Here is a 55,789-nt window from a genome sequence, read left to right as displayed (position 1 = left end):
AAGGACATGGTGCGCTTGACGAACCAGCGGTGTCCGCCCTGTCGCTGCGAAGACTCTTTCCCGCGGCGGGCTATGCGAGGTGTGATGCCACACGCTCGTAGCCATCGACGCTGGTGGTCGCAGGCGTAGCCCTTGTCGCCGTGCAGCTTGTCCGGTCGCCGTCGGCGCGGGCCGCGGCGGCTGCGGATGGGTGGGATGGATCGCACCAGTGGCTGTAGCACGAGGCTGTCGTGGGTGTTGGCGCCGGAGATGCCGACCGCGAGCGGGAGTCCGCTGCGGTCGACGGCGAGGTGAATTTTCGAACCGTTCTTGCCGCGATCGGTCGGATTCGGTCCCGTCAGCAGCCGCCCGGGGCGGGCGTTGACGGGACCGCTGTTGCGGTGCGCCGGGTGGGGTCAGGGAGTTGTGAGGGTGTCGAGCCGGGCGGTGAGGCCGGGGTGGGCGGCGGTCAGGTGCGGGCGGGCGGCGGCCAGAGGGGCGATGAGGTCGGCGGGGTCGTCGTGGGCCAGGGCCGCGTGTAGCTCGTCGAGCGGGCGGCGGGCGGCGGGGGGAAGGTCGGTGAGCGCGGTGATCTGGCCGGCGAGGCGGCGCAGGTCGGCTGCGTTGCGGCGGGCCCAGGCGGCGGTGCTGCGGTCGGCGGCCCGGGCCTGACGGGTGGCCTGGACACGCTGCTCGCCGGTGGTCCCGACCGGGCCGGGACGGCCACGCAGGTAGCGGCGTTCGGCGGCCTGGCGGCTGGCGACGCCGAGGGGGTGGGCGAGGTCGGCCCAGCTGGCGCCTGCGTCGCGGGCCGTTTCGATCAGGCCGGTCTCCCATCCGGCGAGCTGCTCGCGTACTTGCCGCAGCAGCAACAAGGAGGCCAGGGCCTGTTCCGGGCCGGGGGCGGGGGCGTTTGGGGTCTTGTGCCGGGCTTCGCGTAGGGCGTCGTCTATGGCGTCGAGGGCCGCCGCGGCGGCAAGGAACGACACCGGGCTGTGGGCGTCGGTGTTGGGCGAGGACGGCTGGTCGGCCGGGGCCACGGAGACCTCCCTCGAGTTGTCATCAGGAAGACGACATCATGTTTGTCATCCATTGGATGACATGTTACAACGGAGTCAGTGAGGCGCATTGGCAGCAACTGCCTGACCTGCTGGAGGTGTTTTTCCCCATGTTGATGCGCACTGACCCCTTCCGTGAGCTGGACCGGCTGGCGCAGCAGCTCATGGGCCCGGGTACCTGGTCGAGGCCGTCGGCGATGCCGATGGACGCCTACCGCGAGGGTGACCAGTACGTGGTGGCCTTCGACCTGCCCGGCGTCACCGCGGACGCGATCGACATCGACGTCGAGCGGAACATGCTGACCGTCAAGGCCGAGCGCCGGCCCGTGACGAAAGCCGACGACGTGCAGATGGAGCTGTCCGAGCGGCCGCTGGGCGTCTTCTCGCGCCAGATCGTGCTCGCCGACACCCTCGACACCGAGCACATCCAGGCCGACTACGACGCGGGCGTGCTCACCCTGCGCATTCCGATCGCCGAGCGCGCCAAGCCCCGCAAGATCTCCATCGGCGCCGGATCCGGCCACAAGGAGATCTCTGGCTGATACCGGCCGGACGGGTGCGGAGGACGGGCACCTGATCTCCCCCCACCCCGCCCTCCGCACCCGTGGGCAGTCCGAAAGACAAGAAGGGGTGGCGGTCGAGATGACTCTGCGACGTGAAGCGTTCCTCGACCACGTGAAGGAACGTGGCGAGTACGGCACCGTGAAGGAAGCCGAGCGCGCGGCCCGCGTAGTGCTCGCCCTGCTCGGCGCGCACCTCGTCGGCGAAGTCCGCTCCCAGCTCGCAGCCCGCCTGCCGGAGGGTTTCGCCCTGATCCTCCTCAACCCGCTCCAGAGCGCCGAACCGCTGTCGCCGGAGCGGTTCATACGGGCGACCGCAGCCTGGATCGAGGGCGCCACCGAGCAGACCGCGACATGGGACGTCAGCGCCGTGCTGTCCGCGGTCGCCGACACAGCCGGCGACGATCTGCTGGGGCAGATCCTGCTCCAGCTCCCCGCTGGCTACGACCTCCTCTTCGGCCGCCCCCAGCCCACCTGACCCGTACCTCGATTCCACCCACCTGCACCATCCCACCCTGGCTCCACGAAAGGCATGCACCGCAGTGATCACCGACGTGCGCGCACCGCTTGAGCACCAGCCGTACGGGACGGCGTACGAGCAGATGCTGGAGAAGGTCCGCTACGAAGGCGCCTACGCCACCCGTGAGAGAGCCGAGGAAGCCGTTCGCCTGGTCCTTTCGGGGCTGGGACGCCAGCTGACCGGCGACGAACGTGTCGACCTGGCCGCCTGCCTACCCCTGGAGGCCGCACGTGTCCTGACCGTGCAGATCCCCGACACCCAGCCGCTGACCGGATGGGCCTTCGTCAAGGACCTCGCTGCCCGTTCCGGCGCCTCCCTGGCCACGAGCCGGTGGGACACCGGCTCCGTCTTCGCGGCCGTCGCCGCCTACGCCGGCCCCGACCTCATCACCCGCATCCTCCACCAGCTCCCCACCGGTTACGCGCTGCTGTTCGGCCGTGCCGAGCTCTCCCCGGCCGCGTGAACGGGGTACCCGGGCGGCATCAGGGTCCCGCCCAGATCCCCTCCGGCCGGTCCCGTAAAGGTGGGAGTCCTCGATCCGCGCGAATCGGGGACTCCCGTCCTGTCGCTCACTGCCGTCCAACCGGTGTGTAGCTGTGCGTGACGGCCGTCGCAGGCGGTGATTCTCGCTGCTCATTCCGCTGCCTCGTCCCACGACAAGCGCCTCGGTCCCTGCCGGCGCCGAGCCTCGGAGGTGCCCCCGGCTTGCGCCGAGGGTGGTCTAGCCGGCGTGCTGCTCCCCGTGCCGAGGGTGTAGCCGCAAGGGTGACCCAACAAGTAGGCCGACGGCTGTTCCCCAACATGTGGGAGAGCTATGGGGTGATGAGGGGCAATCAGGGCCTACTTGATCAATCACGTCCCTCTCTCCATCGGGCACCACCTTGTCCCCGACCGGGTGTCAGGGTCGGGTTCGGGGCAGCACAGGGTTCCTCCCTGATGGCCGAGGGCGACTGGCCTAGAAGCATGATCTGCATGACATTCTTCTCCGTCCCCTCCACCTTCTCTGCTCCCGCCCTACCAGAGCCTTCCGCGGCCTTGGCTCCCGCCCCGGTGCGCCGTGTGCTCGCCTCGCCCCGTCGGGTCCTGCTCGGCGGAGCCCTTGCTGGGGCACTCTTCCTGACGGGCGCTCTCCCCGCGGGTGCCGCCGCGGCGGCACCCGCGCCCACACCCGCTCACGCAGGTCAGCAGGCGGCTCCCAAACTCGACATCCAAGCCCTGCGGGCTGCCGTCGCCAAGCTCGACGACCCGCAGGCCACCGCGGCGCAGATCCGCGTCAGCGGCTCCTCGGGCCGCTGGTACGGCACGGCCGGCGTGGCCGACTTGCGCACGGGTCGCAAGGTGACCGCCGACGACAAGTTCCGCGTCGGCAGCATCACCAAGGTCTTCGTCGCCACGGTCGTGTTGCAGCTGTCGGCCCAAGGCAGAGTGGATCTGGACGCGCCGGTGCAGCGCTATCTGCCGGGTGTCCTGCCGGCTGAGTACCCTCCGATCGCCGTGGGGCAGCTTCTCAACCACACCAGCGGACTACCCGATGAGAGTGGCCCGGGCCTGCCGGACACGAGCACGCCCGAGAAGGTGCTCCAGCACCGCTACGACCAGTGGACGCCGCAGCAGATGGTGGCCGCGGTCAGCCACGGCCCCATGAAGTTCGCGCCAGGCACCAGGCAGGAGTACCGCGGTATCAACTACGTCCTGGCGGCCCTGCTCATCGAGAAGGTGACGAGCCAGTCCTACGGTGCCGAGATCGACAAGCGCATCCTGCGTCCTCTAGGCCTTCACGACACCTCGCTCCCCGGCAACGACCCCCGCATCCACGGCCCCCACGTTCACGGCTACCTGGCGCTGGCTGACGGGACGCTGAGCGACGCCACCGTGTTCAACCAGTCGGAGGCGTGGGGCGAAGGCGAGATGATCTCTACCAGCCGGGACCTGGAACGGTTCATGACCGCGCTCTTCTCGGGTGATCTGCTGCCGCGGGACACCTTGGACAAGATGTTCACGCTGCCCTCCGGCGACGTCCGCATGGTGGACGGCAGCCCAGCCCGCTACAGCATGGGCCTCCAGACGGCCAGCGTGAACGGCATGACTCTGTGGGGCAAAACCGGCGAGCGCTATGGCTACAACTCGGGCATGTTCTCCACCCGTGACCAGCAGCGTCGAGTGGTGTACTCGTTCAACCCCACTCACCGCGACCAGACGCAGACGCGGATGACGCTGCGCATAGCTGACGCGGTGACGCGCAGCAGCTGAGCCCCCGGCCGGGGGGCCGGAACGGGGCCCGGCCACCCGGCATCGGACGGACGAGAAGCTGATCTCCACTCCCCGGCGCCCAAGAGGACGGCCCTCATGGCCTGGTCCCTGTAATGCCCCAGTCATCCTTCTTTGGGATGGCTGGTAGGTGGGTGCGCGCCATCCCTCGCGTACGGGCGGACGGCGCGCATCGTTTCGAACAGGGGCACTTGTTCTGCGGCTACTCCAGCGCGTGAAGGTCCTCGAGGTAGGCGCAGGTCCCATTGGCTGTGGCCTCGATCGCGGCCGTGACCAGTGCCGCGTTCGTCGGGGGAGTACCAGTCCCAGCCCAGCAGCTCCCCGTCCGGTACTCGGATGTCGGCGTACTGGTCGAGGTGCACGTGGAGGGCGAAGACGAACAGTTCGTACGGGTCGGCGATGTACTTGCTGCCCCAGTAGCGGTCTGCGGTGAGGTGCTGGACGGCCAGCAGCCGTCCCGGTCGGCCGTCGAGTCCGGTCTCCTCGCGGGCTTCGCGCACTGCGCACTGCCGAGGTGTCTCACCGGGCTCGGCTTTGCCGCCGGGGATCACCCAGTACCCGGTCTTGGCATGGTGGACGAGCAGGATGCGCCCGTCGTCGTGTTGGATGAACACGCCGGCTCCCACGCGAAGTGTCTCAGAGGGCATCGATTCTCGCCTCTAAGTACGCCGTCGTACCGGTTCGCTGTGCGTGGTGGACAGCCGCGAGCCGTTCCCAGTCCCGGGTTTCCATGATCTTGGCCCACTCGTCGAGCGGCTTCACTGCGAACTCGTCGTGCTCGTCGGGATCGAGCTGGATGCGGTCGAGGGCGTCGGCTGTGAGCTGGCCACCGTCGAAGGTGAATCCGAGCTTGGCCACGGGCCACTTGCCCACCGGCTGCCAGAACACCGCGAGGACCTTCGGGCGGCCGGTGAAGATGATCCCCGTCTCCTCCCGGCACTCCCTAACCGCGGTGTCGAACGGCGACTCGTTCACCTCGTCGGTGTTACCGCCCGGCCACTGCCACACCTGCCCGTGCTCGGGTCTGCTCGACCGCAGCTGCAACACCCGCCCGGCAGCGTCGGTGAAGAACATGCATCCGAAGCTTACGTGCATCGGCAGCTTCTTCACGTACTGCTCCGGCGGAATCCATGGATTCGCCATGGCGATTCCTCTCTACTCGAGAACGGAGTACAGAAGGCCGGCGACCTCAGGCGCGTTGTCGACGGCGTGCTGGGGCGGGGGCTGGAGCGTGGAAGCGACGTCGTGTTCGAGGCTGGTCCCGACCATGACCACGTCCGGCCTCGGTCGGAGGTCGGGTGATTGCATGGCGGAAGGTCCTCGCAGGGTTTGCGGATCTTCACGGTGTCGGAGATCGCGATGTTGGCCACCACGTCGTGAAGCTCGGCTTGGGGGACTGTGTTCGTTTGGATGCCCACCACCCGTCGAGGCATTCCCGGAGTCGCAGGGTAGGGGTGAGAGCCTCGCGGCCCTGGATGATCTGCTGCGCGAGCGGACGGCACAGGGTTTCGGCGATGGTGTTCGAGAGGTGCTGGTCGATTCGGGCGGCGGTGTTGAGGATCTGGCTCGGTGTTTCGGCGTATGTCGCTCCGGTGGTCGGGGGCCAGGTGGTGTGCTCGACGTGGGCGTTCTGTGCGGCAGCGCGGTCGGCCTCCTTGGTCCACTGCTGCGATCATCGGCCCAGCCCCTCACGATTGCGTCACATCGTTGTAGGGCAACTCCGCCCGTGTCGCTGGATGTTCAGGGATCGTGTCGGACGCCGCTTTCCCTGGCGAGACGGTTAGCGGAGTCAACCGAGTGCGCGCGGGCCTCCAGCCAGAGGGCGTACGCGATTGACTCCAGCTGCGGTGTGGTGACGTGCAGGCGCCAGCCGCTGCCTTGGGCGGCCCGGTGCGCCGTCCGGACCGCCTCGGCCAGACCAGGCGTCGGGCAGCCGGTGCAGGTCTGCGGCGAGGCGGAGGCAGAGCCGCACCGTGTCCATGGCCGCAGGGCGTAGACGTACCTCGCGGGTTCCTTGAGGGCGCTCGCTGGTCGAGGGGTGTGGCGGGCGGGTGGTGGATCTGCGGGTGGGGAGGTAGGTGAGGGTGTCGTGGCCTTCGGGGGTGAGCCGGGCTGCCCAGTGTGGGGGATCGGGGTGCAGCTGGCGGAGGGTGTTGGCGTCGGCCATCTCGCACAGGCCCATCTTGTGGAGGCGGTCGATGATCTTCAGGTCGATGCCGCAGTCGTCGGTGGCCCAGCCGTGCTGATGCTGTCCCTTCCCGTCGGACAGGGCGGCCAAGGCTTGGTACTCCGAGTCTTTGAGAGCGCCCATGGGTCCCCTCCGGTGCTGCGTGCGGTTCGTGGGCATCATGCCGCGCCATCCTGCGGCCGGGCGGGTGGTTCACGGGACTTCGCCCCGGCGAATCGGTACGCCCGCTCCGTCATCGGGAATGGATGTCCGTTTGCAGGACGGTATGGCCCATAATCATCTGATGTCACACGAGATAAGCACTTTCCCCCTCCACCAGGTAGGCCCCGAGGACGGCGGTCCCCCCGACCTGCCTCCGGTGCGGTGGTAGCCCTGAGGGAGCTGCTGGAGGACTTGCTGCGGGTGCTCGGTCCCGACCATCCCCATGCTCTGGCCGCCCGCCACGCCTTCGCCCACTGGCGAGGACGAGGCTCTGTCTCCGGGAGCTGAGCACCGATTATTTTTGTCTGTTGCGACCCAGACCGCATGCGGCTTCGCCGACTGCGGATGCAGCAAACCCAGCTCGATGCGGCACGTATCGGGGACGTGACCCGCGCGGCAACGACCTCTCGCCCATTGGCCACGACCAGCCCCTCGCCAGATCATCGTCGACCGGCTCCAGTCACTCCAGCTCGCCGAGGCGCGCGCCGACGAGCTGAACGTCATCTACGGCGAGGACCCGACGGAGTGAGCCTTCTGCCGTCGTAGGTTTCGGGTACTACTCAGCGCACACGCGGGCGCCGGTTCTCCCCGAAGGTCAAGGAGAACCGGGGCGCCCCGGCCGTCTCAGTGGTCGCTGCCAGCGATTTACTGGCCGCTGGTTTCTTCCGGTGGCCAGTAGACGCCCGGTACCCCTGGCTTGCGGGCCCAGAACGGGTCCTGTCAGCGTGCCGTTTCGGGGAGGCCGAGCAGCCGTATGCGCTCCTGCAGGTCCGGTGAGGCCCCGTCGGCCCGGAGGCGGGCGGGAGCGTGGTGCACCAGCCAGGCCGCCAGCTCGTCGCGCATCGTGTCCCTGTTTTCCCAGGCACTCCAGGGAAGTGCGTCGGCCAGCAGGTCGTACTCCCAGGTGTCGACCAGTTCCGTCAGGTGCCGGTCGGCGATGGGGTGGGGCACGGGCAGTGCCTGCCAGGCGTGCAGCCACGGTGTGACCGTGGCGGACGCCTCGGAAATTGCCGTCAGGACCTCATGGGCGGGCGCGAGGGAAGCCGGGTCGGTGAGGGTCGAGGCCGACCAGGCGTCCCAGATACGACTACATGCCGGACGTGACCGTGCACCACCCGGCCACGAGCCCGGCCCGGCACGCGACGTCCTACCGGATGAACGCCCGCAACAGGGCCTGGCTGGCCCGCCGGAACCTCCCTCGCATCCTGATCCCCGCCAACCTCGCCGTCTGGATCCTGCTGACCCTATGGCGCTTTCGCGGCCTCAAGGTCCTGCTCACCTCTCTGGCCGGCTTTCGGGAGGGACTGCGTACGAACTGCGGCACTCGGACGCCGATGAGCTGGCGCACCATCGCACAGCTGACCCTCGCCGGCAGACCGCCCGTCTTCTAACGCACGAAGGCCAGAGGGATCGATTGAGAAGCGCCTCGCAGGTCAGTATCGGTCACTACTACGGCATCCGTTCACCCGGTGGACTGAACCCTCGCCGCCAGCCCGCCAAACGACAGTACGCTGGCAAGCCATCCTCCAAGACAAAAGTCCCTCCAGGAAGACGAGTTGACCAGGCATCCGCTCGGATCCGCAGTCGGCGAAAGCCGTGCAGCCAGGCGATCGTCCACTCCACCACCCACCTGTGCGACATCCTGTGACTTCCCCTGTGCCCTGCTGAGCCCTTGTTCCCGCGACCAGGGTGTTCTGTCTCCTTTGGGTGTTCTTCGAGCCGGTGATGTAACTTCAGGATTCTCGAAGCGCTCTCACTTCGTCCGATCGATCTGTGATCGGGATGAAGGCGAGGAGGCTCGGGTTGGCGCTGGTAGCCGTACGCGACCTACGTGAGTTTCCGCGACCCGGTCTGGCGGAGGGACTGGAGCAGTTCGAGACTGACGTGCTCGCCGGGTTCGTTCTCGCGAGGTTTGGCGGGGCAGACGGACAGCACCATCCGAGGGGACGTCGGGCACCTGGACCAGACGCGGTCCTGGTTCGGCCGGCCGCTGTGGGATATGGAGCTGGCCGACGCCGACGGGTACTTCGGAAAGGTACTGCGGGGCTCGCCGAGCAGTACCCGGCTGGCCCGAGCACAGGCGCTGACCACGTAACCTTTTCTTGGAACTGCGGCACAAGGTCGAGATCCACCGGATGACCGGGCGGGTCGTCGAGTGCCCGATCGATGAACCTCGATGCTCGTCCTGCACCTGCTCCAGTCCGCGCTCGTCCACGTCAACACCCTGCTGGTCCAGCAGGGCCTGGCCGAACCGGCCTGGGCATCGAGGCTCAGCGACGAGGACCGGCGCGGCATGACCGCGCTGTTCTGGTCCAACGTCAACCCGTATGGCACCTTCCGCCTCGACATGAGCGAGCGCCTGGACCTGGGTCCGGCCGCCGCCGTGCCCCGCGCCCGAACTCCGGCGGACGCCACCGGCCGACCGAGCACGGAGACACGATGAAGGACCTCGCTGACCTCACCGACCCCGGATGAACCGCCATGCCCAGGAAAGGGCAGTCCTCGGGAAGCTGTCCCCGATCTTCTGGCGGCTGGGAGTGCCCGTCCGTCGGGTCAGCGGCCGGCGTAGGGCAGGAGGGCCATTTCGCGCGCGTTCTTGATGGCAGTGGTGAGGGCCCGCTGCTGCTGGGCTGTCACTCGGGTGACGCGCCGGCTGCGGATTTTGCCCCGGTCGGAGATGAACTTCCGCAGCAGGTCGGTGTCTTTGTAGTCGATGTAGGTGAACCCGGCCGCGTCGAGCGGGTTGGGCCGGGATTTAGCAGGCTTGCGGGGGTCGTGGCGTCGGGCCATGGCGGCGTCTCCTTGCGTGGGCGTTTCGTTCACGGCCGCGCGGGCGGTGAACAGGTCGTACGGGGTTAGTAATCCGAGCCCCTGGCGGGGCCACCCTGAGCGGGTGAAAATCGGTGTGTAGCCGTCCGGCGGACGTCGTACCGCCTTGGTGTGATCCGAGCCCGAGGGTTAGGCGGGGTCGAGGAGGGAGTCGAAGGCGGCGGGCAGGTGCTTCCAGGCTTCGCGCCCCGATCCGTACTCCGCGTCTGTCAGCAGGCAGGAGTCGAGGAGTCGTTCCAGCCCGTGCCGGTCGAGGCCGGGCGAGGTGAAGACGAGGTGCTGGCAGCAGTCACCGTGGTCGGGGTGCCAGTCGAGCGCGGCCGCCGCCTGGCGCATGGGTGGGACCATGTCCCAGGCCGCGTCCGGCAGCGACGTCAGCCATGGGCCGGCGTTCTCGACGGACAGTGCTCCCCCGGCCGCGTCCCAGGCGAGCAGCGTGTCGGGGCGGTCGGCGAGCCAGAACCGGCCGCGGCTGCGGGCTGCGGCGCAGCACAGGTCCTCAAGCGCCTGGTAGAGGCGTTGGGGATGGAAGGGTCGTCGTCGGCGCCACACGAATGTGCTGACACCGGCTTCGTCAGCTTCTTGGGGAAGGAGCGCGCAGGCCGGGTGTTGGGCGGCTGCGGCGGCCTCGACGTCGAAGCCGGCGAATGCCGCGCGGGCGAGTTCGACGGATGCGGCCGGTACCCGCTGGGCGGTGGGGTGCAGCTGTGCGAGGAGGGCGTGGTCTTCGTCGTCGGCCTCGTGGCTGTCGACGATGGCGAGGACGGGTGCGTACTCCAGCTGACGTGCCCAGGTGTCGCCGACGGTCCGCTGGTCGGTGGGGGCCGCCGCGAGTCCGGCTTCCGCGAGGTCGTCGCCGTTGGCGAGGTAGGGCAGGACGAGCGCGGGGTCTACGGCGGTGATCACGTTTGACAGGATCAGCCGCTCTCCGCCGTGCGCGGCAACGACTTCCGCCATGGCCTTCGGCTCGACCGAGTCCCACAGCTCGACCACGGCGAGCCGGGTCAGCCCGCCATCTGCCATCCGTTCCAGTTCCGGGATGAGGTCCTCGCGCAGTGCGCAGCACGCGCAGTCGTTGACCAGCGGTGCTTCACCGCGGGAAAGGGTTCCGGAGGCGTCGCGGATCAGGCGGAGCACGGTGTTGCCGGGCGCCCCGGCCAGGTCGTGGTGCAGTGCCGCACTTCCGGGAATGTCGTTCAGGAGGCGGTCGACGACCTCGGCCCGGGCTTCGGCGTGAAGTCCGGCGACGAGCACGACCGGGAGCTGGTGATGGTGAGTCATCAACGGACTCCGTAACGACGCTCGAACCGCTCCACGCGGCCGGCGGTGTCAAGGACGCGAGCGGTGCCCGTGTAGAAGGGGTGGCTGGCGGAGGAGATTTCCACGTCGACGACCGGGTAGGTGTTGCCGTCCTCCCAGTCGATGGTCTTGTCGCTGGTCATCGTGGAGCGGGTGAGGAAAGCGGTGCCGGAGGCGGAGTCGCGGAAGACGACGGGCCCGTAGGCGGGGTGGATGCCGGGCTTCACGGCAGGAACCTTTCAGAGGCTTTGAGATGGGGTGGGATTTCGGTCAGCGCTCTTCGCGGAAGTCGACATGGCGGCCGACGACGGGGTCGTACTTGCGCAGCACCAACCGGTCGGGGTCGTTGCGCCGGTTTTTGCGGGTGACGTAGGTGAACCCGGTGCCCGCCGTGGAGCGGAGCTTGATGACCGGGCGGATCTCGTTGCGTGCCATGCCGCTACTATATGACACTGGTTTTCATTTTCAATGCGAAGGCTCCGCAAGAGAGGCGGCATCCATGTCGGCCCACTGTCAACTGACCGGCGCCAAGCCGGGATTCGGCAACACCATCTCCCACTCGCACCGGCGCACCTCGCGCCGTTTCGACCCGAACATCCAGAGCAAGCGCTACTGGCTGCCCAGCGAGGGCCGCTACGTCCGCCTGAAGCTGAGCATCAAGGCGATCAAGACGGTCGACGCGATCGGCATCGAAGCCGCCGTGGCCCGGATCCGTGCCCGCGGAGGGAAGGTCTGATGGCAAAGAAGAGCAAGATCACGCAGAACGAGAAGCGCAAGGAGATCGTCGAGCGCTACGCCGCCCGGCGGGCCGAGCTCAAGGAGATCATCCGCCGCCCGTCCTTCAGCGCGGCCGAACGGGAGGTCGCGATCGCGGAACTGCGCCGGCAGCCGCGCGACGCCAGCGCCACTCGGGTACGCAACCGCGACAGCGTGGACGGCCGCCCCCGCGGCTACCTGCGCAAGTTCGGGCTCTCCCGGGTGCGGGCACGGCAGCAGGCGCATTCGGGATTCCTGCCGGGAGTGACCAAGTCGTCCTGGTAGGCAGTTCGCCCGGCCGTCGCCCCGAAGACTTCGGGGCGACGGCCGGGCCCCTGTCGCGCGCTTCCGGGGGCACTTCCGTCGCCACATTGGAAATGGGAGTCATTTGCATGTAGTCTCTGCGTTCAGCGATCAGACCGAGGAGTCCCACGATGGCTGTCCCCAAGCGGAAGACGTCCCGCAGCAACACCCGCCACCGCCGCGCCCAATGGAAGGCGACCACCCCCCAGCTGGTGCCGGTCACCGTCGACGGCTCCGTCTACCAGGTCCCGCAGCGGCTGGTGAAGGCGTACGAGCGCGGCCTCATCCACCCCGAGGGCTGATCTGGTGACGTCGTACGCCCGCCTGCCGGTGACGGTTCTGTCCGGCTTCCTCGGCGCGGGAAAGACCACCCTGCTCAACCATGTGCTCGGCAACCGCGAGGGGTTGTGGTTGTCACGCCCACAAGCGCGCCGCCGGGGCAGCCTGAGACACCGGGCTGGGCGGTGGTCGCAGCCACGGCACCGCCCAGCCCGGCCATCCCAACGACCATAGGGCGCGAAATCACGTCACGGGGCACTCTTCCAGCGGCACCGCGGGAAGGACCGTCACCCACGTGCGGCAGGCGGGACGCCGTCAACGAATGACGGTCCAACCGGCATATAGCTGAGCGTGGTGCCTTGGGCTCTGGAGTGCGGGGTCGATGGACGCCGGGGGTCCGGTTCGACGTTTCATAGGTGGTCGGCGGTGGACCCGACGGTGAACAGCGGGCCCAGGGAGCGGCGGTGGCGTGCAGACCGGTCGCGGTGAGGACGGCTGAGACCACCTGGAGGGCGGTGGTGAGCAGGAAGGCCGTCGGTCGGCGGTCTGGGCCAGGCGGATCGCGGTGGCAGAGAGCAGGCAAGCGCCGGGCGACCTTCAAGAAGGGACTGGCCGAGTGCGTGGTCGTGGCGCTCGGCGCTCACTCCGCACGGCGGGAGACCGGGCCCCGGGCGCCGACGGCGCGGCCACGGCAGCAGAGCGCGCCGTGCCGGTCGTACACGGGCGCACCGATGTATGCGTCCGCTCCGTCGCTGGCCACCCGTGCGTGCCTGATGCGTCCTCGGTCTCCTGCTCGTTGCCAGCCCTAGCAGCTGAGACAGCGGCCCGAAGCTGGAGCGTCCCCCAGAGCCGCAGGGCGAGCGGGTCGCCCTGGTCGTACTCGCGCTGCACGCTGCGCAAAGCCTTGTCCGACAGGGCCAGGGCATCGCTCCAGTCGGCAGTGGCCCACATGTCCCAAACCCGCATCCCGTCGGCGACGGCTGGCATCAAGGCATCGCCAGAGAGCTGCGCCGACCACGCTGCCCGCTCGCACGCCATGGCAATCAACTCGGTGTGCCGGGGGCGTGAGCGGCGGTGTGCGCTAACTTGCAGCACACGGCGTAGACGGTGAACGCCTCTTCTCGCTCGTGGCCGGACGAGACCTCGGCGAGGGCTCGCGCCTCCCGGAACTGGTCAGGCAGGCACCGCAGGATGGCGACGTTCGCCGCCGTGTCGCGCAGCCGGTGCAGCCGCTTCATGTCCTGCCACAACTCCGCCGACGATCGCGGCGTCCCGTCGAAGACCGGCGCCAGGTCGTACCGGCGCAGCTCCCGGAGGATCGAGGCAACGGCGACCTGCCATTGGTTCTCGGCTGGTGAGCTGGTGTATGGGCGCCCTATGAGGTCGTTGGGGTGGATGTGTAGCTCCGAGGCGACTTGGTTGAGCAGCCCGACCCTGTCCAGCTCGATCAAGCCCCGCTCCATCTTCGACACCCACCCCTACGACTTGCCGAGCGCAGCGGCAAGGTCAGCCTGCGGCATGCCCAGCCGAAGGCGGGCACGGCGTACACGGCGGCCGATCTCCTCGGCATCCTCCAGCATCAGCGCACCTCCCGACCAGCCGATGTGGGAGCGTGCCAGCTGGACTCATGGGTTCGGGAGCAAGGCATCGTGGCTTCGTCCGGTCCGCAGTGCTCGTATCCGAACGGTACCGACGCAGTGCTCGCGGTGGTGAGCCCAGTCTCGGCGCCCGCCTTGCCGCGATCATTGGGGCGCGGCGCGGGGTCGAGGAGCGCCCCTTGTTCATGGGGCGCCTCTCACCGTTCTGGCCGCAAGAATGTCCAGGTGGGTGCGCCTGTACGACTCGCCGTCCGAAGTCACGAGGCTGGCGAGATACGCAGCAGGCTCACTTTGCCTGCTCGCGCCATTCCGCGAATCTGCCCTGGACCTCGGCAATGCTCGGGTGGCGCACGGCGTCCAGCCTGTTGTCGGCGAGGAGGTCGGCGATCAGGGCTGGAGTGCCGAAGACTTCGGTTGCGCTTAGATCCCAATTGGTGAGGACGAACCAGGAGCCTTCCAGAGGCCACCAGTGTGCGGGGAACTGGGTTTCTACGGTCCAGTCGGGCCACGCGCAGGCATCGTAGTGAGCGAGTGCCTCATCCAGGCGGCCCCGGCGGGCCGGAACCGGGCGGCCGATGTCCTCGATCGCCGCCTGGGCCCAGTAGCACTCCGTACGCAGTCCGTCGGGGCTGTGGCGGGCGAGGACCTCGATCAGATGAGCCAGGCTGTCGCGGTCGATTTCCCCCAGCTCAGGCGTCTCAAGGTCTTCGGGCAGGTCAAACCCCCCGAAGACCCGGAAGGACGGGGTGTGCTGCCAATCCTCCAGGCGCTTGCCAACACATGCCAGCACGTCCTCCCACCTGACCTTCTTCCCTCCCACCGCCACCGTGTGCAGAACCCAGCAGCGATCCAGGAAACCCTCCTGGGGCTCGTAGCCCAAGACAGCCTCATCCCCGTCCAGGAACGGACGCATACCGCCCAGCGAATCATCGTCCGATACAAGCTCCAACGCAGAATCCCCCGACACTTCGATCATGCATGTGGCGTTCTGTAACCGATCAAGATTAAACGAAAAGCTGACTGGTTGAGATGCGGCTTGTCGAGCACCGCACCGAACGAAACGATGTCGCATAGATTCGCTCGTTTCCCTGGGCGTGGACGGATACCCAAGACCTATGCGAAGAGCTGAGGGCTCAGTGGGCGCTGCCACTGCCTGCTAGTTGGCCACGTACGTCGAAGATCTGGACCGTGGACTTCTCCTCCCCGTTCCACCATCTGTCGAACGCCTTGGCGACAGCTGCTGCCTGTCCTTCCTGTTCGTTGACCAGGTCAGACTGTGCCTTGTCTCCGTCGTCTGCGGCATCCCAGTCAGCGGCAGGCAGATCGGACTGGATCATGATGATGGGGTACACGGCGGGGAAGCGGGCTTCCTCGTCCACGCTGCCCTTCGGTCGGTGGCCCTTCCACGACGTCAGGTGCCCGACCGCTTCCTTCTCCTCTGGATCGCCGTGCGCGGCAACGAAGTCCTTGAACTTAGTCAGGGCCTCAGGGGACTGCGCCAGATCACGCAAAGGGGTTGTGACCGCGCCAGCCGGGGTCTGCCCGGCGCTCCGTGGCTTCTCAGCGGAGCTGCGGGACGGGCGCGCCTGTTCTTCTGAAGACGCCGAGTCCGTACCGCAGCCAGTCAGGGCGACGGTCGCGCAGCCTGCCAGGAAAGCTAATATCAGGGAATTTATCACTTCCTGATCTTGGCAGGAGTCCCCTCAACCAACAAGCCTGCTGCGACCCTGGCTGGGAGCGTGCTCGCGTGTCTGCCTGAGTACGAGGACACCTCGGAGCCGGCTCCTGCAGGCCCGAGCGGATCTCCTCGGGACGGTGCGCGTCCACCACTGGTCGAGCCCGCAGCCGACGACGTACTTCATGGGGATCAGCCGCATGGCCGGCACCTGAGGCAGCCCGCCTTGGCGGGGGAGCCGACGGTGCCGATGACCTTCCCCGCGCCGTAGTTCTTTACCAGCTGGGGCATGAGGTGGCCGATCGCATCGGCCGCCGCGTGCACCAGCACGGTGTCGCCGGGCCGGATGCGGGCCGTGCGCAGCACGCACAGCGCGGTCTGCGCCGGGGAGGCCAGCACGCTGGCGTGGGCCGCGTCGATGTCCTCGGGCAGGCCGTCAGGAACGTGGCGTCGGTGACGACGTAATCCGCGTAGGCGCACCCATCACGGGCGCCACGACACGGTCACCGACCGAGACGGTGTCCACACCGGGACCGACGGCCTCCACGCGCCCGACGGCGTCGCCGTTGGGCGTGGCGGGCAGCGCGGGAGGGAAGGGGCCGGTGCCCTGACGGCGCTGCGTCTCGATGAAGATGACGCCGATCGCCTCGGCACGGACCAGGACCTGCCCCTCGCCGGGGGTGGGCACCGGGGCCTCCTCGAGCTGGAGGACCTCCGGGGCTCCGTAGCTGTGGTAGCGCACGACACGCATCTGATGACCCTCTCTCGCAGTTCCCAGGTGCTCGCGCCGTGAGCGGCACCGAACCGGGGGAACGCTATGCGCGAGTGCTTCGTCGCTGGATGCGGTGGGGGTGGGCTGCGCATTGCGCGGCCCACCCCCACGGGCGTCTCACGGCTGGACCACCTCAACTCATGCCGGCTTGCATCTTTTCTATGCAGCCTGCGCCGTCGTTTTGCCACGCAGAGCCGACTTGCCACGATGCCGGGCTGTGACTGCCACCGTTGGCGACGGAATCGCGCCCACCCTGGCGCTGCCAGCTCAGATCGTCGCAAGCGCCTCGGCCAGGTCGGTGACACGCGCCGTGCCTCGAGTGTCAGTGCCTCGCCTTACGATCCTCACGACTGATCGGAGGGGGGACGGGTGGGGGACGTAATCCGCCGCGGCGAGCGGGGCAAGCAGAAGACCTGGCAATGGCTCATGGTCCTGACAGCGCAGCGCGGGGTGTGTACCTACTGCGGCCGGTCGGCTTCTACGACGGTCGACCACGAGGAGCCCATCGCAGACGGGGGAGCGGACGTCTGGTGGAATTTCGTCCCGGCCTGCGAGGACTGCAACCGGTGGAAGAAAGGCCGCAGCGCAAGGCGCTGGGTAGCGGACATGGACCTGCACCACAGGTACCCGAAGGCAGGCTTTGCCACGCGGGCCATGCGGCCCCAGGTCTACGCAGGCATCACCAGGCGCGTGGAGCGTGTGCAGCGGGAGATAGCGGATATGGATCGCCGCGAGTGGTTCCGCCTGCACTATGGGGATGAGAGGCATCGGAACAAGACTGAGCTGGCCGAGATCCTTGCGCGCTGTAAGGCGGAGTTGCGAGGGTACCCGCACTATCCCTGGCGCACACCGAAGCTCGGCACGTCCCAAAACGTCTGTACACGCTTGATGTGCTGCGGCTACCAGCACCCAAAGGCCAAGCACATGGTGGCCTTCCTGGAGCAGGAGGAGCGCGATGCCTTCCAACGAGCCGTCTTCAACGAACGCGCTCACGAGGGGGAGGTACTCGGTCGCCTCATCAGGGAGTACCTCCTCGACAAAGAGCGCGGGGGCGACGGTGACGCGACATAGCCAACCAGGGCGGCGGGTGCCTGATATGCGAAAGCCCCCTCAGCAGCGGAGGGGGGCGATGCTTCGCCGTTCACTGGGCCGTGGAGTAGGCCTCTCGAATCTCAGCCGGCACCCGGCCGCGGTCGTTGACGCTGTATCCGTTCTCCTTCGCCCAGGCGCGGATGGCCGCCGTGTCCTCGGTGGGACGAGCCGCAGTCGTGTGCCTCCCCGACCTACGCCCCCTGCTCTGCTTTCGCGCCGCCTTCACGAAGGGGCCGAAGGCCTGCAGCATCTGCTCGTAGCTGTCGGAACTGAGGTCGATTTCGTACTCAACGCCGTCGATGGAGAAGGAGTGCGTCTTGGCGTCCTCCGCCTCCTCCCCGGTCAGGTCGTCGGTAACAATGGTGATGATCTTCTGGGCCATGGGCGGATTGTAGGCGTAGTGGGGGTGGGAAGGATACGGGGCCGCCCTGAGCCCACCTGGAGGGTGAGGATTGGCCGGGCCCGCAGATCCTTGGCTCACTACCCCTCGCGCCAGTGGGATAAGTACCCCCCCAATCAACCAAGCGGCCATCGCGGTTGAGCGACCACAAGTCGCCTCGGCAGTCGAACCGGGGGAGAGCCGTCCTGGCTGAGCCGGCGACTCTTGTTTGTGATCTCGTCACCTCTGCACCGAGTGTGGGTGTCAAGATCATCGCAGACCGTTGGGTGCACATAAAGTTGAGCAGTCATGGTCGTCCGTCCATCCGCATATTGAGGAATATCACAAAATGGCCTTAACCGGCGCCTTTGATCAGCGTGCTGTCGCTGTAGTCGCCCTAGAGGGGACGCGTCTCGAATGCGAGATGCTCGAAGAGGCTCTTGCCCAACGAGGCTGGCCCGTCGCGGCGCGGGAGGGTAGCGCCGATACGGCGGTTCCCGGCCTCGTCCGCTACACCGTGGAAGTCCGCTTCATTGGGTCCCGGGTTCGCGCGTGCACTGGAGCACGTGAACGCCTCCAGCTTCTCGCGGACGGACTGTGCCTGGACCTTGTGGTCGAAGTCGTGGACATGGTCCACAGAGATCCGCACGATCATCCCGAATGGATTGCGTACCTCCCACCTGTCTCTCCTCCGGCACTGGCCTCCTTGCCGTGGTACAGGCGCTGGCGCGAGCAAGCTCGTCCATGGCTGGCCAGAACCTTGGGCACCCGTGATACCAGGAGGCGGATCATCGCTTCTGACCGAGGACGGGCGCTACAGCTGGCCGGGCGGGAGCTGCCTGGCATAGCCGGCCCACCCAGTGGGGTGGATGTTCGTCGTCCGCTGGGGGTGGAGCACAGCCCGCTACCGGGAGGTCCTCCTCGCAGCAACGCCCTGCGGCGGCAGATGTGGTGGATGCTCCAATTGGCATTGATCGCCATCGTGGCAGGAGCGGGCATCGCGGACCGGTGGTCCAGCGGGTTCGACTCCTGGTGGCTGATGGGTGTGAGTGCCGTGTCCGCAGTGTTGGGCATGGTCGCACTGACCTGGCGCGGCGTTGTTGTACAGCCACGATGGGTCGGTCCCTTGGTCGGCCTCGTCTTTGGCACGGGAGTTGTAGGAATGGGGGTGGCGCTGGCCGTCACGGCCCCCAGTCGCCCGATGGGTTCACGTGTTCTGTTCCTGGCCGGCGCATCCTATGTCGTACTTGCGGGAATCTGGTTGTTGGTGCGGCAATGGAGCTGGCGTACGGCGATCACGTGGTTGCTCCCAGTCGTGTTGCCGCTGGTGCTCGGTGTGTTTCCCGGAATCGGGCTCGTGGTGCACACCTTCTACCTGGATGCTTTCGACCTGCGCCTGGAAGACATCGAGATACCTGTGGTGTATCAGGTCGTTGCCTCCTTGAAGGTCATCGCAGCGATGAGCATGTGGCTTCTGGCCCCGGCGTTCTGGGGGTACGCCAAGCACTTCCACCTTGCGATCCGCGACCGCTGGGTGGGGCACTTGATGCTTCTCTTCATCGCCCTCTGCAGCTTTGTTGCCGGCCCATGGATGCTCGCTGCCGAGCCGGCAGGTGAAGCAGGTCAACGAGCTGTCGCAGCAGCTGCGGCCGGCCGTGCCCCGGCCGCGTACTTCGGCATTAAGCCCGAGTGGGTCTGTGTAGCACCGGTCGGCCGAGCGGCTGAAACCGCCGTCGAGGGTGGAGAGTTTCAGCCCGAACACCCGTACCTCATGCTGGGTGACGCCGATGGTAAAGCCGTCTTGTGGGATCCGAAGGAGCGGCATGCCCTGAAGATTTCCATGAGCAAGATCAAGGTAGTGCCGTCGGAGGGGAAGGCCCCTGCTCACTGCGGCTGAAACGAGACGGTAGGAATCCGCGCCGATGGTTTCCTTGATGGCCGGCCCGCTACTAGGCTCAGTGTCACGAGTCGTTGCGGCGGTCCTCGACTATCCAGTCGTCACCCAGTTCGCGGCGCAGAGCGTCCAGCGCGGCGTCTGCCTGCTCCTTGAACAAAGTCCATTGCTCCGTAGTCCACGGCGACGGGTCCGGTGGGTACTCCCAGTCGATGGACGACTGGTACCACTCGCACAACCTTTCCAGCTCGGTCCGCGTGGCTGTGCTGATGGGCAGTCGTTCCAGCTCGCAAGGCGAGCCGTAAGGACTGTCGACGTCCGGCTTGCCTTCGGGGCCAGGCCACAGAGGGGTGTGTGCAACGCCGGCTTCGAAGAAGAACCGCAGTTGGTAGAGCATAGGTCCCTAATGTCGTGCGGGCGGTCAGTTGCCCGTCTGGTTCCGGGGGATGACGGTCCAGGATGGGTCGGAGCCCCCCGCCGCCGCTGCTGGTCCTCGTCCTCAACAGCTTCGGAGCGTCGCCTTCGATGCTAAGCCCCTCAGTAATTAAGGGGGCGGCGCTTCGTCTTTCAGTGGGCCTTGGCATAGGCCTCTCGAATCTCAGCCGGCACTCGGCCGCGGTCGTTGACGCTGTGTCCGTTCTCCTTCGCCCAGGCGCGGACACCAACGCGTTGCGCAGCATGTCGGGGCGGCGGATCAGGGTCGACAACTCTCGGCGGCAGGTCCACAGTCGGCCAGCCAGCCCCGCACGATGGGGTTGATCACCGTGCGAGATCCGCTTGGGAGCTATTCACACCCACGGCGACTTCAGCGCCGTGACGGCAATGAGCCGACCACAGGGGTAGCGTCAGTGTGCCAGTGCCGCGTAGGCGGTGTGAAGGTGCTTTTGGCCGCGGGGATCGGTCAAGCCGAGGTTGGTCATCTGATTTATTACGTAGGCGACGGTCACGTGTGCGTCGAGATCGTTGACGACCAGTGACCTGCCTCGCCCTCCCCAGTAGCAGGTGTGGGGGTTGGCTGTCGTGACTGGGGCGTTGCTGGCGTTGAGGGCGTAGCCCATGCCGAATCGGAGGGGTATGCCCAGCACGAGATCAGTGCCGTGGGACTGTTGGTCGAACACCGCGCGGCAGGTTGCTTCGGAAAGAAGGCGCCCCTGCGGCGTCTGCCCCCAGCGGCAAGTACTGATTGGACAGCAGCCACAGAGCGCGCGTTTCCGTAGCCGTCCGCGGTGGGGATCGCAGCGCGGCGCCACTGGGTGCTCCAAGTGTCCTGCGCGGTTACGTAGGCGCCGACCGGAATGGCTACGTGCGGGTTGGCCGAAGGCGCGGGCCCGGGTGCGGGTACGACGTCGGAGACGCGGTGATCGTGTTCAGCTGCGAGGCCGATGTGAAAGTCGGCATCCAGCCGTGTGGCGATCTGGTCGGCGAAATACGCGCCGATCGATTGCTGGCAGATGCGGCGGATGACCTCGCCGATCAGGAAGCCGTGGGTGAACCGGTGGTAGCCGGAAGCCGTGCCAGGTTCCCAGCGGGGGGCTGGCGGGCCAGCAGAGCGGTGGCCTTCTCCCAGTCGCACAGGTCGTCCAGCATCATTGGCTGGTCCCAGTCGGGGGAGGCCGGCGGTGTGACTGAGTAGGTGCCGGACCTCGATACGGTCTTTCCCTGCAGCCCCGAACTCTGGCCAGTACTTCGCGACCGGCGCGTACAGGTCGAGTTCGGTGCGGTCGGCAAGGACGAGAGCGCACAGCGCGGTCATCGTCTTCGTGGTAGACCACACGTTAGTGATGGTGTCGCGCTGCCAAGGCCGGGTACATGCCTGGTCAGCCTACCCTCCCCACAGGTCCACGACGGGTTCGCCGTCGAGGTAGATCGCTACCGAAGCACCAACGTCGGCTCCGCTGAGCAGGGAGTCGGCAAAGTTTCCCGCACTGCCCTGAATTGGTCGCTGCATGTGCCGTGAATTTCCAGGTTGAACAAGACTTTCAACCTTATTGGCTCGGTATCGATTGACGGACAAGGTCGGCGGCAAGTTTGCGGATTTGAGGTGAAGCATCCGCCTTGGCCACTTGGCGCAGGACGCGATCTCGCCAGGCAGGTCCACGCCCCCGAGGACTGGTACGGTCAGATCGCCGCGCAGAAGGGGCGCCCCGTCTGCCTTGCCGTGTCGTGCTATGAGTAACCAGCAGGCGGTTACGCGGGATACTCCTTGGCTGGGTGCGAGTTCTCGTTTTCAAGGCGAGCTCGAACTTGCTCCAAGACCTCCTGGGGAACGTAAGCACGCAGGTAGAGTATGGCGTCGCGTATCTCGATCACTATCCGCGCGGCTTGCCGGTCGTGTTCGGCACCGCCAGACCGTCGCCAGGTACTGCCTGGGGGCTGCCGCCTGGCTGTGCCATCTCATGATGTTGTGCCCCGGTCACGATCACTGCCCTGCGGGGTTGTTGTCATCGTTGAGGAGGGAGCTGTGACGTTCGGTGAGTGGACCTACGCCGAGATCTTCACGCATGAGTTTGCGCATCTTGGCGGCTGCCTTGCCGCGTGCCTCCCAGCGGGCACGATCCTCTGGGCTGCTGACGGCAGCGCCGTCGACGTAGCCGTCGCAGATGCGTCGCAGGCAGTGGAACACGCTGTTGGATGCCTTGACGACGGGTTGAGGCGCGATGAGCCACATCCGTTCTGATGCGGTGGCTATGCCTGAATTCCGAAAGGCTTCGCGCAGCGCCAGCGCCCGCTCGCCGTCGGAAGGGCGCTCTCGCTCCGCCAAGGCCCGCAGGGTCTCACCGAGGACCTTCACGGTGGTGGTGTACTGCGTGTAGATGTCGAGCCGCAGCCGAACAGCTTCTTTGACATCCTCATGCTTCCACCGATTACGGTCGGCGATGAGCGTGGCGACGATGCCGATCGCGGCACCGGCCAGCGTGGAGAGCAGTGGTAACCAGTCCATGCGGGCCAGCTTGGACCATCCCATGACGGCGGCACCAGGCCACTGCGGCCTCGGCTGGAACTCCATCCTCGGCCGGGCCACCTGGGCTTGGCCCCCCCGAGAGAACGAGGGGACGGCGACTTCGGTGCCGTCGAGCGGAGGGGCACTGCCGGTCAGCTCGGCGACGTCGTCGAGTTTCGCCTGGAGATCCTGCTCGGGCAGGGCGTGCACATTCTCGCCGATGGTCATCCTCGGGCATAGATCAGACGCCCGTTCCGGGCGGCAATGGGAGGTGGAGTTCGTCGAGCCGCTCGGCGCCGCAGGCTTCGCAGGGTTCCGCGCCTTCGAAGAGGGCGCGGCGGGTCTGGTCGAGGGGTAGGGCCGGGCTCGCGGCCGCTGAGCCAGCAGTGCTCGTAGTGCAGGTTGCGTCGAGGCCAAGGCCGCCGACGCACTGGCACGCTCCACCCACACCATCCCCTCCACCTGGCGGTGCGCCGCAGGCCTGCCATGGCTGGAACATGCGATCGACGGTCGCTGCGATGCCTTCACCGACCACTGCTAATACGTCATCCGCTGGCTCATCGAACCGCGCGAAACCGGCCTTCCCGACATCGCGGCTCTGAGCCGATGGCGCCGGGTTGCCGACGGTCTCCCGGTCGCCGGCGACCGAGGAGCTGTGGAGCTCCAACGCGTCGACGAGTAAAGCCGACCAGATCCCAGCGTTCTCACACTGCGTTCCGGCCTTCCCGGACGACGCCTCGCCCGCGCCACCTCCTGTGCCAAGGAGGGGCCCCAACGGGGGTGCTTGCAGTCCTCGCATGCTTTTCGGGCAGGACTTTCTGGCGCCCTCACCCGCTCAGATCTCGAAGAAGGATGGTGTTCTCATGTCTGTTCCTCACGCAACATCCGGTGTTTGTGGTGGAGCGTTGTCGCCGTTGGGCCAGCGGTTGCGTGTCTTGCTGAGTTCCGAGCGTGTCGTCGGTGACCTACGGCGTTACTTCGGCATAGGTATGCCACCCGGAGCGGTGGCGTTTACCGGGAGCCGGTTCGAGTATCTGGCTGGTGGGGGAGGCCGGCCGGAGTTTGCCGACCGGATCACGGGGGAGGGCATGGTCGCGGTGCAGACCTTGTCGGTCACCGTTCCGGCGCCTGTTGCGCTGGACATTCTGGAGGGCCGCCTCGGGGTGCGGATGTCTGGCCTGCTGGAGGGCATTCCCCGGGACATCGACATGGCTGATGCCGAGGTGTCGGTCCTGGCTGACGGCTCGCCGGCGGGTCAGGCCTGGAGTCTGCTCTGCGAGCAATACGGGGTCAACTGGGTCATCGCCGGGAAGGTTCTGGCCCGCAAGCGTCCACGACTGCTTCCGGTCTACGACCGAAGCGTCCGCTGTGCCGTCGGCCGACCGCCGTCCTTCTGGCTCGCTCTCCATGCCGCGCTGCGTGAGGACGACGCCACGCTGCACCGCCAACTGCTGGAACTGAGGCAGGCCGCGGGACTACCGGGGACGGTGAGTGCGCTGCGGGTGTGCGATGTTGCGGTGTGGATGAGCCATCGAGCACTGGGCCACGCCTGCCTCTGAGGACCCCTACTGCCAACGCGGCCCTGACGGCGCGCTTCAGGCGTGTGGGGTGACGGACTTTACCAACCGGCTTCCTCGGCTGGCCCTGATGGAGTGTCTCCACACTCCCTCGGCCCCGTGGAGGCGGCTCGGATGCGACCTCCGTGAGGAGATCAGAGAACGACGGTGGGGGCCCGGCCCCTGCCCGAGGGTAGAGCCGCCGCCGTTCGTGGGCGCGTCACGGGCTGATGAGGACGTCCTGCCAGCTGATGCATCGCCAGGCGATGTGCTGTGCCCCGTATTCGCATTCGTCCTGTACGACCGGGTCGCACGCTCGCCCCGGACCGGGTGGAATGGTCGGTGACGGCTGCTTGACTGAGTGCCGCGCCCTCGCCGCCTTTGGGTCAGGAGGTCTTCTGCAGCAGCCAGGCGTTCGGCGTGAAGGAGGAGTTGACGAAGACCACGCAGCCGCCGCTGTAGTAGGTCTGGATCTTGGTCCAGCCCTTCGGCGGTTGCGCGCTGGCGCAGGCGTTGACCTGGGTGCCGACGGGGAGGCCGTCCAGTTGCTTGATCATCTTGATGTTCGAGCCGCTCATCACGCGGCACGAGGCGCTGGTGCCCCAGTTCACGTCGACCCAGCCGTCCGGGGTCATCGAGTCGGCGCACACCGTGCGGGTCTCGCCCGGCGACGCCTGGGCCGGGCTCGCCGTGACGGAGGCGGCGAGCGTCGCGCCGAGAAGTGCCAGACCCGCGGTGCGGAGTCGTCTCATGAGGTTCTCCCAAACGTGAAGAGTGCCCTGATGCGCTGATGAGTGATCAGTGCTGGCCACCGCATTTAGTGGCCTGTGTGAAGGGCTTGAGGAGAGTGTTTTCGGCCATGAAAGGCCGTGAAGGGCCTGCTCAGGGTTGTCCAAGGCTTTGAGGAAGCCTCGGAAGGGCCGCCGTGCCGCAAGGGCGCGGGCCTGTGGGGCACAGTCGTGGGCGGCCGTACGCGCCTGGCGCGCACCGGACGCGCTTCCCTGGCCGCCGAAACGGGACGCGCCCTCGTGAAGCCGGTACGGACGCCCCGCCCAGCTCAGAACGCGCTCCGCCATCATCTCCTGGAGACGTCGCGAGGAGCTGATGGCGTACCGTCTCCGTACTGGTAACACAAAGGCTGCCAACTGGCCAGTGATGACAGGTACGGTGCCTCACCGGTGACCACAAACGTGCTTCGGAAGTCCCCAAATAGCCCAGCTCACGCAGTCCTGACGGTGCCAACTACCCTGCTTGGGCTCAAATCTGTGATGGAGCGCTTCAGCTGGCCAGGGAGCATTCGACCAGGCCGGCTGAGCATTCGTCGATCACGGCGCTGTGTGGCTCTTATGGTGTAGGTGGGCCGTATGCGAGGGGATGGGGCGAGCAACGGCCGGAACCGAGGGTTTGAGGAGCGGCATGAAAGACGTTCTTGTCACTGGCGCCAGCAAAGGCATCGGGTGGGCGGTTTCCCGGCGACTGGCGGAGGAGGGGTACGGGGTTATCGGTGTGGCTCGCAGCGCGCCCGACGGAGAGTTCCCCGGCACGTTCCTGCGGTGTGATCTCTCCGATGTCGAGGACACCGCGCGCATGCTCAAGGAGGTGACCCAGGGGCGTGCGGTGTGCCGGGTGGTCAACAACGCGGGCATCGCCCATCCCCAGCCCATCGAGGACCTGGACTTGGCGGTCATGCACCAAGTGGTGGACTTGAACCTGCGTGCTTCGGTTCAGATCGTCCAGGCGCTGGTGCCGGATATGCGTGCGGAGCGGTTCGGTCGGATCGTGAACATCACCTCGCGGGCGACGTATGGGGCCAGGGACCGTACGTCCTATGCGGCGGCCAAGAGCGCGCTGGTGGGTTGCACGCGGTCGTGGGCGTTGGAGCTGGCCCCGGATGGCATCACGTCCAACGCGGTGTCGCCCGGCCCGACGGCGACGGAACTGTTCCGTCGTGCGCGGCCGGTCGGCAGTGACGGTGAGCGAAGGGCGATCGCGTCCATTCCGATGGGGCGTCTGGGTACTCCCGACGATGTCGCCGCGGCTGTGACGTTTTTGCTGTCCGACGAGGCGGGCTTCATTACCGGGCATGTTCTCGACGTCGATGGCGGGAGCAGCCTGGGCGGACGCTAGAGCAACGATGTTGTATGGGGCGTGCCTCCCGGAGGGGGTCCCTCGTCAGCGGGGCAGCCCCAGGAACTGGGTGGCCGAGGTCCACGCCTTACGGCTGTGCCCGGCGGAGTAGTGAGGACTGCCGGGGTCGCAGAACCCGTGCCGGCAGGGGTGCACCTCCGTCACGACACCCTTTCGGCCCGCCAGGCGTTCGGCGACTGCTGGCACCGAGAAGCTGGGCTCCTGCTCGGCGAAGATGACGAGGCACGGGGCAGTCGGTTGGATGTCCAGGTAGTCGCGGATCCGGGATCCGTAGAAGCACACAGCGCCGTCCACAGCGCCGGTTTCCGACGCGAGCCAGGTGCTGGTGGCCCCGACGCTGAAGCCGATGCAGAGCACCCTGCGATAGCGTTCACGAAGGCCGTCGGTGTACTGCGCGAGTGCGTTGCCCATGCCCGCCACGCCTGGGGCCCGCGTGAATTCTCGGTATGCCCTGGGCTCGTCTTCGCGGGCGTACACGACGCCCGGCGGAAGGAAGCTGGGTGTGAAGACATCGCAGCGGTACGGGCTAAGCATCTCGGCGACGCCGTTGATGTGCTCGTTGACTCCGTAGATCTCGTGGGCGACGACCACGGCCGTGTCATGGCCGTTGCCGTCCAAGGGGTGACTTGCCATGAAGGGACTGTAACCAGGGTCGCAAGACTGGTGGTCAGCTGGGGGCCGATGAGTCGACACTGGACCCGTGAGCCGGAAGCCCGCCTCCCGGAACGTCTGTTCACGGGCGAGGTGATCGTGATGCGGCCGGCGTGATCACGGCGTCGGAGTCGTCCTGGACGGCCCCGTTCACCGGGCTAGGCCGGCGCGGGGCACCCGGGGACGCTGCAGGGGGCGGGGCGGGGCAGGATGTAAGGTCCCACAACATGCCACTGGTGTCTTCCACCGGCATGCGCCCCCTTCTCTACTACAGCACCATCGACATCGGCACCATCACGTTCCCTCAACGCACCGACGGCGATGACGTCGTGGTGATACCCGGGGATGGGCTCCGCCTCAGCAGCCACGACCCGTCCGACTATCCCATGGTGAGGCTGGAGCACCTCTCCCAAGCCCCGCAGAGCACACCGGCAGGGAACTGGGACTACCAGCGGACTTTCACCGGCGTGACAGTCCCGAATAAGCGTGTGAGCTGGGGCCCTGCCTGAGGGTATGGTCATCGGGTGGAGTCGGAAGAGCTAGGTGAGTGCCCGCTGCACGGGGCCGGTGTGCACCCTGAGTACCTCGTCGGGCGGCGTCTTGAGCAGGTAGTCGCTTCGTGGCACCTGTACGGCTCGAAGACCCCGTCGTGAGGGCATTTGCTGGTCTGGGGTAGTTTGGTGGTGTGGTGCCCTCAGTGGTGACGTGTTCAGTAGCGGGGCAGCGCCTGGGCCACGGTGGTTTGGGAGGGGTCGATGCTGGTCCGCCCGTCCTCGATGTCCCACAGTGTGTTCTGTAGCAGCCGGGCCAGGGTCCAGCCGGCCGCGCGCTGGCGGTCCAGGCCGAGCCTCTCGGTCAGCAGGTCGAAGCGGCGCCGCACCAGTCGGGGAGTGTCCCCGGTGGCGTGAGGTTTCTCCCAACCGGTGTCGAGTGCCGGCCACAGGTCGAAGCCGGGGTCGCCGACGAGGGGTTCGGGGTCGATGGCCAGCCATGGCTCGCGCGAGGCGGCGAGCACGTTGTCGTAGTGCAGGTCCCAGTGCAGCATCCGGTCGCCGGGTTCGTCGACCAGCTCGGTGACGGCCGATGCCCAGCCGTGCAGCCGCCGCTGGTCCTGGAGGTCCGGCAAGGCGGCGACGGCCGCCGGCACGGACGCCAGCATGTCGCGCGCGATGTCACCGAGGCCGCGCAGGCCCTCGGGTGTTGGGGCGGAGTGCAGCCGGGCCATAAGTCCGGCCAAGGCGTTCATGGCCACGTCGTCGTCCTCGACGGAAGCCAGGGTGCGTGAGCCGTCCAGGCGTTCCAGCAGCACGGCGCTGCTCTCCGGGTCGTGGTCGAGCAGCCGTACGATGCCGTTGCCGTTCCACGCTCGCAGCCCGATCAGTGCGGCGGTTGTCTCCTCCCGGGGCATCTGGAGTTTGAGCGCGGCGCGGGTGTCGTCCGTGCGGCGCACTAATATCACCAGTGAGGCCTCGCCAGACTTGATGCCGCCATCGCGCTCCAGGTCCCATCGGTCGAGCAGTTCCGCCACCAGCGCGGGCAGCCGTGCGATCCAGGTCCGTTCCTCTTCTCCACCGTTCCTCGTGTACGACGCGACCAGGGCGTCAGGGACTTCGATGCTTTGCGGTGAACTCATCGGAAGTTGTCCTTCAGGGGAGTGGGCTTCCCACCGCGACCACGGGTACGCCGAGGGTCGTGCGGCGGCTGCTTCGGGGATGCGGGTCTCGTAGACGGTTTTCGTCGCGGAGTATGGCGTAAAGGACGCTGATGTGCTGGCGGGCGAGCAGGATGGGTACTTGGGTGTGGGTCTTGCCGCGGGCTCGTTGTGTGTCGTAGGAGGTGCAGCAGGCGGGGCGGCAGCGAAAGACTGAACGTTGCCGGAGGGGTGTCGGATGCCTGTGGGGTCACATGCAGCTGTTCTCCACCGGCCAGCGGAAGGTCGGCCAGGTGCTGGATTGAGTCAGGCAGAGCTGTCAGCTCTGTTCGCCCGGCGTCGTGGAAATACAGTGTTTCGACATGAGACGTCGTATCGCCGTGGTCGGGAGTGGCCCTGCCGGCCTTACTTTCGCGCGTGTTCTGCACCGTCATAGTCACCCTGTCACTGTCCTCGAACGCGATGCTGCCCCCGACGCCCGTCCTCCGGGTGGCACGCTGGACCTGCACGAAGGGCTGGGCCAGCTCGCACTGGACAAGGCGGGGCTGCTGGCGGAGTTCCAGGCGCTGTCCCGCCCCGAGGGGCAAGCCATGCGCATCCTGGACACGGCCGGGACCGTCCTGCGCGACTGGCGACCGCGTCCAGGCGACCGGGCCAATCCCGAGATCGACCGCAGACAACTCCGTGACTTGCTGCTCGGCCCTCTCGACGTTCAGTGGGGGCGGGGCGTGACGCAGGTGGTGCCGGGGACCCGGGATGGCGTACTGGTCGAGTTCGCGGACGGGCGACAGGAGACGTTCGACCTCGTGGTCGGCGCGGACGGCGCCTGGTCCCGGGTCCGCCCGGCGGTCTCGTCGGTGACGCCGCACTACACCGGTGTCGCCTTCGTCGAGACCTCCCTCGACGACGTCGACACCCGCCACCCTGGCCTCGCCCGGTTGATCGGCGACGGTTCCTTGGCTGTGTACGGCGTGAACCGAGCTCTCGTCGCCCAGCGCAACAGCGGCGGTCACGTCAAGGTGTACGCCCAGTTCCGCGCGCCGCTGGATTGGCACACGAACCTGGACCTGGCCGATGTCGAGGCCGTGCGATCGAGCCTGCTGGCTCTGTTCGACGGCTGGGCCGCTCCCGTCCTGGACCTCCTCCGCCACGGCACCATGTTCGTCCACCGCCCCCTCTACGTCCTGCCCGTGTCCCACACCTGGACCCACGCCTTCGGGGTGACGCTACTGGGCGACGCCGCCCATCTGATGCCCCCTTTGGGGGCGGGCGCGAACCTAGCGATGTTTGAAGGAGCCGAACTCGCCGAGGCCATCGCCACCGGCCCCGAAGATCTGGACGAGGCCGTTCGCGCCTTCGAGGAACAGATGTGGGCACGGGCCGGCAGGTGGGCGAAGATCACGACAGCCGGTCTGGAACGCCTCGTGAGCCCGGACCCCGCCGAAGCCCTCGCCCTCTTCGACCAAGTCCATCCATCCTGACTGCCAAGCGCGAGAGCACCAGCGCCAACGGCTCGCTATGCCGTCACTGGACAGTACGGCACGGCCGCAGTCCTTCCGGTAAAACCATCGTTAGGGAACGCACGGACGCGGCGACCCAGACGGTGGTCCCGCGTATGCGGGGGTGTCCCCACCTCCCGGTAGCACTCTAGGCGGAGCTCGATCTGCTCCCCGCGTGTGCGGGGTTTTCCGAGCTGCGGTATGGCTGCCTGGGCACTATGCACTATGCACTGTTCCCCGTGCTTGCGGGGGCGTTCCCGGTGGCATGCCCAGCCCTGTAGCGCCGGGCTGCTGCTCTTCGCTCTTGCGGGGGGCCTCTATGGGGTTCGTCAAGGAACCGGGCTGCATTCGGGTGGGGTGACCAGGCAGCATGGCGGGATGCCAGATCTGCTGTGGGACGACGTCAGGAACTTCTTCGACCCTGACCTGATGGGGTCACTGCCGGATGCGCGTGTCGCAGACACCTCGGTCGAGGACTGGCAAGCGGTGCTTGATCTGGTGCGGTCGCAGGGGTGGTCGTGCGAATACTCCGAGGACGGTGTCGCGGTTCGGCTGCCGCGAGCTGCGGACATGCTGGTCCGCAGCGAGAGCGCCGACGCATTGTTGAGGGTCTGGCCCGCCACTGGTTTCCTGGTGATCTTTCGAGCGTATGAGGCTGGCTCTATCGACTTCGATGTTAATCTGCGGGAGCTGCGGGGCCAGGACGGTGTCGATCTGCTGTGCCGTCTGCTGCGGGCGGTCAGGCGTCGGCTCGGCAAGCCGGTGATGTTGACTCCGGAGTCTGATCCGCTCCACCCGGTTCTAGGGTTCGATGTCGAGGCCGACCGCGTGGTGCCGCTGGCGGATCCGCACTTCAGCTGAGCGCCGTGGTCGGCCGGGACTCGTAGAAGGTCCCGTCGCGGAGCATGGCGAACAGGACGTCGGCCCGGCGAGGGGACAGCCAGGTCATGCGCCTGATGGGAACGTGTTTCTCCCCGCGCAGGCGGGGTGATCCCCACGAGGGTTTCGAGCACAGCTCGGGAGAGATGCTGCTTCCCGTGTTCGCGGGGGTGTTCCCGGCAGCCAGGTCTCCGTGGCTGAGGTGGTCTTCTGTCCGCTGCGCTCGTGGGGGATCCGGCTGTGTCCTGGGTCTGTGTGCCTGCCTGGTGGTGGTCCGGGTGTGTGAGGGGTGGTTCCGCGCTCCGTATTAAGACGTCATTTCAGTTGGCGTGATCTTGCGGCAGTCTGGGGTGATGACTGCTGCGCTTGTCGAGAGGATGGCGCCGGAAGATCTGTGGACGTTGTTCCAGCGGGTGGTGCCGCCGGCACCGGTTCGCCTTCAGGGGGGGAGGGCATCGCCGGCGAGGGGACCGCGAGGTGCTGGCCGCCATCATCTTCGTGGCCACATCAGTCTGCACCTGGAACCAACTGCCACCAGGCTTGGGGCTGTCGGGCGTGACGGCCTTCCGCCGGTTCACCGAGTGGACCGAGGCCAGGGTGTGGGCCAAACTCCACCGCCTGGTCTTGGACGAACTCGGTGCCCAAAGGTGAGCTGGACTGGTCACGGTGCGCGGTCGACTCGGTCAGCGTCCGGGCCCTCAAAGGGGGCATCTGACGGGACCGAATCCGACCGACCGCGGCAAGAGGGGATCGAAAATCCACCTCATCGTCGACCGCCAGGGCCTGCCCCTGTCGGTCGGCATCTCCGCCGCCAACCTCCACGACAGCCAGGCCCTCATCCCGCTGGTCCGCGGCATCCCACCCATCCGCTCACGTCGCGGCCCCCGACGCCGGCGACCCGGCAAGCTGCACGGTGACAAGGGCTACGACTACGCCCGCTTGCGGCGCTGGCTCGCTTCCCGCGGCATCCGGCACCGCCTTGCCCGCAAGGGCATCGAGTCGTCCCGACGCCTGGGCCGGCACCGCTGGGTCGTGGAGCGGACCGTGTCCTGGCTGTCTGGCTGCCGCCGCCTGCACCGCCGCTACGAGCGCAAGCCCGAACACTTCCTCGCCTTCACAGCCATCGCCGCGACCCTCATATGCCACCGCAGACTGACCAAGTGAAATGGCGTCTAATACTCCAGCAGCGATTCGTGTCCTGAGCTGGTGATTGTTGTTTCCCTGGTATGGAGGGGATGGTACAAGTCGGTTGCTGGGCTGTGGAGTTGGAGTCGGTCTTTGCGCGGGTGGCGGGCCGGTTCGGGCGGGCGGACCTGCGGTGGCGAATGCGAGACTACGTCCGTGGCTTGCTGGGGCAGGCGGCTCGTAAGAACGGGTGGCAGTTGGCGGAGTGGGCCGGTCATCGCACCCCGGACGGCTTCCAGCGGCTGTTGAACAGCAGCGTCTGGGACGCCGACGCCCTGCGTGACGACGTCCGGGCTTATGCCGGTGAGTCTCTTGGCCCCGGTGGTGTGCTGATTCTCGACGACACCGGGTTCATCAAGAAGGGCACCACATCGGCCGGGGTCGGCCGGCAATACACGGGGACCTCGGGAAAGAGCGACAATTGCCAGATCGGGGTGTTCGCCGCCTACGCCACCAGCTCAGGCCGGGCTCTGGTGGACCGGGAGCTCTACCTGCCAAAGGCCTGGACATCCGACTGTGACCGCTGCCGGGCGGCGAAGATCCCAGATGAGCGAGGATTTGCCACCAAGGGCGAACTGGCCCGGGACATCGTCCGCCGCTGCATCACCGCCGGTCTGCCCGCCTCCTGGGTTACCGCCGATGAGGCTTACGGGCAGGACTGGCACTTCCGCCGCCTGCTGGAGCAGCTCGACCTCGGCTACGTCGTCGCCGTGCCCAAATCCCAGCAGATCAAGTCCCTGGCCGGGATCTGGCGCATCGACCAGCTCATTGAAGAAGCACCCGGCGGTGCTTGGCAGAGACTGTCCTGCGGGGACGGGGCGAAGGGCCCGCGCGTCTATGACTGGGCCGCAGCCAAACTGCCTACCAACCTGATCTTCGCCCCCGATCCGCCGACGCACCACCGCTGGGTCATGGCCCGCCGCAGCCTGTCCGACCCCGGCGAGCTCCCCTACTACCTCGCCTACGCACCTGTGGGCATCGAGCTGGCTGAGCTAGTCCGGATCGCCGGCTCCCGCTGGGCGATCGAGGAATGCTTCCAGGCCGCGAAGAACGAGTGCGGCCTGGATGAGTACGAGGTCCGCCGTTACATCGGCTGGTATCGGCACATCACCCTGGCCATGCTGGCCCACGCTTTCCTGGCCGCACTTGCAGCCCAGGCCGGCGACGCCGCAAAGGGGGCTGCAGAAACGGATCAGCCCTCGTCCCTCTCACCGTGGCAGAAATCCGGCGACTCCTGGACACTCTCCTGCCCCACCCACGAGCCGACCGCGACCCCATCACCCACACACTGAACTGGTCGGCCTGGAGAAGACACCACCAAGCCATCGCCCACCACTGTCACTACCAAAAACGCAGCTCAGGACACGAATCGCTGCTGGAGTACTAACAGCGCCTAACACAATGAGTTGATCTGCCTGAGGGTGATGAGGCAGCAAGCGAGGCAGAGGAGGGCTTCGTGGATGTCGGCTCGTCGTTCCCAGCGGATGCGGAGGCGTTTGAAGCCGTGGAGCCAGGCAAAACTCCGCTCGACCACCCACCTGTAGGTGCCCAGGCCGGTTCCGTGGCGGGTCCCGCGGCGGGCGATGGCCGGCACGATGCCTCGCTCGCGTACACAGTTGCGGTAGATGTCGTGGTCGTAGCCGCGGTCGGCGAAGAGCGAGTCCGGCTTCCGGCGGGGGTGCCCGACGCGTCCCCGCACTGGCGGGATGGCATCGAGCAGGGGCAGCATCTGGGTGACGTCGTTGCGGTTGCCGCCGGTGAGGAGGACCGCGAGCGGGGTGCCGTGCCCGTCGGTGATCAGGTGATGCTTGGAGCCGGCCCGGCCCCGGTCAACCGGTGACGGGCCGGTGTGGATCCCCCTTTTAGCGCCCGCACGTGGCTGGAGTCGATGACGCACCGCGACCAGTCCAGCTTCGCCGCGGCATTCAGCTCGGCCAGCAGGATCTCGTGGAGGCGCTGCCAGACTCCGGCCTCGTTCCAGTCCCGCAGCCGCCGCCAGCACGTCATGCCCGACCCGAAACCCAGCTCCTGGGGCAGGTACTCCCACTGGATGCCCGTGTACAGCACGTACAGGACGCCGCACAGGACCTCCCGGTCTGGCAACGGCTTGCGGCCCGGGTACCGGAACCGACGCTCCTTGCCCGGCAGCAGCGGCTCGATCCGTTCCCACAGTTCATCCGACACGATCCACGGTGATGCCCCCACGGTCCGGACAACGCTCAACTCGTCGGCCAGACACGCTCATCAGCGTCGCTCCCACCTCATTGTGTTAGGCATTGTAACACCACTGTCCTGCATGGGGATCTCCCTACCTGTCGAAAAACAGTCAGCGGTTGACTTTGAGGTTGGTCAGGACGAGCAGAGCGCGCAGGAGACGGGCAGCGCGGGCGGGGTCGGTGCGGGGCTTGGTGAGGATCCGCCAGTTCTTCAGATGGGCGAAACCATGCTCGACCGGCGCGTGGCCGACGGCGAGGACCCGGTTGGCCTCCTTCTGACCAGGAGTGAGCTTGTGGGCACGGCTGGCAGCGAAGCCAGTGACGATGGCGGGGGCACGTACGTCGTTGTCCGGGCCGTGGAAGCCGAGGTCTGCGAGGGCGCTGAGACCAGCGGCGCGCAGATGGGCCAGAACATGGTCGTGGCGGGCGGCGGTGATGTCGTGGGTGCGGCCGAGCCGGGCGGAAACCCAGATCAGGCGGTCTTTCTCGTCGGCCAGGGCGAGGAAGTGCAGGCCGTGGTGGCGGTGTTTGCCGGAGTTGTTGCACCGGTCGGCCCTGCTGGTGCGGCGCTGGGTGGGGATGAGGGGGCCGTCGATCAGGACCACCTTCCCGCCCCGCTTGGCGGCCTTCTTCAGGGCACGGTCCAGATGCGGGGCCTGCGCGGCGAGCAGGGCGACGGGTTCGTCCCGCCAGCGGCGGATGGTGGACTCGGCACGTTGCTGCCGCCGACCATGTTGGCCAGGCGCTGATCGTGGCGCAGCACGGTCAGGACGATTACCGTGATTTGCCCGGCCGGCAGGACCCGCCACCGGGACCGTATCGCCTTCAGGTGGCGTCGCAGTAGGCCGGCGAGGTGGTTGACGGCGTGCTGGGACAGCGGCAGACGGCTCTGGTAGACAAGCGGCAGGTGTCCTCGGCGTGCTCTTGGGTTCTCGTCACACAGTTTCCAGCGGCCGCCGGGAGCACCCCGGCTGCGATCTCTCTGTTTTGTGACAGTGGGTGAGTGACAGCGGGCCTGGGGGTGTTGCTGCTGGTCAGTGGTGGTTGAGGGAGTGTGGGGCCACTGTCCTGGGCGTGAGAGAACCGCGGGGTATCGCTGTCCCGGGGCGTTATCGCGTGAGGGGTGACGCTGTCTCAGTTTTGTGAGTTCTGATCCGCTGGCCGATGGGTGTTGGTGTGCTCGGGGGTGTGGATCAGGGAGTGCAGGGCCCGGCCCCGGAAGGGACGGGTGGCGGTTCGAGTGGGGCTTTGCCGGCTGTGTCGGTTCGGGCGTTGCGGGGACCGGCGGTGCGCCGTCTGCTGGTCCTGCGGCGGGAGGGGAAGCTTACGACTGGGCGGGTGAGGTCGGCGGCGGACGTGCTGGGGGTGCGGGAGCGTGCGGTGTGGCGGTGGCTGGCGGCTGCTGAGCGGGACGAGGCTGCGGCCCGGGCACCGGGGGAGCGGGCCGCGTATTCCGGGCGGTTCACGGTTACTGATGAGGTCCGGGCTCTGCTGGGGCTGTGGAAGGGGAACGTCGCGGCGGTTCATCGTGAGCTGGCCGCTCGCGCGGCTAGGGGCGAGGGGGATCCACCCCCGTCGATTCCGACGCTGCACCGGGCGATCCGTCGGGATCTGTCGCCGGGGGAGCGGGCGGGGCTTGTGGGTGGGGAGCGGGCGGCGCGCAAGCATGATGTGTTCCTGGCCCGGTCGCGGGGCTGGCGTAACAAGGTGTGGGAGACCGACCACATGCAGGTTCCGGTGCTGGTCGATGTCGACGGCAAGCCCCGCAGGCCGTGGATTACCTGGTTCACGGACTGTGCCACCAACGCGATCACCGGCGTCGCGGTCACGCCGGTGCATCCGTCGCGGGAGTCGGTGCTGGCCGCGCTGCGCTCCGCGGTCCTTCGCGAGGACCCCTATGGCCCGTTCGGCGGTTTGCCGGAGAAGGTGCAGGTGGACCGTGGCAAGGACTTCCTGTCCCGGACGGTGACGGCCGCGTTCGATCTCCTAGACGTCACCGTGGAGGACCTGCCCGCCTACACCCCGCACCTCAAGGGCACGGTCGAGGGCCTGAACCGGACGGTGGAGAGCATGTTCCTGGCCGCGTTGCCCGGCTATGCCCGCCAGCCGCGCCCCGGCAAACGCCCTTCCCGGCCGAAGGACGAGGTGCTGCTCAGCTTCGAGGACTTCACCGCCCGGCTGCTGGCCTGGACGCGGTGGTGGAACACCGAGCATCGCCCAGCGCCGTTGCGGGGCAGGACTCCGCTTGAGGCGTGGCAGGACGATCCCACCCCGTTGCGAGACGTGTCCGCGGCGGATCTGTGGACGTTCACCTTGGAGGATGCCGGCAGCCGCACGCTGACCACCCGCGGCATTCGCTTCAAGAAGCGCGACTACGTGGGTGCGTGGATGACCGGTCAGGCCGGGATCCAGGTCCGAGTGCGCTTCATGCCTCACCACGATCACCGCATCGAGGTCTACCACGCCGCCACCGGCCGCTACCTGGGTCCTGCGGACCTGGCCGACCAGGCCACCGAGGAACAGGTCAGCGCTGTACGCCGGGCCCGGGCCGCCCGCTCCCGCCGCCTGAAGAAGGACCTGGAGGCTTCACAGCGCGAGCGCTACGCAGCCGTCACCCAGGCCGAGGCCCCCCAGCGGCTCGGCGCCCTGACCACCGCGCAGGCCGAGGCCGAGCTCGCCCAGGCCGCCGGCACCGACCTGTCCGCTCTGGCGATGCCGGACCTCATCCCGCCCGCCGCGCCCCCAGCCGACTGGCGCACCCCGCCATCCCTCGTCACCCGGACCGCGCCCGGCCGGCCTGCTCCCGTCCCATCCGAACCTGCCCCCGGGCGTGTGCCTGGATCGACCGCTCAGACCACTGAAGACGGAGACGCCTCGTGACCGCGGCCACCTACCAGTACGTCGACCTGCCCGACGCCTCCGTGGTCACCACCCGCGCCCTGCTCACCGCGCGGGAGAACATCGGCGATACGGTCGCCGCCCGCGCGATGATGTGTATCCACGGCGGCGCCGGCTTCGGCAAGACGCTCGCCGTCAACACCTGCTTGCGTGAACTCGAACCCGGCGAGGACGTCCGCAAGATCACCTTCCGGGCCCGTCCCACCGCCCGAGCGGTGCGCTACGAGCTGTTCACCGCGCTCGACCTGGCCGGCGAGCCGCCGCGCCACCCCAGCGAATTCGACCGTCTGCTGAAGACCGCTCTGGCCGAGCGCCCCCGCACCTTCCTCGTCGACGAAGCACAGTGGCTCAACGGGGAGGCGTTCGAGTACTTCCGCTACCTGTGGGACGAGCCCTCCACCCAGCTGGCGATCATCTTCGTCGGCGGTGAGGGCTGCCACACCGTGCTGCGCCGCGAACCGATGCTCTCTTCCCGCATCTTCATCTGGCAGCACTTCACCCGCCTCACCCCCGACGAGGTCCTCGACGTCATCCCTCTGTTCCACCCGATCTGGGCCGATGCCGATCCCGACGACATCACCTTCGCCGACAGCCACGCCGCACACGGCAACTTCCGCGCCTGGGCCCAGCTGACCGCGCACACCCGCACCGCCTGGCACGCACCGGCCGTCCCCGCGTGGATCAGGAGCTGCTGCGCTGGGCCTTCAGCCGCCTTGGCTGACCACCACACCGCCATGTTTCTCGCCGCGCGGCCGCCGTCCGTCATCGTGGTCATCGACCGCGATGACGACGTCATCCACACCCACACCGCCCTGGCCGCCCACCATCCGCCGTCCGGCCGGATCACGCTGCACCCCGGCCCAGGCACCACCAGCGAGACCGGCCTCGCCCACGACCTTCTCGCCGCCCTGGGCAAACCGCCCCTGCTCACCGGGCGCTTCCCCGCCGGGCGTCAGCCCGCCTGGGAAGCCGCTGCCGCCTGGATGACTGCCCTGCCCGTCACCCGGCTGACCGTCCTGCGCGCCCACCGCCTCACCACCCGCCGCACAATTCGCCTCCTGGAGCTGCGTGCCCTCACCGGTATCCACCTGACCCTGGTCTGCCACCGCCTCCACCTTCCCGCCGCTCTGCACCAGGCCCTGCGGACAGTCGACTACTCCCTCACCACCGACCTCGACGCAGCCCGCCGCCACTACTACGGCACACCAGTCACCGAACCCCCGCCCGCAGACGAGCCCGCCGGGCCGGCCGGCCGGTGGCTCACCCTGTCCGCACTAGAACGCCTCATCTCCTACGACAGCCCCCGCCCCTGCACCGACCCGTGCACCCCGCCCTCCATCGCCTGGCGGCACCGCCCACCGCCCGTACCTCTCACCGCACACACCGCCCAGCGAATCGCCCACCGACTGCACGCGGCGACCGCACATCCTCGCCTGGCCGCGGCCATCGCCGCCACGCTCTTCACCGGCGCCTCCCTCCAGCAACTCGCCACCGCACGCCCCCGCGACTACGACACCGCCGCGGCCACGCTCGCCCTGCACGACCGCGCCCGCTACACCGACGGCTGCGCCGCCCACCCCGTACCACCCTGGGCCAGCGTCTTCCTGCGGGCCGCGGCCTGCTTCACCCGACTCGTCTCCGGCGAGGACCAGGAACTACTCGCCGCGCCAGGAGACCGTGCACACCTCCTGCGCGTAGCGGAGACGGCCAGACTGCGCCCGCCCCAGCCGCCCGCAGAACGCCGCAAAGGCCCGGTCGGCCAGGTGGATTGGGACTGGCGCGAGCGGCAGGAAGCCGAGCGGTACGAAGCCATGCCGGCCAATCGCGTCAGGCCCTCACGACGCTGAACACCCTGACCTGGTGACGCGACGGGCAGGCTCAGCCGATCGAGAAGTCGGCGAACTCGACGTCGCTGAAGGCGATATGCAGACCGTGAGCCCGGCGGCCCCATTCGCGAAAGTAGGCGTGTCCCAGCGCACGGGCGAGGATCACCGTCTGCTGCTGCTCGCCTGCGCCGGCATCTCGAGCGGCGAACAACTCCCGGGCTACCTCTCCCGGCAGATCCTGGGTGATCCACCGCACTCGCGGATCGTCCGAGGAGCCTGCAGGAGCCGCGAACCCGAATCGCGCCCTGGTATGGAAGATGAACCCCTCCGCCTCGGCCTGGGCACGCCGACGGGCCCGTATCCGGGGTTGCCACCGAGCCAGGACCGCTTCCTCGATCGCCCGAACCTGCGTCGGACCCGGGGGACGACGCGCTCCTGGCTTCTTCCTCACCCACCGCTGCACGGTGCGCTGCGAGACCCCCAGCACGGCGGCCACCTGCCAGGTGGAACCCCGATGCGCTGCCAGCAGAAAACGCAGGCGGGCCTCGGTGCTTGAGGGAACGGGCCGGGTGCGCAACGCGCGCTCCAGTCCCTGCTCGATCTGTCCCACGTCCGCCTCTCCAAGTGGCCAGTCCGCAGGGCCAGCACCCCGCAGTCCATAGCGTCAGTTCTCCCGCATCGCACGCCCCTGCCTGCCAGTTTCTGCATTCTCGGGACGGCGTCGGCTGACGCAGGCTAGGAGTACCTCGGGGGCACTGGCGACAAGCTGGCGGCGCGCGTCAGGACGGACGTCGCCGGCGCCGGGTGCTGTCCTTCGGTACGGAGTCCCACCAAGGGGTGAGGCGGGAGACGCCCGCCGGATGGAGGCCTGGACTGCCTGGACGCCCCACCCATCCAGGCCGTGCGACCTCCTCCGCAGCTGGTGCCACCACGGGCCCGCCCAAGTCCGCCGCGCTGTGGCCACGGTCACACGACTCAGTGTTGTGCGAGAGCCACTCGCGGAGGACGGTGGTGACCGGCGCGGGGCCGACAAGAAGGACCACCATGAGATCGAGCACTGATCGGGTCGCAGAACTCTTCGGCACCGACGAAGTCCGAAGCCTCCTCGCCACCAACCTCCCTGGCTACGAGTCCTATGCCTTTTCTGAGATGGCCCGCGCAGCACGCGACCGGCTCGCCAACACCCCGGCCCACAGCGTCGGCATTCTCGCGCGGGAACTGTGTCGAGCCGGCTTGGCCATCCATCACGCCCGCGACACCTGCCAGCACGCAGGAGAAGACGTAGCTCAGCTCGTCACATTTACCCGGACTGGCTGCGACTGGTGGGCGACCACGGTGGACCACGATGGCCCTGGGCTTGTCCGAACCCACCTCATTAATCCCTGCGAACAGCTGCTCGGCGCCGGCAGCACTGATGAACGCGACGACGGCTACGCGGCGCTGCGCGGACTTGCCACCCGACTCGGATCCCACAGCGGCTTCACGTCTCGCTGGACGCTGCACATCGACGACGGTGCGTAGCGTGAACGTCCACGCAGTAAGAGCAACGACACGGGGCGAGGCGACATCCGGGCCGCTCGCCAGCTGCCGCACCGCTGCAAGTGGTAGCCCGCGCTGAGATACCGCTCGGACGAAAACCGTGCGCCGGGCCGACCTCCTCTTTTCTACACTCGTGGTCGTGGCGATGACCTACAGCAGCGGAAGCTGGGATGACCTTCCCGAAGAAGCGAGGCCGGATGGCTACCTGGCTCCGCTCACCGCCACGCCCACCGAGTGGGTCACGGTCCTCGGGAAGCCTGTACATGACCGCTTTGACTGGGGGATCAGCAGCTATCTGACCCGTCCTGCGGCGCGTGAACATGCTCTGCGGGAGTACACCTGGAGTCAGGCAGCGATCGGCGCCGCTGGGATCAGCACCGTCTACCCGGAGCAGCGCACGGTTTTCGAAGAGGGACTGCGAGACGAAGAGGAGCACGCGGAGTTCTTCGTACAGCTCCGCACCCATCACGGGCTCGCCGAACCGACGCTGGAGTTCACCCCCTCGTTTCTGTGGTATTTCGACGCCATCCCCAGGAACGACGGCTCCTGGTACTACCTTGACGACGCCGGCCGTGACCACGAACTGGTGCGCACCCGACGCACCGACACCGAGCTGCGCTTCGACATCGCGGCCATGCCCTTGCGCCGCTACCTCGCCGCACGGAGCCGCTTGCTGGTGATCCAGCATGACCGCATCATCCGGCTCGATCACGTACCCGACCCGGCGATCGACGCAATCGACCGCTCCGACCTGCGGCACTTCGCCTTCCACAGCGGAGACATCCACTCAGTGGACCGCCCGGGTTTCGTACGGCTGGTCGGAAAGCAGATCGTGCTGCCCATCGAGGCAGAACCCGCTGACCTGGCCCGCCCGCACACCTCCGAACGCCGGTTTCCGGAATTCACGGTCGCCATCGACCCCAACACCGGGGAGCGCATCACCTCCATGTGCGAGCCCGACAAGCTGAGCAACTACTTCACCGACCGCGGTACCCCGCACTACCTGACCCGGGTCTACTTCCGGCGCGAGGTCCTCAACCGGTACACCTCTCAGCCGTCCCGCTACCGCATTGAGAACGGCCGCCTGAGCTGCCTGGGACTCTGGGGCATCTCCATCGGCACCAACCCTGACGGCTTCATCGAGGTCTACCTCGGAGACCTCGGACGTGATCTGCCGGCCGAAGAACGCGATCACTGGCTCAGCTTCAACGTCCCGCCCAGCGGAGGACGCGACGAGGGCCGTTTCGACCGCGACATCCTCGGCCGATGGACCGATGGGCCGCCCGACCCGCTACGCCGGCTGTTCGCCGCACGAGAGCACTTCAGCACCGCCATGGGAACGCTTTTGGGACAAGCGGTCTACAAGCCATGGCACCCCGCCGACCAGATCGCTTTCGAGGGCCTGCACATGCCCACCAGCAGTGAGCAGCACGAAGCCGACACCCTCATACTGCTGCTCGCCAAAGGCGTCATCGACTATCTGAATGTCAAGGCCCTCCGGCGCCTTCCCGGAGTGACCGACTCCAAGGCGCAAAGCATCAACTGCCTCGAAGCATGGGTCTCCTCGAGCGGAGGTGACAGCGACGCGCTTATCCGCCCGTTGCGCGTCCTGCAAGGCCTCCGCTCCACCGGGCCGGCCCATCTTCGCGGAAAGGACTGGCACGCCACCCTCACGCGCGCCGGCCTGGACGCATTGAGACCCGATGAGCAGTTCGTTCAGGTACTCACGCTGACCGGTGACGCCCTCAGCGCGCTCGCCCAGCATGCAGAGTCACAGCACCAGGCCAGCCAGTAGACGCCTGCAGTACCCGCAAATCCGCTGACACTCTCTGTTTGGTTGCGTGTATGACTGGCGTGAAAAGCCAAACAGGGGAGGGCAGCCGGTGGGTAAGGCGTCGTCGGGGAAGCGTGCGGCCAAGGCAGGCGGCACCCGGGATCACACAGTGCCGCAGATGTACCTGAAGCACTTCGCCAAGCACGTAGCACGCCGCAAGTACGAGCTGAAAGTGCGACGGCTCGACAAGATCAATGAGCCGTTTCCCGTGACGCCTACCGGCATCGCTGCTGAGACCGGTTACTACTGGGGGATCAGTGCCGAAGGGGTCCCTCACCACGCTGTCGAGGAACTGTTCACCTCCCTTGAGGGACACACCGAAACAGTACTGAAGGTCCTCCTGAGCGATCCGGATTGGGCGCTCACACCGCACTGGCCGTTGAGACCGGACCAGCGCCATGTCCTCGCCTGGTGGATGGCTGCCCAGATCTTGCGCACGACGCGCCAGCGGAAGCGGCTTACCCACCTGCAGACCGAAGCACCGGACATCACCGGCCTTCCGCAAGAAGTGCACACCCTTGCCCAGAACAACCCCCACCTGCGCTACATCGTTGAAAACATCGTCACGTTGGCGCTCATCCTGGAAGCACGTCCGTGGGCGCTGGGCTTCAGCGACATGTGCCTGCTAACCAGCGATACCCCGATCGCCATATGGAACCGCCCCGACGACGAAGACCAGCTGCGCGCCGCCGCACTGAGCGACATCCTGCTCCCGCTGGACCCTCACCGCTTTCTGTTCCTACCCGGCCCCGCTACCCGGGGCACCGACCGGCGTAAGCACGTGGACCACTTGATGCACGCGGAGGGTGCCATCGGCTTCGCGCTTGTGGAGGTGGCGTACGACGTGGCTGACCAGTTCGTGATACACCACCCAGAGCACGACCCCTGGAAGCATTGGAAGCCGAACAGCCCAGGTCAGCCCAAGCCATGGGACGGGCAGACGCATTCTGCTCCTCAATACATCTTGGAGTACGGCGTATTTCCGCCCAGTCAGAACATTGAACGTCGCTGGACCGTGGAACATCCACCGCCTCGCTCCCCAGCCGTGTCACACCCCTGACCTGCCGGAACATCGCCCGGCGCACACAGCAACGGACCCCGGGCCCTGAGAGGCCCGGGGTCCGGTCACGGCGCAAGAAGGCGGTCAGAGGCTGCCTGGAGCGGCCTGCGGGACCGTCACCGGTCTTGCCCAGTCCATGCCCAGCTCCGCGAGCGCGGCGAGCTGTTCGGCGTCCAGCCGGTTCCTCCTCGATTTCGTGTTCGAAATCCATACGCCCAGTTTCATGGTCACCGGTGCCGCCTCGCCGTCGACCGTGATCTGTTCGCTGTGCCCCCTCGGCACCGGCCGGTCGCCCTCACGCTCCACCCACTGCGCGAGGGCCGCCAGGCCGCGCTGGAACGCCGCCTGTGCCTTGCTCGGCCCCTTCGTCGCACGCGTGGCCGCCGGGGCGGGAGATGAGACCTCAGCGGGTTGCACGCCCAGCTTCGACAGCCGCTGCTGCTGCTCTGTGACGGGTCAGTGATCTTCAGAGGGCTGGGCTGTTTTGGTCTGGTGTTTCGTTTTTGGCGGTGGGATTCGGGATGGGGTGAAGTGGTTGCGCTCAGGCGTGATGAGCGTGGTCTGGGGGCGTGTTCGGTTTGGTTGTTCGGGTGCTTAACCTGCGGTCCGGTAGTTGCGTGGGATTGATCTTGGCTTTCTCGTAGGTGTGGTGGCACGTCTGTAGGCGGCTGCGCTCTCTGGGAACTCGGGGTTCCGAATGGTGCTGGTCAGTGGCGTGTGTGGGTGAGGAAGGCCTGGAGCGGATCGTTCGCGTTGAGGGGCAGGCGGGGTAGTCCGAGTCGGTGGGCGATGAGGTTGAGGGCGTTGCCGGTGTCGCGGTGTGGCCGGTTCGGCAGGGTGGCGAGTGCGCGGGCGAGGGCAACGGTTTCGGGGTAGGTGATCAGGTCGCGTGCCAGGAGCGCGGGGGAGGCGCTGCCCGTGGTGGTCAGGTGGGGGTTGGTCGCGTAGAGCTGGTTGAGGCGGGTGTGCGAGCGGTCGGTGAGGTGTTGCTGGTGGTCGTACCAGCGGGTGGTGATGGCGCGCGCAGCGGTCCAGGCGGTGGCGGCTCGGGGGTGTCGTAGGAGTCGCTGGTGTGCGTGGTGCGCGGCGGCAAGCTCCGGCACGGCCCAGGTGCGGACGGTGGAGGTGAGCCGCGGGTCGGGGGTGGCTTGGTGGTGGCGCGGGCACACCAGTCGGTGCGGTGGCCGATGAGTCCAGGCGGTGTCGGTGGCGTCGTGGCTGCGGTGGCGGGTGCACAGGGTGCAGGCGCGGACGGGCTGCTGTGCGGCCTCGTGCCGCTTCCAGTGTGCGGCGGTGGCGATGTGGTGGGCGTCGTCGTTGGGGGCGAGGCGGGGCAGGGCGCGTGTCAGGTGGGGGAGTGGGATGCGGGTCAGGGCGGCGAGATTGTGGCAGGCGGCAGGGCTGAGGTGGAGTTCAGCTGTCGGTAGTGTGCCGTGGCCGGACAGGGTGATGCCGGCGCCGTCGAGGAGCTGGGGCAGCGTCAGCCGGTAGGCGGTGGCGAGGCGATGCACATAGGAGGCAGTCGCTTCGCCGGTCAGTGGCCGTACACGGAGCACGCCCGGAGCGGCTGACGGGATCCGCAGCGATACCTCTGTGGTGAGGACGGCGCGCTGGGCGGGGGCGGCTGCGACCGCAGTACGGGCTGTGGCGTCTGTCCGGGTCACGGGGTGTTGGTATTCCGGCTCCGGGGCCGGGCGCGGGGTTGGTAGTGCTGTTCGGCGAGGTGGTCGAGGCGGATGGCGGCGAGGGTGGTTTTGGTGATGCGTTCGGTGCCGTCGAGTAGCGCGGTGATCGCGGCTTGGCGGATGAGGCGGGCGAGGCTGCCGATGCGGCCGGCGGTGCGCTCGTGCAAGTAGGGGGCGAGCCGGGGGAGGGTTCCGGGCTGGTGGTGGCGCAGGTCGAGCGCGCTTTCCATGGCGGTGATGAGGTCGCGGAAGGGCTCTTCGTCGCCGAGGCGGGCGGGGAAGGCGGCGCAGTCGATGAGGGAGGCGCGTCCGGCGAGCTGGGCTCCGCGCACGCCGGTGAACAGGGGTGTGGTGGTGACGTCGATGCCGGCGTAGACGAAGGTGGCGCCGATGCGTTCGGTGAGGTCTTTGATCAGGTCGGCGCTCTGGGCGCCGGTGGTGGTGCGGGGGTTGAGCCGGTGGATCTCGTCGATCATCACCAGCTGTACTCGGGCGGCGGTGTAGGTGTGGCAGACGGCGCCTGTGATCTGGGCCTGGGACATGCCGGCGGTGACGGGGGTGCCGAGGTAGCGGGCGAATTCGATGGCGAGGGTCTTGGCACTGGCGGCGGGCGGGACCAGGACGTAGGCGACCGGAGCCTGTCCAGCTGTGGCCGCAGGGCCGTGGCGGCGGGTGTGGGCGAGGTGGCAGGCGCGTCCGACCTGAAGCAGGGCGGTGGTTTTCCCGGCGCCTGCGGGGCCGGTGACGATCAGGGAGGGCCGTGCGGTGACGGCCTGGTGGCGGCCGAGGACCATCAGGGTGCGCACGTTCTTGGCGAGGGCGTCGATGGCGGGAGTGCGCACGGTGACGAACCGCGAGTGATAGGCCAGGCGTTCCTCCAGGCTGCGGCGCGGCGCCCCGGGTGGGGGAGGAGCGGCCACGGGGGTGGTGGCGAAGGCCTGGAAACCGTCCCAGGTGGTCACCGATCGCTGCTGCGGATCGGGGGTGTCATCGGCGGTGCTTGCCGCGGCACTGGGAGACCGGTCCGCCGCCCGTGGGGACCTGCGGGCCGATGCATCGCTCGTGCCCGGGGAGGCGTTCACCACTGCTCGGCCTCCGCTTCGGCGTCCCACAGCCCGTAGCCGCCTGCCTCGGCCGGAGCCGCGCTTGTGCCATCCAGATCGCCAGTGCCCGGTTCCGTGACCGGGTCGGTGCCGATGAGGTCGTCCAGGCTCTCGCTCCAGTCCGGTTCCGGGGCCGGTGCGTTCTCTGCTTCGAGCGGGCGCCGCTGCCCGGGCAGGTCTGGCAGCCGCACGTCCGCACCGCGGGCGCGAGATCGTTTGCGAGGGCTGGCTTCGTGTTCCATACCGGCGGTGCTGCGGGTGCGGCGCAGGAGCTGGTCGAGGGCGTCGGCGAGGTCGGCTTCGTGCGTCTCGCGGTCTCCGCGTTGTTCGACCTCGGTCTGGATGTGGCGCCAGAGGGCGTCGTTGAAGGGCTGGTGGACGTGGTCGCGGTGGATCCAGGGGATTTCGTGGAGCTGGCCGTCGGTGAGGCGGACGAAGATCTGGCGGGCGTCATGGGGGTTGTGGTGGACCTCCCACTTGCCGTCTTTGCTGGCGACGGGGGAGCGCTGGCCGCGGTGGGGGTCGAGGATGTCGTGGTTGTAGGTGCGGTAGTCGAGGCGGATGCCGCGTTCGGTGATGGGCTGCCACCGCACCGGCAGCAGTTCGAGGTAGTCCGCCCCGGTCAGAGGCACCGGCACATAGCCGCTGATGGTGATCAGCGCGGCCCACATCTGGTTCGGCGTGAGGACGGTTTTGGGAAGGACGGGGTGACGCAGTCCGTCGTGGGGCCGGTTCTGCCAGCCGCAGGTGATCCATTCATCGAGGAAGTCCTGCAGCTGCGGGATCGTCCACCGCGCCTCGGCCTCCGTCGCTACGCCGCGGCGCTGGGGGTTGGATCCGGTGTGGCCGGCCACGTGCTGGCAGAACAGGTCGTTGATCGCACCGAAGGTCCGCTCCACCACGGCCTTGGCCTGCGGCCGCCTCGGAGGAGCGGGCTGCACGCTCACCCCGAGCGTCTCGCAGGCGGCGACGAAGCCCTGCGAGAGGTAGATCTTCCCGCGGTCGACGACGATCGTCTCGGGCACGACCACCGGTCGCGCGGCCGCGCCTTCCAGGCGCTCGTCCAGCGACAACATCCGCTCATAGGGCACCTCGGCCCGCGACAGGTGAAGCGATTGGGGCCAGGTAGGGCGGGCAGGATGCGGAACAGCCATCTCGGCCAGGAGCAGTGCGGCGTCGACGGCTTTGGTGCTGTGCGGGCGCAGGACGGCGGCCAGGATGGAGCGGGTGGCGACGTCGACGGCGATCGTCAGCTCCGGCCGGCCCAGGCTGCCGTCCTCGAGAACGGCCATGATGTCCAGGCGCGTGGTGTCGATCTGCACCTGCTCCCCGGGCCGCAGCACCACCGGCGCCGACGAGGCGCGGGCGGGTGCGGTGGCGGTACGCGCCGGGCGTCCCGGACGATCGGCCGGGTCGGCCAGCACACTCACCAGCCGGTAGAACGTCGAACGTGACGGCATCTCCACCACCCCGCGCCCGTGCGTATCCTCCAGGATCTGCCCCACCAGCACCTGCAGTCCCTTCACCGTCCCCTTCGACCGGCCCCGCTGGCGCCGCATCGCCTCCAGCACCGCGGCCACGACCCGCTCGTCGGCATACCCCGTCGGATGACGCCCACGGGCCGGCACCGCACGCTTGTCGACAAGCCCCCACAAGCCCTGCTTGCGGTAGACGTGCCGCATCCGCTGCACCGTCGTACGCGTCACCCGCGCGAAGCCAAGCGCCGCCAGCTCCTGCGCCTTGGCCGCGTCCCGCTGCGCCAGCGTCCACCGATCGGGGTCGTACTCCGGCCGCATCGTCTGGCCGTCACGGCCACCCTCAGGGTGCGGCCACCCGGTCTCCACCTCCCGGATATGGGGCAGCCAGGCCAGCGCCCGCTGCTGGGCCGCCACAGGAACGGTCTCGAACAGTCCCCACTGCGGCACCGCGGCAGGCGCCCGTGCGCCCACTACTTCGAAACCCGGATCGGCGAACAACCGCCCCAGCAGCAGTCTCGTTTCGATGCCGCCCCCCTGCAGCAGGTAGACCTGCTGGCCCTGCAAGGCGGCGACCTGCCAGGTCTGTCCCCGGTAGGCGACGTGCGCGCCGACCTCCACCACCGGCCGCTGGCTCTTACCGTGTGTGCCGCCCACTGCGCTCACCCCTTCCTCGGCCGCCCCCCGGCGCCCACACGCTCTTCGACGCCCCCCTACCACCACGTTCTGCGTCAGCGCAGACCAGCGTCTCCTCGTGCAGCGGCTCATCAAGAGGCGTCGTCAGATGCCCGCACCACAGCGCGTGATAGACAGCCGGCAGTACTTGCAGAGGATCACCCACCGCGGCTGCACCGTCGGCCAACGGCCGGAGCCCGACGAACGCCTCAGCCAACGCGGCCCGCAGCCCGGGCGGGCCCTGATAACGGGGGTGGCGGTAGCCGGCCAGCCATCGCAGGTTCGCCGCCACCACCGGGGGAGGCGGCTCGAGGCGCCGATATGACCAGCCCACGCGCGCGCACGCCGCCTCCAGGACCATCCGCGCCCGCTGCGCCCCGTCTCCACCGACGGCCGGACTGGAGGGGCAGTCGGCGAGCAGACCCGTGCCGTCGGCGTACCGGGCGAACAGCTGAGGCACCCACGAGCGCACCCGCCCGTCGGTATCCCGCCACAGCAGCCGTACCGGACGGGCGGCCAGGCCGGTCACGTCCGGATTCCGGTCCAGCACCATCAGCTGGGTGCGCATTACAGCCGAACCGTGTACGACATGCCGTCCAGTGGTCGCCGACCACCACCAGCCCGGCCCCCACCGGCGGCCCGGAACGACCGGAAACGCGGATACCGGCGCGACGTCCTCGAACCGCACCGACGCCGCCGCCTGATCCCACGGCAACTGCGTCAACCGCTCGGCGGCCGTGACGAACGCGGCCTCGATTCCCGCACCGTCGCCCCCTGCGGCAGCCTGCTGCACCCGCCTGCTGTGCTCGTGCCCCTCCACGCTCAACAGCCAAGTCCATGACGGGCTGCTGAACGCCGTGATCCGGATCCGCCCCCCGAACGGGTGAACGGCGGCCGCGATACCGTGCCGCACCGTGGTCAGACCGGGAGATCCTTCAGTTCCTGCAGGAGCCGCTGCTGGCTGGGCAACAGGGTCTGGCGTTGAGCGAGCTGCTCACTGAACCAGGAGCACAACTTGGGCGGCGGTTCGAGGCCGGCAGCGAACAGGAGGCGCAGACGGTGGTAGTCGCGCTGCCAGGCGAACGCCCACGGAGGCAGCCACCACGGATCCAGAGCGGCGAGGGCCTGCATGCCTGGCCATGGAGCCGGTGTGCGGCGCGCGTGGGCTCGGGCCTCTCCGCGTTTGCTGGCGAGCCACCTGCCCAGAGGGAATCCGTTGTGCTGAACGGGGTGCGGCAGCGCCAGGTGGCCGTGAACGCCGGCGTAGTCCCGGGCATGAGCCAAGCCCACGGCGAAGTCGATCCGGGCGCCGGTGGGGTAGAACCGCGAGGTCTGCCTGGCTTGTGCGTCCCCGGCGGTGATGCCGATCTCCCGCAGTAGATCTCGCTGGCGGGGGTCGAGCTCTTCGAACAGCGCGCGCTGCGCGTACAGCCATAATGCGGCAGCCGCCCCCACCCCGGCGAAGCCATCCCCCGGCACCAGCAGCTGATTGCTGCCGCACTGCTTGCGGGCGTGGTGGTAGGCGCGTTGCCATGCCATGGGCCACGGCGGGTTCCACCATGGGTCGATGGCGGACAGTGCACGGCTCCGGTCGGTTTCCTTCTCCGCCATACGGGCCCGGCTGCGTTGGCTCATCAGCCACTGCCCAAGAGGAAAACCGTCCTGCCGCGTGCTCTTGGACGTGGCGAGGTGGCCGTGGACGGCGGCAAAGGCTCGGGCGTAGTCCAGGCCGGCCGCGAAGGCCAGAGCCAGGCTTTTGCGGCGAGGGTGTGCTGAGCGGGCGTGCGCGGGCCGGATCCCGAGATCTGCGAGCAGGCGTTGCTGGCCCACGTGGAGGTCGTCGTACCGGGAACACTGCTCATGGAGCCACTCGCCCAAGGCGAGACTGGTGCCAGGGAATCCCGCTGTGGCGTCGACGAGGCCATGCTTTTGAACGTGTACCAGGGCGCGGTGGTACATCCGTCGCCAGGAGATGGGCCAGGGACCATTCCACCAGGGATCGATGCGATGCAACGCCTGTGCCCGCTCTATGGGGAGTGCTGCTACTCCGGTTCTCTGATTGGCCAGCCACGGCCCCAGAGCAAATCCCTCGTGACGGCCGTACTTGGGAACAGCGAGATGCCCGTGACGCGCCGCGTAGGAACGGGCGTGTGCCAAGCCGACCTGATACGCCTGCTCTGCACGGGACGGCCTTCCTCCCACCGGAGCACTGCCGACGTGCTTGAGGCGCAGCTCCCGCACCTGCGCCGCAAGCCCACGAGGCCGGTGCGCGACCGGAACCGCCCACACGTCTTCCTCGGGCACTGCTCCGCGCTCCCGACGCACACACGCCCGAACCCAGGCGAACAAGGCTCCTGCGCTGGAGGAAGCAAGCTGCTCCACCAGCCACGGGCGGCCCAGACAGCGAGCCAGCTCGGTCAGCAGACGGGGAACCTCGGCCAGCGTGTGCGGCATCTGACCGTGTGTGTCCTCCAAGATGCGTTGTCGCCACAACCGGTCAGAAAGAACCGTCGTGACCGCGACAGCCTCCGGATACGTCACCACGTCCCGGGCGAGCACCGCTACCTCACCCTCGGGGAGATCGGCACAGACACGGCCAAGACGTGCCGGCCAGAGCACCTCGTCCCGCCAGTGCGCATCCCACCAGGAGGCAACGACCGCCTGGGCCACGGCAAAAGCGTTCTCGCACGAGCCCCTACGGCGCAGCAGCGGCAGAAGGCGCTGGTGCGCACGGATCACCTCCGGTACCCCGGCGAGGCCCACCTGGCCTTCGACCAGCGTGACTCTGTCCAGCGCCAGTGAGTCGAGGGACCAGCACTGGTGCCTGATGCAGATCCTTGGACGCAGGGCGGAGTACAGACGAGCAGAACACGGAGCGCCTGTCCGGGCCGCCGTACACAGTCGGCATCCCAGCATGACGGCAGGAACTGTGCTGCCGGAGGCGAAGCGCACGTTCGGCTGGTCACCGTTCGCCTTCGCGTCAGCGCCCTCATCCCAGGAAGGCAGCGCGCGGGACAGATGCGACTCCGGCACCTGGCAGAGGGAGGCCAGCCGCCGCCGCACCGCGGGCGCCAGGAACACCTCGCCGACGAGACAGCCCTTTCCCCAGACACCACGCACGCCAGGGCCCGCCATCGCAGACAACAAGCCCGTCACGGTGACGTTGTAGCGAGCGGCCAGCCGGTTCACGAATGACATCGTCGTTTCACCTGCCAGCGGGGCCAGCCGGACGACCCCGGCCACCGGCCACGGGGAAAACGGATCCGTCACCTGCCACTCCACAGCTTCACTGGCATGCGCGACCGGCACAGGCCTCCCACTGCCCCTACGCCGCCCATTCCATGCCAAGCCCCCGTAGCGCGTCCAGCTGCTCCGCGGTGAGCCTGTCCCGCCTCGCGCGGGTGTTCGATACCCACACGCCTAGCTTGACGACCACCGGCTCCGTCTCGCCGTCAACCGCGATCTCCTCAGCGTGGCTACGGGGTACCGGCCGGTGGGCACCCTCCCGCTCTACCCACTGGGTGAGGGCCGCCAGTCCGCGCTGGAACGCCTGCTGCGTTTTGCCCGGCCCCTTCGCCGCAGGCGTTGCCGCCGGGGCAGGAGACGGGGCTTCAGTGGGCTGCACGCCCAGCCTTGTCAGCCGTTCCTGCTGTTCGGCGGAGAGTTGTGTCCAGGTGCTCGCTTCTCTTTGCCGCGTGAGCCATCGTCCGATGTCGTCGCCTTCGAAGAGCACGCCGGGCTGGATGTCGGGCAGGTGGCCGTCGGCGTCGACGAGGTCGGCGAGGACGCGGCAGTGCCGCTGCCAGTCGAGCGGCCAGGGGCAGTTCCAGTCCGGGTCGATCGCCGCCAACTGCGCGGCACGCACCGCCGCTCGCTCCGGGTCCTTGCCCAGACCGTTCTTCTGCCCCTTCCGCCGGAGGTTGGCCAGGTGCTGCCCGATGGGCACCATCGCCTCGCCCTCGCCCCAGACGGCGTCCTGCCGGGGCGCGAGGTGCCCGGTGGCTCGCCGGTAGGCCCGGAAGGCGGCGAGTTTGTTCTCCCACGCTTCGTCGCCGGGTTCCCACACCATCCCGGCGTCGTCGAGGAGCTCTTTGCGGTGGGGGTCGAGTTCGCCTGTGCGCTGGGCGCGGCGCTGCTGGTGCACCCACCGGCCCAGGGGGTAGTCCTTCGTCATGCCGACCTCGGTCTCGACGTCGTATGGGACGGCGTACAGGCCGGTGATCCCGTTCTCGGTACGCCACCGGACCAGGGCCTGGTAGCCCTCCAGCCAGACCAGGGACTCGGGCCGGATGACACGGCAGCGGGTGAGGGCGGCGATGTCGGCGGCGTCGCGGGGGGAGGCGAAGTTGACCACGATCGAGGTGACCCGGTCGACCTCCTGCTGCGTCTGGTTGGTCTCCTCGGGCATGTCCCCGTTCTCCGGGCCGGCCGCGGGGGCGGGCCGGACGTGGATGCGCCGCCGTTCGGCGCCGCGGGTCAGGGCGCGGGAGGCGAGCTGGTCGACCATGCGTTCTGAGTGCGAGCGCAGGGCTTGGAGGATGTCGACCAGGGGTTGGTAGCTGGCCGAGGCGATCATGTCCTTCGGGTCCTCGCCGGGCTGGAGGAAGACGGGGATGATGATCCGGGCGGTCTTGGTCGTGCCGTCGGGGTTGGGGCGCAGGGCGCGTCCGATGTTCTGGACGACGTCGACCTGGGAGCTGCGCGAGCCGACGATGCACACCGCCTCGACTCCGCGCAGTCCGGTGATGTCGACCCCGACTCCGAGGGCGCGTACGGAGGACAGGAACGCCCGGTGCACCCGCCGGTTCTGGGCGTCGATGCCGTTGGCGAACCGGTGGATCACCGCACGCCGGTGCGCGATGGGATGGTCCCCGCACAGCCAGTCCGCCCATACCCGGTCCGCAGGCACGTGACGGCCCTCCTCCAGCTCGTACAGCTCAGCGTCGATCGACGACGCGGGCAGCGCCTCCGCCCCGGCCAGCGCCGCCGCGGAGGCCTCGGCGGTGTACAGCTCGGCGGCCGTGCGCGGCATCTGCTCGGCGAACGCCGCGGCTTCTTCCACCCGCTGGTGGAACACCATGGTGGTGTGCAGATTCTGCTGCGCCGCATGCTCCAGCAGCGCCGCCTGGAGCAGGGCCATGCGCCGGCCACGCAGGGCGTCCTCCGACAAGCCCAGGATCGGGTCCGGGTCGCGGATCTCCAGCACGTCGATCTCGAACCCCGCGAGGATCGATCGTTCCACCGCCTCCGCCAGCCCAAGATCAAAAATCCGGGTGCCGTACGTGCTGGAGTCGTCCTCCATCGACGCGATCACCACCTCCTTGCCATCCCGGCCCCGCTGCGGCCGGGGCGCGGCGAGAATCCTCGGGGTGGCGGTCAGGTAGAGCCGGAAGTCGACGGGGATCCGGCTGTTGTCGTGGATCGCCGCCCACGGCCGTCCCATGTCCCCCGCGGTCATGTGCCCCTCGTCCAGAATGGCCAGGTCGAACGGAGCCATCCGCTGCCCATACAGCCGCTCCCCGCCCGCCAGAGCCGATTCCAGCGGCCCAGGGACGGTCCGGCGACCAGTGACGTCGGTGGGGTCCTCGCGGTCCACGAGAGAGGCGTAGGTGGCGAACACGACCACGGGCCCGGCCCCGGCCCATAGGGCGAGCTGGATCGGGTTGGTGGTGGTGCGCACTCCGAGCTGCTCCAGGACCTCGTCCTTGTCCACGGAGCAGACCGCGACCATCGGCGCGCGGTGCCCGACCCGCCGCCAGGACTGGGCACTCTGCACGATCAGGTCCAGCGTGGGCACCATCACCAAAATCCGCCCGCCCGGGAAGTACTCCAGAGCGCACGCAGCGGTGGTGATCGTCTTACCGGACCCGGTCGCGGACACCCCCATGGCACGCGCCCCCTCCGGAGGAACAGGCGATCTTGCAGGAAATCCGACCCAGCTACGAAAGCTCAATTTCTGGTCGACCTGGTGTTCCTTGAGTGGAACCAAAAACATTTCTAGCCCTCCCCGATTTTTATCCCTGTGGTCTTTCAGAGGGCCGCGTCCGGAGTGCAGGCCGCGCTCAGGTCGTTCCAGATCGACGCGTCCGCCTTGTGCCAGCCGCCGGGCTTTCCGTTCTTGAAGGGCGGCTTGTTGTCCGGGTCGTAGTGACCGGCATCGAGCGTGCAGACGATGACGTCCCCGTCGGTGTTCCTCGTGCGCGCGGTGCACAGACCGCCGGCCTCGCCCAGCGCCTCCAGCGCCCGGCGGCGCGCCGTGGTGTGCGGGTGGGTGCGCGACAGCACGGACTCCCGGACGAACCTCTCCAGCCGGACGAGGTCGGCCCGCTCACGCTGTCTCACGTCCGCGATGTGTACGGCCAGTTCAGCGGCCCCGGACGCCCGGCCGCCGCGCTGGGACCACTCCCGGTCCGCGATGCCCACCAGGGCCTCGCTCACGGCCCTCACGCCGTCATCCCAGCCGTCCGAGAACAGCGCGCCCCGAGAGGCCGGCGCCATGCCGTCCAGCTCCACCACCTGGCACTGCGCCCCGGCGACCGCCCCGGCCTCCAGCGCGGCCACCAGGTCGTCCGCCTCGCTCTTGGGCACGCCCTGCGCCTCCAGGAGCGCGAACACCTTCAACCGGGCGTTCACGCCCGCCGTCTGGTACTGCGTCACCCGGCGCACAGAATCGCTGCTCAGCGCGGGATCAGGTCCGGTAGATTCGTGGTGACCGGTCATCTGCGGTCGTTCCTCTCGGAATTCCGGGGAGGTTCCCGGGTGGTTGGGGGGTGTCTCGTGTTTTCGCCAACGGTACATGCTGCATCATCCTGATGCACCCGCTACACTAGAACCCGACACGAACGAGCGACCCCCACCCCTCCCTAGCCAGCCCGGCCCGCGCCAGCGGGCCCTGATGGTTCTGGAGGCGCAGCCGGAAGGACCGTCAAGCGGGGGAGCGCAGCGGACCCGCCACCTCGGGCACGCAGTGCCCGAGCCCCACTCACTGGAGGCCCCACAGGCCGCAACTGACACCCCGGCAGTCGTCGGGGGCTGGCCGCATCGCGGCTGCCCCCGCCCCGGTCCCGCATCGCGGGCCGGCCCACTGGTCCCTGGAGCGCAGCGGAGGGGACCGCCCGCGCACCGCGCGGGCAAGGGAGCGCAGCGACCGCCCCGCTTGCACATCGCGCAGCGATGTGGTACCCGCTCCGCGGGGGAGTGGGAAGGGCACCGTTTGAACCCCCGTCACTGCCCAATCTCGTATGCCGTTTTCTGTTTTTCTTGATATAATAAAAAAAGCACGAAATCTAAACTATATAACTATACATACAAGAAATAA

Annotated in this window: 52 protein-coding genes and 9 pseudogenes (1 of these 61 cut by a window edge); 25 read left to right on the top strand and 36 right to left on the bottom strand. The window is 68.0% G+C overall.

The genetic code is table 11. The features are described 5' to 3' along the window. Together CYQ11_RS00295 and CYQ11_RS00290 are read right to left on the bottom strand one after the other, a co-directional pair. Positions 1 to 377: pseudogene (locus tag CYQ11_RS00295) on the bottom strand (transposase) (its annotated part extends 103 nt beyond the left edge of the window); the annotation flags it as partial. Between the two features lie 18 nt (positions 378 to 395). Continuing rightward, positions 396 to 1,019, bottom strand: coding sequence for a type III effector protein (locus CYQ11_RS00290; RefSeq protein ID WP_099198445.1), 624 nt, complete (start codon positions 1,017 to 1,019; stop codon positions 396 to 398). 128 nt (positions 1,020 to 1,147) lie between these two features. Between CYQ11_RS00290 and CYQ11_RS00285 the strand changes: the two genes are divergently transcribed. The 4 genes from CYQ11_RS00285 to CYQ11_RS00270 all read left to right on the top strand — a co-directional run bounded on the left by CYQ11_RS00285 (position 1,148) and on the right by CYQ11_RS00270 (position 4,367). Beyond that, on the top strand, positions 1,148 to 1,579 hold the full coding sequence (locus CYQ11_RS00285; protein WP_099198444.1) for an Hsp20/alpha crystallin family protein: 432 nt from the start codon (positions 1,148 to 1,150) through the stop codon (positions 1,577 to 1,579). Between the two features lie 100 nt (positions 1,580 to 1,679). After that, positions 1,680 to 2,075, top strand: a complete 396-nt coding sequence (locus tag CYQ11_RS00280; RefSeq protein WP_099198500.1) for a DUF2267 domain-containing protein — start codon at positions 1,680 to 1,682, stop codon at positions 2,073 to 2,075. Between the two features lie 64 nt (positions 2,076 to 2,139). Next, on the top strand, positions 2,140 to 2,580 hold the full coding sequence (locus CYQ11_RS00275) for a DUF2267 domain-containing protein (protein WP_099198443.1): 441 nt from the start codon (positions 2,140 to 2,142) through the stop codon (positions 2,578 to 2,580). A gap of 473 nt (positions 2,581 to 3,053) precedes the next feature. Then, complete coding sequence (locus CYQ11_RS00270) at positions 3,054 to 4,367, top strand: serine hydrolase domain-containing protein (protein ID WP_240003274.1); 1,314 nt, start codon at positions 3,054 to 3,056, stop codon at positions 4,365 to 4,367. Positions 4,368 to 4,489: 122 nt separating this feature from the next. Here CYQ11_RS00270 and CYQ11_RS00265 read toward each other — a convergent pair whose 3' ends face one another. The 4 genes from CYQ11_RS00265 to CYQ11_RS00255 all read right to left on the bottom strand — a co-directional run bounded on the left by CYQ11_RS00265 (position 4,490) and on the right by CYQ11_RS00255 (position 7,725). Next, on the bottom strand, positions 4,490 to 5,032 hold the full coding sequence (locus CYQ11_RS00265) for an NUDIX domain-containing protein (RefSeq protein ID WP_099198442.1): 543 nt from the start codon (positions 5,030 to 5,032) through the stop codon (positions 4,490 to 4,492). Beyond that, positions 5,022 to 5,528: an NUDIX domain-containing protein gene (locus tag CYQ11_RS00260; protein WP_099198441.1), complete on the bottom strand. Its 507-nt coding sequence runs from the start codon at positions 5,526 to 5,528 to the stop codon at positions 5,022 to 5,024. Before CYQ11_RS00260 ends, CYQ11_RS00265 begins: the two co-directional genes overlap by 11 nt. A gap of 597 nt (positions 5,529 to 6,125) precedes the next feature. Beyond that, a complete protein-coding gene (locus tag CYQ11_RS30825; protein ID WP_481135916.1) occupies positions 6,126 to 6,374 on the bottom strand; it encodes a DUF6417 family protein in 249 nt (82 codons plus the stop codon). A gap of 1,120 nt (positions 6,375 to 7,494) precedes the next feature. Continuing rightward, the gene (locus CYQ11_RS00255; protein ID WP_099198440.1) at positions 7,495 to 7,725 is read right to left on the bottom strand and encodes a hypothetical protein; all 231 of its coding nucleotides are present in this window, start codon (positions 7,723 to 7,725) and stop codon (positions 7,495 to 7,497) included. A gap of 140 nt (positions 7,726 to 7,865) precedes the next feature. On the opposite strand from CYQ11_RS00255, the gene CYQ11_RS00250 reads away from it, so the two are divergent. After that, positions 7,866 to 8,165, top strand: a complete 300-nt coding sequence (locus CYQ11_RS00250; protein WP_099198439.1) for a glycosyltransferase family 2 protein — start codon at positions 7,866 to 7,868, stop codon at positions 8,163 to 8,165. 785 nt (positions 8,166 to 8,950) lie between these two features. Continuing rightward, on the top strand, positions 8,951 to 9,217 hold the full coding sequence (locus CYQ11_RS00240; RefSeq protein ID WP_240003273.1) for a Tn3 family transposase: 267 nt from the start codon (positions 8,951 to 8,953) through the stop codon (positions 9,215 to 9,217). A gap of 110 nt (positions 9,218 to 9,327) precedes the next feature. On the opposite strand, the gene rpsR is transcribed toward CYQ11_RS00240, so the two are convergent. The 4 genes from rpsR to rpmG form a co-directional block, all read right to left on the bottom strand. Then, positions 9,328 to 9,564, bottom strand: a complete 237-nt coding sequence (gene rpsR, locus CYQ11_RS00235; RefSeq protein ID WP_099198438.1) for a 30S ribosomal protein S18 — start codon at positions 9,562 to 9,564, stop codon at positions 9,328 to 9,330. Between the two features lie 168 nt (positions 9,565 to 9,732). Then, a complete protein-coding gene (locus CYQ11_RS00230) occupies positions 9,733 to 10,884 on the bottom strand; it encodes a CobW family GTP-binding protein (RefSeq protein ID WP_099198437.1) in 1,152 nt (383 codons plus the stop codon). Further along, positions 10,884 to 11,129: a type B 50S ribosomal protein L31 gene (locus CYQ11_RS00225; RefSeq protein WP_099198436.1), complete on the bottom strand. Its 246-nt coding sequence runs from the start codon at positions 11,127 to 11,129 to the stop codon at positions 10,884 to 10,886. Before CYQ11_RS00225 ends, CYQ11_RS00230 begins: the two co-directional genes overlap by 1 nt. A gap of 43 nt (positions 11,130 to 11,172) precedes the next feature. After that, positions 11,173 to 11,337 (bottom strand): 50S ribosomal protein L33, encoded by a 165-nt coding sequence (gene rpmG / locus CYQ11_RS00220; RefSeq protein ID WP_099198435.1) that lies wholly within the window; start codon positions 11,335 to 11,337, stop codon positions 11,173 to 11,175. 64 nt (positions 11,338 to 11,401) lie between these two features. Between rpmG and rpmB the strand changes: the two genes are divergently transcribed. The 4 genes and pseudogenes from rpmB to CYQ11_RS30565 form a co-directional block, all read left to right on the top strand. Continuing rightward, on the top strand, positions 11,402 to 11,638 hold the full coding sequence (gene rpmB / locus CYQ11_RS00215) for a 50S ribosomal protein L28 (protein ID WP_099198434.1): 237 nt from the start codon (positions 11,402 to 11,404) through the stop codon (positions 11,636 to 11,638). Beyond that, complete coding sequence (gene rpsN / locus CYQ11_RS00210; RefSeq protein ID WP_099198433.1) at positions 11,638 to 11,943, top strand: 30S ribosomal protein S14; 306 nt, start codon at positions 11,638 to 11,640, stop codon at positions 11,941 to 11,943. The genes rpmB and rpsN overlap by 1 nt, the downstream gene beginning before the upstream one ends. 149 nt (positions 11,944 to 12,092) lie before the next feature. Further along, complete coding sequence (gene rpmF / locus CYQ11_RS00205) at positions 12,093 to 12,263, top strand: 50S ribosomal protein L32 (RefSeq protein ID WP_099198432.1); 171 nt, start codon at positions 12,093 to 12,095, stop codon at positions 12,261 to 12,263. Positions 12,264 to 12,267: 4 nt separating this feature from the next. Further along, positions 12,268 to 12,369 (top strand): annotated as a pseudogene (locus tag CYQ11_RS30565) (GTP-binding protein); the annotation flags it as partial. A 577-nt stretch (positions 12,370 to 12,946) separates the two neighbouring features. On the opposite strand, the pseudogene CYQ11_RS00195 reads toward CYQ11_RS30565, so the two are convergent. The 5 genes and pseudogenes from CYQ11_RS00195 to CYQ11_RS30035 all read right to left on the bottom strand — a co-directional run. After that, a pseudogene (locus tag CYQ11_RS00195) lies at positions 12,947 to 13,820 on the bottom strand (helix-turn-helix domain-containing protein); the annotation flags it as partial. Positions 13,821 to 14,124: 304 nt separating this feature from the next. Then, positions 14,125 to 14,814, bottom strand: a complete 690-nt coding sequence (locus tag CYQ11_RS00190) for a hypothetical protein (protein WP_099198431.1) — start codon at positions 14,812 to 14,814, stop codon at positions 14,125 to 14,127. Positions 14,815 to 14,971: 157 nt separating this feature from the next. After that, positions 14,972 to 15,349 (bottom strand): hypothetical protein, encoded by a 378-nt coding sequence (locus CYQ11_RS00185; protein WP_099198430.1) that lies wholly within the window; start codon positions 15,347 to 15,349, stop codon positions 14,972 to 14,974. A 356-nt stretch (positions 15,350 to 15,705) separates the two neighbouring features. Continuing rightward, entirely contained in the window at positions 15,706 to 15,912 is a 207-nt protein-coding gene (locus CYQ11_RS30040) for a hypothetical protein (protein ID WP_240003272.1), read from the bottom strand. Between the two features lie 37 nt (positions 15,913 to 15,949). Further along, a complete protein-coding gene (locus tag CYQ11_RS30035; RefSeq protein ID WP_240003271.1) occupies positions 15,950 to 16,264 on the bottom strand; it encodes an alcohol dehydrogenase catalytic domain-containing protein in 315 nt (104 codons plus the stop codon). Between the two features lie 390 nt (positions 16,265 to 16,654). On the opposite strand from CYQ11_RS30035, the gene CYQ11_RS00175 reads away from it, so the two are divergent. Next, positions 16,655 to 17,356: an HNH endonuclease gene (locus CYQ11_RS00175; protein WP_240003270.1), complete on the top strand. Its 702-nt coding sequence runs from the start codon at positions 16,655 to 16,657 to the stop codon at positions 17,354 to 17,356. Between the two features lie 70 nt (positions 17,357 to 17,426). Here CYQ11_RS00175 and CYQ11_RS00170 read toward each other — a convergent pair whose 3' ends face one another. Further along, positions 17,427 to 17,759, bottom strand: a complete 333-nt coding sequence (locus CYQ11_RS00170; protein ID WP_099198429.1) for a histone-like nucleoid-structuring protein Lsr2 — start codon at positions 17,757 to 17,759, stop codon at positions 17,427 to 17,429. Positions 17,760 to 18,720: 961 nt separating this feature from the next. On the opposite strand from CYQ11_RS00170, the gene CYQ11_RS00160 reads away from it, so the two are divergent. Beyond that, positions 18,721 to 19,653 (top strand): hypothetical protein, encoded by a 933-nt coding sequence (locus CYQ11_RS00160; RefSeq protein WP_146104618.1) that lies wholly within the window; start codon positions 18,721 to 18,723, stop codon positions 19,651 to 19,653. Between the two features lie 64 nt (positions 19,654 to 19,717). On the opposite strand, the gene CYQ11_RS00155 is transcribed toward CYQ11_RS00160, so the two are convergent. From CYQ11_RS00155 to CYQ11_RS00140, 6 genes and pseudogenes are all read right to left on the bottom strand, one after another. Then, a complete protein-coding gene (locus tag CYQ11_RS00155) occupies positions 19,718 to 20,047 on the bottom strand; it encodes an immunity protein CdiI family protein (protein WP_099198426.1) in 330 nt (109 codons plus the stop codon). A gap of 170 nt (positions 20,048 to 20,217) precedes the next feature. Continuing rightward, a pseudogene (locus tag CYQ11_RS30820) lies at positions 20,218 to 20,310 on the bottom strand (Lsr2 family DNA-binding protein); the annotation flags it as partial. A 185-nt stretch (positions 20,311 to 20,495) separates the two neighbouring features. Continuing rightward, entirely contained in the window at positions 20,496 to 20,768 is a 273-nt protein-coding gene (locus CYQ11_RS30555; RefSeq protein ID WP_275666340.1) for a serine hydrolase family protein, read from the bottom strand. Between the two features lie 137 nt (positions 20,769 to 20,905). Next, positions 20,906 to 21,424: pseudogene (locus CYQ11_RS30815) on the bottom strand (serine hydrolase domain-containing protein); the annotation flags it as partial. A gap of 413 nt (positions 21,425 to 21,837) precedes the next feature. Beyond that, a pseudogene (locus tag CYQ11_RS30810) lies at positions 21,838 to 22,008 on the bottom strand (DUF6545 domain-containing protein); the annotation flags it as partial. Between the two features lie 61 nt (positions 22,009 to 22,069). Beyond that, positions 22,070 to 22,819, bottom strand: a complete 750-nt coding sequence (locus CYQ11_RS00140) for a hypothetical protein (protein ID WP_240003269.1) — start codon at positions 22,817 to 22,819, stop codon at positions 22,070 to 22,072. On the opposite strand from CYQ11_RS00140, the gene CYQ11_RS29305 reads away from it, so the two are divergent. Both CYQ11_RS29305 and CYQ11_RS00135 read left to right on the top strand, forming a co-directional pair. Then, a complete protein-coding gene (locus tag CYQ11_RS29305) occupies positions 22,812 to 22,949 on the top strand; it encodes a hypothetical protein (RefSeq protein WP_181143522.1) in 138 nt (45 codons plus the stop codon). The two genes, CYQ11_RS00140 and CYQ11_RS29305, sit on opposite strands and share 8 nt — an antisense overlap. 439 nt (positions 22,950 to 23,388) lie before the next feature. Further along, positions 23,389 to 24,150 carry a DUF6308 family protein gene (locus tag CYQ11_RS00135; RefSeq protein ID WP_240003268.1) on the top strand — a complete coding sequence of 254 codons (762 nt, stop codon included), beginning with the start codon at positions 23,389 to 23,391 and terminating at the stop codon, positions 24,148 to 24,150. A 383-nt stretch (positions 24,151 to 24,533) separates the two neighbouring features. Here CYQ11_RS00135 and CYQ11_RS00130 read toward each other — a convergent pair whose 3' ends face one another. After that, positions 24,534 to 24,899 carry a hypothetical protein gene (locus CYQ11_RS00130; RefSeq protein ID WP_099198424.1) on the bottom strand — a complete coding sequence of 122 codons (366 nt, stop codon included), beginning with the start codon at positions 24,897 to 24,899 and terminating at the stop codon, positions 24,534 to 24,536. A gap of 622 nt (positions 24,900 to 25,521) precedes the next feature. Between CYQ11_RS00130 and CYQ11_RS00125 the strand changes: the two genes are divergently transcribed. Further along, the gene (locus CYQ11_RS00125) at positions 25,522 to 26,274 is read left to right on the top strand and encodes an SDR family oxidoreductase (protein ID WP_420894485.1); all 753 of its coding nucleotides are present in this window, start codon (positions 25,522 to 25,524) and stop codon (positions 26,272 to 26,274) included. Between the two features lie 45 nt (positions 26,275 to 26,319). Here the strand turns inward: CYQ11_RS00125 and CYQ11_RS00120 are convergent, their stop codons facing one another. After that, the gene (locus tag CYQ11_RS00120) at positions 26,320 to 26,928 is read right to left on the bottom strand and encodes a dienelactone hydrolase family protein (protein WP_099198422.1); all 609 of its coding nucleotides are present in this window, start codon (positions 26,926 to 26,928) and stop codon (positions 26,320 to 26,322) included. A gap of 254 nt (positions 26,929 to 27,182) precedes the next feature. Here CYQ11_RS00120 and CYQ11_RS00115 point away from each other — a divergent pair, with 254 nt between their 5' ends. Then, positions 27,183 to 27,455 (top strand): hypothetical protein, encoded by a 273-nt coding sequence (locus tag CYQ11_RS00115; protein WP_146104617.1) that lies wholly within the window; start codon positions 27,183 to 27,185, stop codon positions 27,453 to 27,455. Between the two features lie 200 nt (positions 27,456 to 27,655). On the opposite strand, the gene CYQ11_RS00110 is transcribed toward CYQ11_RS00115, so the two are convergent. Beyond that, positions 27,656 to 28,579 (bottom strand): aminoglycoside phosphotransferase family protein, encoded by a 924-nt coding sequence (locus CYQ11_RS00110; RefSeq protein WP_099198420.1) that lies wholly within the window; start codon positions 28,577 to 28,579, stop codon positions 27,656 to 27,658. Positions 28,580 to 28,959: 380 nt separating this feature from the next. Between CYQ11_RS00110 and CYQ11_RS00105 the strand changes: the two genes are divergently transcribed. The 4 genes and pseudogenes from CYQ11_RS00105 (at position 28,960) to CYQ11_RS00090 (ending at position 33,452) form a co-directional block, all read left to right on the top strand. Continuing rightward, positions 28,960 to 30,078: an FAD-dependent oxidoreductase gene (locus tag CYQ11_RS00105; RefSeq protein WP_099198419.1), complete on the top strand. Its 1,119-nt coding sequence runs from the start codon at positions 28,960 to 28,962 to the stop codon at positions 30,076 to 30,078. A gap of 396 nt (positions 30,079 to 30,474) precedes the next feature. After that, on the top strand, positions 30,475 to 30,957 hold the full coding sequence (locus tag CYQ11_RS00100) for a hypothetical protein (protein WP_099198495.1): 483 nt from the start codon (positions 30,475 to 30,477) through the stop codon (positions 30,955 to 30,957). A gap of 371 nt (positions 30,958 to 31,328) precedes the next feature. Beyond that, positions 31,329 to 32,139, top strand: a pseudogene (locus tag CYQ11_RS00095) (IS5 family transposase). Positions 32,140 to 32,201: 62 nt separating this feature from the next. After that, a complete protein-coding gene (locus tag CYQ11_RS00090; protein ID WP_099198418.1) occupies positions 32,202 to 33,452 on the top strand; it encodes an IS701 family transposase in 1,251 nt (416 codons plus the stop codon). Positions 33,453 to 33,553: 101 nt separating this feature from the next. Here the strand turns inward: CYQ11_RS00090 and CYQ11_RS00085 are convergent. Further along, positions 33,554 to 34,344, bottom strand: a pseudogene (locus tag CYQ11_RS00085) (IS5 family transposase). A gap of 142 nt (positions 34,345 to 34,486) precedes the next feature. Next, a complete protein-coding gene (locus tag CYQ11_RS30030; protein WP_240003267.1) occupies positions 34,487 to 34,981 on the bottom strand; it encodes a transposase family protein in 495 nt (164 codons plus the stop codon). Positions 34,982 to 35,663: 682 nt separating this feature from the next. Here CYQ11_RS30030 and CYQ11_RS00075 point away from each other — a divergent pair. Together CYQ11_RS00075 and CYQ11_RS30025 are read left to right on the top strand one after the other, a co-directional pair. Beyond that, a pseudogene (locus CYQ11_RS00075) lies at positions 35,664 to 37,167 on the top strand (Mu transposase C-terminal domain-containing protein); the annotation flags it as partial. Positions 37,168 to 37,252: 85 nt separating this feature from the next. Beyond that, positions 37,253 to 39,121: an ATP-binding protein gene (locus tag CYQ11_RS30025; RefSeq protein WP_240003265.1), complete on the top strand. Its 1,869-nt coding sequence runs from the start codon at positions 37,253 to 37,255 to the stop codon at positions 39,119 to 39,121. Between the two features lie 31 nt (positions 39,122 to 39,152). On the opposite strand, the gene tpg is transcribed toward CYQ11_RS30025, so the two are convergent. Continuing rightward, positions 39,153 to 39,710: a telomere-protecting terminal protein Tpg gene (tpg, locus tag CYQ11_RS00060; protein WP_099198415.1), complete on the bottom strand. Its 558-nt coding sequence runs from the start codon at positions 39,708 to 39,710 to the stop codon at positions 39,153 to 39,155. 434 nt (positions 39,711 to 40,144) lie between these two features. Here tpg and CYQ11_RS00055 point away from each other — a divergent pair, with 434 nt between their 5' ends. The 3 genes from CYQ11_RS00055 to CYQ11_RS00045 all read left to right on the top strand — a co-directional run bounded on the left by CYQ11_RS00055 (position 40,145) and on the right by CYQ11_RS00045 (position 43,533). Next, positions 40,145 to 40,621 (top strand): hypothetical protein, encoded by a 477-nt coding sequence (locus CYQ11_RS00055; RefSeq protein WP_099198414.1) that lies wholly within the window; start codon positions 40,145 to 40,147, stop codon positions 40,619 to 40,621. A 163-nt stretch (positions 40,622 to 40,784) separates the two neighbouring features. Beyond that, positions 40,785 to 42,434: a hypothetical protein gene (locus CYQ11_RS00050; RefSeq protein WP_240003278.1), complete on the top strand. Its 1,650-nt coding sequence runs from the start codon at positions 40,785 to 40,787 to the stop codon at positions 42,432 to 42,434. A gap of 46 nt (positions 42,435 to 42,480) precedes the next feature. Next, positions 42,481 to 43,533 (top strand): DUF4238 domain-containing protein, encoded by a 1,053-nt coding sequence (locus CYQ11_RS00045; protein WP_338105441.1) that lies wholly within the window; start codon positions 42,481 to 42,483, stop codon positions 43,531 to 43,533. A gap of 84 nt (positions 43,534 to 43,617) precedes the next feature. Here CYQ11_RS00045 and CYQ11_RS00040 read toward each other — a convergent pair whose 3' ends face one another. The 8 genes from CYQ11_RS00040 to CYQ11_RS00005 all read right to left on the bottom strand — a co-directional run bounded on the left by CYQ11_RS00040 (position 43,618) and on the right by CYQ11_RS00005 (position 55,128). Further along, positions 43,618 to 43,950 (bottom strand): helicase associated domain-containing protein, encoded by a 333-nt coding sequence (locus CYQ11_RS00040; RefSeq protein WP_398781365.1) that lies wholly within the window; start codon positions 43,948 to 43,950, stop codon positions 43,618 to 43,620. A gap of 290 nt (positions 43,951 to 44,240) precedes the next feature. Continuing rightward, complete coding sequence (locus tag CYQ11_RS00035) at positions 44,241 to 45,197, bottom strand: TniQ family protein (RefSeq protein WP_240003264.1); 957 nt, start codon at positions 45,195 to 45,197, stop codon at positions 44,241 to 44,243. Continuing rightward, a complete protein-coding gene (locus tag CYQ11_RS00030) occupies positions 45,194 to 46,180 on the bottom strand; it encodes a TniB family NTP-binding protein (protein WP_181143520.1) in 987 nt (328 codons plus the stop codon). Before CYQ11_RS00030 ends, CYQ11_RS00035 begins: the two co-directional genes overlap by 4 nt. A gap of 116 nt (positions 46,181 to 46,296) precedes the next feature. Beyond that, positions 46,297 to 48,420: a TnsB C-terminal domain-containing protein gene (locus tag CYQ11_RS00025; protein ID WP_099198492.1), complete on the bottom strand. Its 2,124-nt coding sequence runs from the start codon at positions 48,418 to 48,420 to the stop codon at positions 46,297 to 46,299. A gap of 13 nt (positions 48,421 to 48,433) precedes the next feature. Next, positions 48,434 to 49,291 carry a TnsA-like heteromeric transposase endonuclease subunit gene (locus CYQ11_RS00020; protein ID WP_181143519.1) on the bottom strand — a complete coding sequence of 286 codons (858 nt, stop codon included), beginning with the start codon at positions 49,289 to 49,291 and terminating at the stop codon, positions 48,434 to 48,436. Between the two features lie 98 nt (positions 49,292 to 49,389). Continuing rightward, positions 49,390 to 51,741, bottom strand: coding sequence for a Helicase associated domain protein (locus tag CYQ11_RS00015; protein ID WP_099198490.1), 2,352 nt, complete (start codon positions 51,739 to 51,741; stop codon positions 49,390 to 49,392). A 55-nt stretch (positions 51,742 to 51,796) separates the two neighbouring features. Further along, the gene (locus CYQ11_RS00010) at positions 51,797 to 54,466 is read right to left on the bottom strand and encodes a DEAD/DEAH box helicase (RefSeq protein ID WP_099198409.1); all 2,670 of its coding nucleotides are present in this window, start codon (positions 54,464 to 54,466) and stop codon (positions 51,797 to 51,799) included. A 35-nt stretch (positions 54,467 to 54,501) separates the two neighbouring features. Continuing rightward, positions 54,502 to 55,128, bottom strand: a complete 627-nt coding sequence (locus CYQ11_RS00005; protein WP_243469258.1) for a hypothetical protein — start codon at positions 55,126 to 55,128, stop codon at positions 54,502 to 54,504. Between the last annotated feature and the right edge of the window lie 661 nt (positions 55,129 to 55,789).

It is taken from the genome of Streptomyces cinnamoneus, from assembly GCF_002939475.1.
GTDB lineage: Bacteria > Actinomycetota > Actinomycetes > Streptomycetales > Streptomycetaceae > Streptomyces > Streptomyces cinnamoneus_A.
This window is presented reverse-complemented; position numbering and strand designations above follow the sequence as displayed.

Excerpts from the sequence above, each read along its gene's own strand:
- CYQ11_RS00270 (WP_240003274.1), top strand. The coding sequence starts at position 3,054 with ATGGCCGAGGGCGACTGGCCTAGAAGCATGATCTGCATGACATTCTTC.
- rpmF (WP_099198432.1), top strand. The coding sequence starts at position 12,093 with ATGGCTGTCCCCAAGCGGAAGACGTCCCGCAGCAACACCCGCCACCGC.
- CYQ11_RS30035 (WP_240003271.1), bottom strand. The coding sequence starts at position 16,264 with ATGCGTGTCGTGCGCTACCACAGCTACGGAGCCCCGGAGGTCCTCCAG.
- CYQ11_RS00280 (WP_099198500.1), top strand. The coding sequence starts at position 1,680 with ATGACTCTGCGACGTGAAGCGTTCCTCGACCACGTGAAGGAACGTGGC.
- CYQ11_RS00120 (WP_099198422.1), bottom strand. The coding sequence starts at position 26,928 with ATGGCAAGTCACCCCTTGGACGGCAACGGCCATGACACGGCCGTGGTC.
- CYQ11_RS00125 (WP_420894485.1), top strand. The coding sequence starts at position 25,522 with ATGGGGCGAGCAACGGCCGGAACCGAGGGTTTGAGGAGCGGCATGAAA.
- CYQ11_RS00240 (WP_240003273.1), top strand. The coding sequence starts at position 8,951 with ATGCTCGTCCTGCACCTGCTCCAGTCCGCGCTCGTCCACGTCAACACC.
- CYQ11_RS00250 (WP_099198439.1), top strand. The coding sequence starts at position 7,866 with ATGCCGGACGTGACCGTGCACCACCCGGCCACGAGCCCGGCCCGGCAC.
- rpmB (WP_099198434.1), top strand. The coding sequence starts at position 11,402 with ATGTCGGCCCACTGTCAACTGACCGGCGCCAAGCCGGGATTCGGCAAC.
- CYQ11_RS00230 (WP_099198437.1), bottom strand. The coding sequence starts at position 10,884 with ATGACTCACCATCACCAGCTCCCGGTCGTGCTCGTCGCCGGACTTCAC.
- CYQ11_RS00265 (WP_099198442.1), bottom strand. The coding sequence starts at position 5,032 with ATGCCCTCTGAGACACTTCGCGTGGGAGCCGGCGTGTTCATCCAACAC.
- CYQ11_RS00140 (WP_240003269.1), bottom strand. The coding sequence starts at position 22,819 with ATGACCATCGGCGAGAATGTGCACGCCCTGCCCGAGCAGGATCTCCAG.
- CYQ11_RS00090 (WP_099198418.1), top strand. The coding sequence starts at position 32,202 with ATGGAGGGGATGGTACAAGTCGGTTGCTGGGCTGTGGAGTTGGAGTCG.
- CYQ11_RS00105 (WP_099198419.1), top strand. The coding sequence starts at position 28,960 with ATGAGACGTCGTATCGCCGTGGTCGGGAGTGGCCCTGCCGGCCTTACT.
- CYQ11_RS00135 (WP_240003268.1), top strand. The coding sequence starts at position 23,389 with ATGCTTTTCGGGCAGGACTTTCTGGCGCCCTCACCCGCTCAGATCTCG.
- CYQ11_RS00170 (WP_099198429.1), bottom strand. The coding sequence starts at position 17,759 with ATGGCCCAGAAGATCATCACCATTGTTACCGACGACCTGACCGGGGAG.
- rpmG (WP_099198435.1), bottom strand. The coding sequence starts at position 11,337 with ATGGCACGCAACGAGATCCGCCCGGTCATCAAGCTCCGCTCCACGGCG.
- CYQ11_RS00100 (WP_099198495.1), top strand. The coding sequence starts at position 30,475 with ATGCCAGATCTGCTGTGGGACGACGTCAGGAACTTCTTCGACCCTGAC.
- CYQ11_RS00190 (WP_099198431.1), bottom strand. The coding sequence starts at position 14,814 with ATGATCGAAGTGTCGGGGGATTCTGCGTTGGAGCTTGTATCGGACGAT.
- CYQ11_RS00050 (WP_240003278.1), top strand. The coding sequence starts at position 40,785 with ATGACCTACAGCAGCGGAAGCTGGGATGACCTTCCCGAAGAAGCGAGG.
- rpsR (WP_099198438.1), bottom strand. The coding sequence starts at position 9,564 with ATGGCCCGACGCCACGACCCCCGCAAGCCTGCTAAATCCCGGCCCAAC.
- CYQ11_RS00130 (WP_099198424.1), bottom strand. The coding sequence starts at position 24,899 with ATGAGACGACTCCGCACCGCGGGTCTGGCACTTCTCGGCGCGACGCTC.
- CYQ11_RS00010 (WP_099198409.1), bottom strand. The coding sequence starts at position 54,466 with ATGTTTTTGGTTCCACTCAAGGAACACCAGGTCGACCAGAAATTGAGC.
- CYQ11_RS00260 (WP_099198441.1), bottom strand. The coding sequence starts at position 5,528 with ATGGCGAATCCATGGATTCCGCCGGAGCAGTACGTGAAGAAGCTGCCG.
- CYQ11_RS00285 (WP_099198444.1), top strand. The coding sequence starts at position 1,148 with ATGTTGATGCGCACTGACCCCTTCCGTGAGCTGGACCGGCTGGCGCAG.
- CYQ11_RS00110 (WP_099198420.1), bottom strand. The coding sequence starts at position 28,579 with ATGAGTTCACCGCAAAGCATCGAAGTCCCTGACGCCCTGGTCGCGTCG.
- CYQ11_RS00155 (WP_099198426.1), bottom strand. The coding sequence starts at position 20,047 with ATGCTCTACCAACTGCGGTTCTTCTTCGAAGCCGGCGTTGCACACACC.
- CYQ11_RS29305 (WP_181143522.1), top strand. The coding sequence starts at position 22,812 with ATGGTCATCCTCGGGCATAGATCAGACGCCCGTTCCGGGCGGCAATGG.
- rpsN (WP_099198433.1), top strand. The coding sequence starts at position 11,638 with ATGGCAAAGAAGAGCAAGATCACGCAGAACGAGAAGCGCAAGGAGATC.
- CYQ11_RS00055 (WP_099198414.1), top strand. The coding sequence starts at position 40,145 with ATGAGATCGAGCACTGATCGGGTCGCAGAACTCTTCGGCACCGACGAA.